The organism is Stenotrophomonas sp. YAU14D1_LEIMI4_1 (genome assembly GCF_003086815.1).
Lineage (GTDB): Bacteria > Pseudomonadota > Gammaproteobacteria > Xanthomonadales > Xanthomonadaceae > Stenotrophomonas.
This window is the reverse complement of record NZ_CP025997.1, coordinates 2,586,538-2,643,958: the sequence shown is the minus strand read 5'-3', so window position 1 is coordinate 2,643,958 and position 57,421 is coordinate 2,586,538. Positions and strand designations below refer to the sequence as shown.

Sequence of the window (57,421 nt, the reverse complement as noted above, 5' to 3'; positions counted from 1 at the left end):
GTAGCGGATGAACTCGTCGTCGAAACGCAGGGTGTTGTAACCCAGCGCACAGGTGCCGGGCCGTGACATCTGTTCGTTGATGCGGTCGAACGCCTCGGCCTCGCTCACGCCCTCGGCCATGGCCTGCTGCGGGGTGATGCCGGTGACCAGGGTGGCCATGGGCGAGGGCAGCAGATCATCGGCCGGGCGCACGAAGAAGCTGACCGGCGTGTCGATCACGTTCAGATCGGCATCGGTGCGCATGGCCGCGAACTGCGCGATGCGGGTGCGGCGCGGATCCTGGCCGAAGGTTTCCAGGTCGTAGAACAGGAAGCTGTCAGCCATCAGTGCGCGCCCTCCAGCACCGGCAGCTGCGCGTGGATCTGCGCTTCCAGTGCGGCCCAGTCGATGTTGTCCAGCGTGGTGTGGCCGGCCGTGGCCGCCACCAGCATGTCGCGCTGCAGTTCGGTGCGGCGCAGCGCTTCGGCATACGGCGTGTGCAGGAAGGTGACCATGGTGTAGTGCGGCACGAAGCGGGTCGGCCAGCGCCGTTGCAGCTCCTGTTCCAGCTCGCGCTGCAGCAGGAAGGCCGGGTCGGCCACGCGGTCACGCATTTCAAGGTAGTTTTCCAGCGCCATCTGCTGGATCGCCTGCGCATTGGGTTTGCGTTCGGCTTCGAAGGCGGCGAAGGCGCCCTGTAGGTCGTCGGCGTCCATCAGGTGCCGGGCCAGCGCCACGCAATCTTCGAACGCGCAGTTCATGCCCTGGCCGTGGAAGGGCACCATCGCATGCGCGGCATCGCCGATCAGCACGGCGCGGCCGTCCTGGTGCCAGCGCTCCAGGGTCAGCGTGCCCAGCAGGCCCGGCGGGTGCTGTTCCCAGTCCGCGCGCAGGTCCGGGATCAGCGGCAGCGCATCGGCGAATTCGGCGGCGAACAGCGCCTCGGCCTGCGCGCCGGTGTTGACCGTGGCGAAGCTGGGGTTGCCCTGGTTGGGCAGGAACAGGGTGACGGTGAAGGTGCCTTCGTGGTTGGGCAGGGCAATGCACATGTAGTGGCCGCGCGGCCAGATGTGCAGCGCATTGCGCTCGATGCGGAAGCTGCCATCGGCGGCCGGTGGGATTTCCAGTTCCTTGTAGGAATGGTCGAGGAAGGCGATGTCCTCGCCCAGCGGCGTGCGCCGGTTCATTGCCGCACGCAGTGCCGAACCGGCACCGTCGGCGCCGATCAGGCTGTCGAAGCGGATGTCATGCGGGCTGTCGTCGCGGTCATCGATGAAGCGCGCGTAGCCGGCGTCGAAATCCACGGTGTGCAGGCGGCGGTGGAAATGCACGGTGGCACCGGCTTCTTCGGCCAGCTGCAGCAGCGTGGTGTTCAGTTCACTGCGATGGATCGACCAGATCACTTCGCTGTCGTCGCGGCCATAGCGCTGCAGCTGCGGATTGCCTTCGCGTGGGTGAACCATGCGCCCGCGCATCATCACCGCGCGGGCCATCACTTCGTCCTCCACGCCGGCCTGGCGCAGCGCATTGCGGCCGCGCTCGGCCAGGGCCAGGTTGATCGAACGGCCGCTTTCATAATCGGCCACGCGCGGGTCGCCGCGGCGTTCGTACAGGGTGATGCGCCAGCCCTGCCGCGACAGCAGGATGGCCAGCAGGGAACCGGCCAGGCCGGCGCCGATGATGCTCAGGGAGCGGGAGGCGTGTGCGATCAACGAACTGTCCAGCAATAGGGGAGGGCGCGGCTTACAGGCCGGCCCAGGCTTCCACTTCCTCGACGAAATGGTGCACGTCCAGGTAGCGGTTGTAGAGCGGGGTGGGCGAAATGCGGATGACGTCCGGCTCGCGCCAGTCGCCGAGCACGCCGACGCCACGCAGGTATTCGAACAGCGCGCGGCCACGTTCGCGGCCGCCGATCACCCGCAGCGACAGCTGGCAGCCGCGGCGCTCCGGTTCGGATGGGGTGACCACGTCCAGCACCTGCGGCAGGCGCGCGCGCACCAGCGCATCGAGCAGGCCGGTCAGCGCCAGCGATTTGCTGCGCAGCGCCTCCATGCCGGCGCGTTCGAACAGGTCCAGCGAGGCGCGCAGCGGGGCCAGGCCCAGGATCGGCGGATTGCTCAACTGCCAGCCTTCGGCGCCCACGGCCGGGGTGAACTGCGGCGACATCTGGAAGCGCGTGGCCTCTTCATGGCCCCACCAGCCGGCAAAACGCGGCAGGGTGGTATCGCGGTGATGGCGCTCGTGCACGAAGGCACCGGCCACGGCACCCGGGCCGCTGTTGAGGTACTTGTAGTGGCACCACACGGCAAAGTCCGGCGCCACATCGTGCAGGTGCAGCGGCACGTTGCCGACCGAATGGGCCAGGTCGAAACCGATGCGGGCGCCCTGCAGGCGCGCGGCGCGGGTGATCGCGTCCAGGTCGAACACCTGGCCGCTGCGGTACTGCACGCCGGGCCACAGCACCAGCGCCAGGCGCGGGCCGTGTTCGGCGATGGCGCGCTCGATCGCGGCCAGCGAAATCGTACCGGTGGCTTCATCCGGCTGCACTTCCACCAGGCAGTCGGCCGGGTCGAAGCCGTGGAAGCGGATCTGCGCTTCCACCGCGTGGCGGTCGGTGGGGAAGGCGCCGGCTTCCATCAGGATGACCGGGCGCTGCGCGGTGGGCCGGTAGAAGCTGACCATCATCAGGTGCAGGTTCACGCTCAGCGTGTTCATCGCCACCACTTCGCTGGGCAGGGCGCCGACCACGCGGGCCAGCTGCGCGCTCACCAGGCGGTGGTAGGACAGCCACTGGGTGGGGCCGGTGAAGTGGCCTTCCACGGCCAGTTCGCCCCACTGCTTCATGACCTCCTGCACGGCGGCCTGCGCGCCGCGCGGCTGCAGGCCCAGCGAGTTGCCGACGAAGTAGGTCTGCTCACCGCCGCCATGGCGCGGAATCAGGAATTCGTTGCGCAGTGGGCGCAGCGGATCGGCAGCGTCCAGGGCAATGGCGTGGGTGCGACTGAGCAGATCGGACATGGGCGGGCAACAGGCTGCAACGGGATTGCCAGTGTAGCGCCTGGCGCCTGCCCGGGGCGTCGCGGCCACGCTTCGAGCGCCGCGTCTGCTGGTAGTGGCCAACCTTGGTTGGCGCTCGCAGATCCATGCGCCCACCAAGGTGGGCGCCTACCGGTGCGGGCGCCGCGTTTTCTGGTAGTGGCCAACCTTGGTTGGCGCCGGTAGATCCATGCGCCCACCAAGGTGGGCGCCTACCGGTGCGGGCGCCGCGCTTTCCGGTAGTGGCCAACCTTGGTTGGCGCTCGCAGATCCATGCGCCCACCAAGGTGGGCGTCTACCGGTGCGGGCGTCGCGTTTTCTGGTAGTGGCCAACCTTGGTTGGCGCTCGCAGATCCATGCGCCCACCAAGGTGGGCGCCTACCGGTGCGGGCGTCAGCCCGCTGCGGGCGCCGGCAACGGGTCCACGTGCCCGCATTCACTGCAGGTGCGCAGTTCCAGGCTCGCCTGGTAGCGCGCGAACACCTTGGGCAGGTCGGTCTCGATGTTCTGCAGGGTGAAGTACTCTTCGTACAGCTTGTGATTGCACTGCTCGCAATGCCAGATCACGCCATCGCGCTCGTGCGCCAGGCGCTTGCGCTCGACCACCAGGCCGACGCCGCCGGGCGGGCGCCGCGGCGAATGCGGCACCTTGCCCGGCAGCAGGAAGATCTCGCCGGCACGGATCGGAATATCGCGCACGGCGCCGTCTTCCTGCACCTTCAGCACCATCTCGCCTTCCAGCTGGTAGAACCACTCCGGGCCTTCGTCGTAGTGGTAGTCGGTGCGCGAATTCGGCCCGCCCACCACCATCACGATGAAATCGCCGTTCTCGATCATCTTGTTGCCCACCGGCGGCTTCAGCAGGTGCCGGTGTTCTTCGATCCAGGCCAGCAGGTTGATCGGCGAGGCGAGCATGGCAGTCTCCGGTCGGTCAGTCGCGCTTGCCGTGGCGGGGCACGAAGGCCAGGGCCTTTTCGTACGCCGGCTTCAGCTCGTCCTGGGCGCCGACATCGATGCCCATTTCGCTCACCCGGCCGTCCTTCAGGCTGTACACCCAGCCGTGCACCATCAGCTTCTGGCCACGCGCCCAGGCGTCTTCCACGATGGTGGAGCGGCACAGGTTGGCCACCTGTTCGATCACGTTCAGTTCGCACAGGCGGGCGTGCTTGAGCTCGTCATCGTCGATCGCATCGAGGATGGCCGCGTGCTTCTGTGCCACATCGCCCACGTGGCGCAGCCAGTTATCGGCCAGGCCGACGCGGGTGTTGTGCAGGCAGGCGTGCACGCCGCCGCAGCCGTAGTGGCCCACGATCAGGATGTGCTTCACCTTCAGCTGGTCCACCGCGTACTGCACCACGCTCAGGCAGTTCAGGTCGCTGTGGGCCACCACGTTGGCCACGTTGCGGTGCACGAACACCTCGCCCGGGGCCATGCCGATGATCTGGTTGGCCGGCACGCGCGAATCGGAACAGCCGATCCACAGGTATTCCGGATGCTGCTGCTTGGCCAGCTGGTGGAAGAACTCAGGGTCTTCCTTTTCGATGCGGTCGGCCCATTCGCGGTTGTTCTGCAGCAGCTTGTGGATGTCTTTCATGTTCGTGTGTCCCTGACGTCAGGTGGGCGCACGAGGCGGCCCTGCCGGCCGCGTCGTGGTGGGGAAACGGGCGCTCAGCCGCCGGCGGCGGCCTCGTCGCGGTGCCAGCGCATCCACTGCGCCAGCTCGGTGGATGCGGGGGTGTGCAGCTCATCCAGCGCAGCGATCACCGCCAGCTGGTTGGCTTCAGGGTGGTTCTGGCTCAGCTTCAGCTTCACCTGCACGTGTTCAACCTGGAAACGGAAGCCGACGATGGCGCGCAGTTCCGGGCCGTGTTCGGGGCGGTCGGCCTCGAACTGCCACTGCTGGCCGACACTGGCTTCGTAATGGTCGCTGATGGCGCCGACCAGGTCGGCCAGTGCGGCCGGGTCGTCGAACCGCTGCAGCTGCCCGCGCAGTTCGGCGGCGGCGTAGTTCCAGGTGGGAACGCGTGCGGCGGGTTCCTTGTCGGGGTACCAGCTGGCCGACACGTACCCGTGCGGGCCATCCACCAGCACCTTGGCCGGGCCCTCGCGGCGCGACTGGGGGTTGGCCCGGGCCCAGTGCCCGCGCAGCTCGATCCGGGTGCCCTGGCGCTGGTACAGCACCGGCATCCGGGTCAGTTCCGGCAGGCCGTCGTCACCGGTGGTCAGCAGCGTGACAAACGCATCGCGGGCCAGCAGGCGGTCCAGCCAGCGCAGGTCGGTTTCGGCGAAGGCGCGCGGGGTGAACATCGGCCTGGGCTCAGGCGCGCCCGCCCAGCGACTGCACCATGCGGCCGCGCAGGCCTTCATCGCTGCCGGCCTGCGGCGGCTGCACTTCATGCAGGCTGAAGCCGCGGACCAGCGCGTCTTCTTCGTCCAGGCCGTCGTACTCGACGAACTCGGCATCGAACAGCTGCGAACGGGCGGTATCTTCGCTGTCGTAGCTCAGCGTGTTGCCATCGCTGTCCAGCACTTCGGCGGTGCCGGCCGGGCGCACGCGCAGGCGGGCCCAGATCAGGGTGTTGCCAAGGCTGGCCAGCCACCAGCTGTCGCGGGCGTCGTTGTTGTCGTTCATGTGCGTATTACCAGAGCGAGGCCAGCCAGAGCAGGGCAGCCATGCCCAGTCCGGCCAGCAGGGTCAGCAGCGATACCCAGGCCGGCGTCGCCAGCCCGGACAGCGAACGGTCCGGCTGCTGGCGATAGTCGCGGCGCAGCAGCCAGGCCAGGGCGTCGGGCTTGAGGAAGGCGCCACTGCCAAAGCGTGCGGCAAGCGCCGGGTGGCGATCGCGCACGTGCACCAGGGTCAGCGGCCAGAAGATCACGAAGGCACTGAACCCGGCCACTGCAACGCCGACGAAACAGAGGGCGAAGAACAGGGTCATGGGGGCAGTACCTCCGTGCTCGTGTGGGGCTTAGAAGTCCGCGCTGCCCGGGGCGCGCGGGTAGGGAATGGCATCGCGGATGTTGGACAGGCCGCAGACGTAGACCACCAGGCGCTCGAAGCCCAGGCCGAAACCGGCGTGCGGCACCGAGCCGTAGCGGCGGAAATCGCGGTACCAGCTGTAGTGCTCGCGATCCAGGCCGAACTGCGCCATGCGCGCGTCCAGCACGTCCAGGCGCTCTTCGCGCTGGCTGCCGCCGATGATCTCGCCGATGCCCGGGGCCAGCACGTCCATCGCGGCAACGGTCTTGCCGTCGTCGTTCAGGCGCATGTAGAAGGCCTTGATGTGCTCGGGGTAGTTGGTCACCACCACCGGGCGGCCGACGTGTTCTTCGGTCAGCCAGCGCTCGTGCTCGGTCTGCAGGTCCAGGCCCCATTCGACCGGGAAGTCGAACTTCTTGCCGGACTTCTGCAGCAGGCTGACCGCATCGGTGTAGTCGATGCGCTCGAACGGCGCGTTGATGAAGTCTTCCAGCTTGGTGATCGCGTTCTTGTCCACGCGCTCGGCGATGAAGGCCAGGTCGTCGCCACGCTCGTTCAGTACCGCACGGAACAGGTACTTCAGGAACTCTTCGGCCAGGCGCGCGTCTTCGGCCAGGTCGGCGAAGGCGATTTCCGGCTCGATCATCCAGAACTCCGCCAGGTGGCGGGTGGTGTGGCTGTTTTCGGCGCGGAAGGTCGGGCCGAAGGTGTAGACCTTGCTCAGCGCCAGGCAGTAGGCCTCGACGTTCAGCTGGCCGGACACGGTCAGGAAGGTTTCCTTGCCGAAGAAGTCGCGGCTGAAGTCGATCGCGCCCTTCTCGTCACGCGGCAGGTTCACCATGTCCAGGGTGGACACGCGGAACATCTGGCCGGCGCCTTCGGCGTCGGAGGTGGTGATGATCGGGGTGCTGATCCAGTTGAAGCCGTTCTCGTGGAAGAAACGGTGCACGGCCTGGGCCAGGCAGTTGCGGATGCGGGTGACCGCGCCGAACAGGTTGGTGCGCGGGCGCAGGTGCGCCACTTCACGCAGGAACTCCGGCGACATCGGCTTGGGCTGGATCGGGTAGGTCAGCGGGTCTTCGACCCAACCAACCACTTCCAGCGCGCTGGCCTGGATCTCGAACGACTGGCCCTTGCCCTGCGACTTCACCAGGGTGCCAGTGGCGATGACCGAGCAGCCGCTGGTCAGGCGCTTGATCTCGTCGAAGGTGCCCAGGGTGTCGTTGGCCACGACCTGGATCGGGGCGAAGCAGGAGCCGTCGCTCACATTCACGAAAGCCAGATTCGCTGAACCGCGCACCGTGCGCACCCAACCGCGTACCGTGACTTCGCCGCCTTCCGGGATCTTCCCGGCAAGCGCATGTTCAACGCTGACCACCGTCATGACTTGAATCCTCTGCTGATCGACTCGATCTGTGAACACGGGAGTTTACCGGTTGCAGCGTTCTGCTTGCGAGGCATTTTTCGCGCCGCTGGGCTCCTTATAATGTCCCCGTACCCTTGGAGTGAGCCTCATGGCCGTCAGCCTGACCCCGATCGCCTTCGAGCGCGTGCAGCGCTTCGTAGCCCAGACCCCCGGCGCCCTGGGCCTGCGCTTCGGCGTGACCAAGACCGGTTGCTCCGGCTGGGGCCATGTGACCGACCTGGCCCGTGACGAGCGCGAGGGTGACACCGTGTTCGACCAGGACGGGGTGAAGATCTACGTCGATGCCAAGAGCCTGGCCCTGGTGGACGGCACCGTGATCGACTTCGGCAAGCATGGCCTGAGCGAGACGTTCACGTTCAGCAACCCGAACGCCACCGCCGAGTGCGGGTGCGGTGAAAGCTTCACGACCGACGCCGACAAGGCCTGACGCGCGGTTGTGGCACCCGCCGGGCATGGCCCGGCGCTACCTCGCCGGGGAAAGGCCCGGCGCAACCCCGCCGGGCATGGCCCGGCGCAACCCGCCTGGCAGGTGCCGACCGCAACCCGCCTGGTAGGTGCCGACCTTGGTCGGCACGAATGGACCCACGGATGGAACGCCCTGTTTTCACCTACCACCCCAACGCCTACGCGACCGCCTTCGAAACGGTCGATGGGGTCTGTGACGGCTGCGGCCAGTCGCGCACGCTGCGCTACCGCGGGTCGTTCTACGCCGCCCTGAAACCCGACTACCTGTGCCCGTGGTGTATCGCCGATGGCACCGCATCGGCACGCTTCGAGGGCGAATTCACCGGCTGGACCGATATCGAGGGGGTGTCGCCGGACCCGGCCGACCCGCCGCCGAGCATCCGCCGTGAGATGCTGCTGGAGATCTGCGAACGCACCCCTGGCTACCCGTCCTGGCAGCAGTCGGTCTGGCTGAGCCATTGTGAACGGCCCTGCGCGTTCCTCGGATTCGCCAGCGGCGAAGACCTGCTGCCGATCCTGGACCAGGTCCGGCCGGACGTGGCGGCGGTCAATCCGCGCGACGCCGACGGGGTATTGGAGTGGCTGACCCGTGATGGCGAGATGGTCGGTTGCCTGTTCCAGTGCCTGCAGTGCGGCCAGCACCGCCTTCACGTCGATCTGGGCTGAATACGTTCTCCGGGCATGACCCGGCGCTACCTGCCCCTCGGCGGGCCGGGTTGCCCGCCACCCCCATCTGCGCCATAATGCGCGGCTTCCTGCCCTCTGGGCGGGAACCCTTGCCCCACCGCGGTATCCACGGCGGGGGGCTGTCCGGCCGCAAGGCCACATCCGAAAGGTAGAAAAAACATGAGTCGTCATTACGAAATCGTGTTCATGGTCCACCCGGACCAGAGCGAGCAGGTCCCGGCCATGATCGAGCGCTACAAGTCGCTGGTCGAGAACGGCAACGGCACCATCCACCGTCTGGAAGACTGGGGCCGCCGCCAGCTGGCGTACCCGATCCAGAACCTGGTGAAGGCGCACTACGTGCTGCTGAACATCGAAGCCGACCAGGCCGTGCTGAACGAGCTGACCGAAAGCTTCCGCTTCAACGACGCCGTGCTGCGCAACCTGGTCATCAAGCGTGACGAGGCTGACACCGAGCAGTCGCTGATCATGAAGAGCAAGGACGAGAAGGGTGACAAGCCGGAGCGCGGTGAGCGCCGTCGTCGTGACGACGAAGAAGGCGAGTCCACCACCACCGCTGACAACGAAGCCGGCGACGACGCCGCTTCCGCCGCCTAAGGAGCCTTCCCATGTCCAAGTTCTTCCGTCGCCGCAAGTTCTGCAAGTTCACGGCTGAAGGTGTGAAGGAGATCGACTACAAGGATCTCAACACCCTGCGCCAGTACCTGACCGAGAACGGCAAGATCGTGCCGAGCCGCGTCACCGGTACCAAGTCGAAGTACCAGCGTCAGCTGGCGACCGCCGTCAAGCGCGCTCGCTTCCTGGCCCTGATCCCGTACACCGACAACCACGACGTCTGATGCCCGGCGGGGCGGCCCCGTGCCGCCCCGCTGTGCCAGCTATTCGGACAGCCACAGTTGCGGGGCGCTGCCTCGCTAACGAATAACTTATCTGGAGCACTACCATGCAGCTGATCCTCCTGCAGAAGGTCACCAACCTCGGCAACCTGGGTGACCTGGTCACCGTCAAGCCGGGTTACGGCCGTAACTTCCTCGTGCCGCAGGGCAAGGCCGTGCCGGCCACCGAGACCAACAAGGCCGAGTTCGAAGCCAAGCGCGCCGAATACGAAGCCAAGGCACAGTCCATCCACGCCGACGCTGAAGCCCGCAAGGCCAAGCTGGAAGGCGCGAGCGTGACCATCGCCGCCAACGCTTCGACCGAAGGCAAGCTGTACGGCTCGGTCGGCGCCCGCGAAATCGCCGATGCCTTCACCGCTGCCGGCCTGGAGCTGAGCAAGAGCGAAGTCATCCTGGGCGAAGGCGCCTTCCGCAACATCGGTGAATACGACGTCCTGGTGCACCTGCACGCCGACGTGGAAACCACCGTCAAGGTTGTGGTCGAAGCCGAAAAGGCCTGATTCCGGGCCGAAAGGCCGGGTATCACCGCAGAACGGGCGCCCGCAGGGGGGCCCGTTTTGTTTTGGGCGGCCGCCGCCCGCCCTGCGATGTTCCACGCCCCGCGTAGAACATGCCGTGTAGAACCGGGCCACATCGGTATACTCAGGGCGTCACGCCCATGCCATTGTCGGCGATCCCAGCAGGATCAATGACTTGCAGGGCAAGCAGGCCGCCCGCCGGCCCCAGCCCGGAACCCCTATGCGTCTTTCCACGATCAAGCTGTCCGGCTTCAAGTCGTTCGTCGATCCGACCACCCTGCACCTGCCGACCAACATGACCGGCGTGGTGGGACCCAATGGTTGCGGCAAGTCGAACATCATCGACGCCGTGCGCTGGGTCATGGGTGAGAGTTCGGCCAGCCGTCTGCGCGGCGACTCGCTGACCGACGTGATCTTCTCCGGTTCCAATGCGCGCAAGCCGGTCTCGCAGGCCACCGTCGAGCTGATCTTCGACAACTCCGATCATACGATTTCCGGCGAATACGCCTCGTTCAACGAAATCTCGGTCAAGCGCACGGTCAGCCGCGATGGCACCAGCAACTATTATCTGAACGGCACCAAGTGCCGCCGTCGCGACATTACTGATCTGTTCCTGGGCACCGGCCTGGGCCCACGCAGCTACTCGATCATCGAGCAGGGCATGATCAGCCAGATCATCGAGGCGCGCCCGGAAGACCTGCGCGTGTACCTGGAAGAGGCCGCCGGCATTTCCAAGTACAAGGAACGCCGCAAGGAAACCGAAACCCGCATCCGCCACACCCGCGAGAACCTGGACCGGCTGGGCGACCTGCGCGATGAAATCGGCAAGCAGCTCGAACACCTGAAGCGCCAGGCCAAGCAGGCCGAGCAGTACCAGGCGCTGCAGGAAGAGCGCCGGGTGAAGGATGGGCAGTGGAAGGCGCTGGAATTCCGCGGCCTGGATGGCCGTCTTTCCAAGCTGCGCGAAGGCCTGCTGCAGGAAGAAACGCGTCTGCAGCAGCTGATTGCCGAGCAGCGCGAGGCCGAAGCCCATATCGAAACCTCGCGCGTGCGCCGCGAAGAGGCGGCCGACGCCCTGAATACCGCACAGGCGGCGGTCTACCAGGTGGGCAGCACATTGGCCCGGGTGGAGCAGCAGATCCAGCACCAGCGCGAACTGTCGCAGCGCCTGCACAAGGCGCGCGACGAAACCCAGCAGGCGCTGGCCGAGCTGGGCCAGCACATCAGCGGCGACGAGGCGCGCCTGGGCGTGCTGCGCGAGGCCGTCGAAGACGCGACCCCGCAGCTGGAAGCGCTGCAGGAAGAGAACGAGATCAAGCAGGAAAGCCTGCGCGAGGCCGAAGACCGCCTGGCCAGCTGGCAGCAGCGCTGGGAACAACACACTTCGCAGAGTTCGGAAGCTTCGCGTGCCGGCGATGTCGAGCGCACCCGCGTGGACTACCTGGACAAGCAGATCCTGGATGCCGACCGCCGCCGCGAGGCGCTGGCGGCCGAGCGCGCCGGCCTGGATGTCGAGGCACTGGAAGAGGCGTTCGAACAGCTGCACCTGCAGCACGACACGCAGAAGACCGCGCTGGACGAGCTGACCGAAGAGGTCGAGCACCGCAAGGAAGGCGTGGCCGCCGTGCAGGAGCAGCAGCGCGCGGGCCAGAACGAACTGGCCGAGCTGCACAAACAGGTCAATGGCCTGCGCGGGCGCCTGGCCTCGCTGGAAACCTTGCAGCAGGCCGCACTGGGCCAGGAGCAGGGCGCTGCGGTGGCCTGGTTGCAGTCGCACGGCCTGGATTCGGCGGCACGCGTCGGCGAGCGTCTGGACGTCGATGCTGGCTGGGAAAATGCCGTTGAAAGTGCGCTGGGCGAACTGATCGAAGGCGTGCTGGTCGATGACCCGTCCCGCCTGGTCGACGCGCTCGGCGAGCTGGGCGAGGGCCGCATTGCCCTGGTCGCCAGCGATGACGCCGCGCTGGATGTGGCTCCGACCTCGCTGGCCGCACGCGTGCGTGGCCCGGCGGCCATCCGTCGCCTGCTGGCGCACCTGCACGGTGCCCGCGACCTGGCCGAGGCCAAGACGCTGCAGGCCGGTCTGCCTGAAGGCGATTCCATCATCACCCAGCACGGCGAGCGCCTGGGCCAGGGCTGGCTGCGCGTGTCGCGCTCCGGCGCCGCGCAGCAGGGCGCCTTGCTGCGCGAGCGCGAGATCAATGAACTGCGCGAGCAGATCGAACAGCTGCAGGACCGCGAGGCCGAGCTGGAAGAGCGCTTGGCCGGACTGCGCGAGCAGTTGCTGGCCGCCGAGCAGCAGCGCGAGGACGCGCAGCGCACGTTGTACCAGGCCCATCGCGGCGTATCCGAACTGGCCGGCCAGCTGCAGGGCCAGCAGGGCAAGGTAGAGGCTGCGCGTGCCCGCATCGACCGCATCGAAGGTGAGCTGAAGCAGTTGCTGGAGACGCTGGAGGCCAACAACGAACAGGCGCGCGAAGCGCGTTCGCGGCTGGAAAACGCGGTCAGCAGCATGGGCGACTTGGAATCGACCCGGCAGGGCCTGGAAAGCGAGCGCCGCCAGCTGACCGAAGCGCGCGATCTGGCCCGTGATGCTGCACGTGCGGCGCGCGAGCGTTCGCATGCGCTGGCACTGACCCTGGAATCGCAGCGTGCGCAGCTGGCGTCGCTCGGCCAGGCGCTGGAGCGCATGAGCACCCAGCGTGGCCAGCTGGATTCGCGCCTGGGCGAACTGCATTCGCAGCTGGACGATGGCGATTCGCCGGTGGAATCGCTGCAGGCCGAGCACCAGCGTGCGCTGGAAGAGCGTGTGCGCGCCGATCGCGTGCTGACCGAGGCGCGCACCCTGCTGGACGGCATCGATGCCGACCTGCGCACCTATGAACAGACCCGCCACCAGCGTGACGAGCAGGCATTGGCGCAGCGCGAGCGTATTTCCCAGCGTCGGCTGGACCAGCAGGCGCTGGTGCTGAGCGCCGAAACCCTGCAGGCTGCCGTGGAAAAGGCCGGCTTCGTGATGGGCGAAGTGCTGGAGGCGCTGCCGGACGATGCGCGCCTGGCCGAGTGGGAACAGGCCGTGCACCAGATTGATGCGCGCATGCGCCGGCTGGAGCCGGTGAACCTGGCCGCCATCCACGAGTACGGCGAGGCCTCGCAGCGCTCGGACTACCTGGATGCGCAGCACACCGACCTGACCACCGCGCTGGAAACCCTGGAAGATGCGATCCGCAAGATCGACCGCGAAACCCGCGGACGCTTCAAGGACACCTTCGACCGGGTCAACGCCGGCGTGCAGGCGCTGTATCCGCGTCTGTTCGGCGGCGGCCATGCCTACCTGGAACTGACCGGCGAAGACCTGCTCGACACCGGCGTGACCATCATGGCGCGCCCGCCGGGCAAGCGCGTGTCCAGCATTTCGCTGCTGTCCGGCGGCGAAAAGGCGATGACCGCGGTGGCCCTGGTGTTTGCCATCTTCCAGCTCAACCCCGCGCCGTTCTGCCTGCTGGACGAAGTGGACGCGCCACTGGACGAGGCCAACGTCGGTCGCCTGGCCAACATGGTCAAGGAAATGAGCGAGAAGGTGCAGTTCCTGTTCGTCAGCCATAACAAGGCGACGATGGAAGCGGCGCACCAGCTTTCCGGCGTGACCATGCGCGAACCGGGCGTCAGCCGCCTGGTCAGCGTGGACCTGGAAGAAGCCGCGCGATTGGCGGGCGCGGCCTGACGTGCCATTCTAGTTACCTGAATGAACTAGCCGGAGAACCCATCGAATGTCCGACACGGCACTGTTGCGCATCGGCATCCTGGCCGCCGGCCTGCTGCTGGTGGCTGCGATCTTCCTGTTTGGTCGCCCCAAGAAGAAGCCGCAGGGGCGCCGCGTGGACGGCCCCGAGCCGGCTGCAGGCGAGCGCCGCGAACCGGTACTGGGCGAAGACGGCGTACCGCTGGCCGAGACCCGCAGCGAACCCGGCCTGGGCGAAGAGGGCCAGCAGGCCGAGCTGGGTCTGGCCGATGCAGACGGCGCAGCCAACGACCTTGGCAAGCGCGCCACCCAGGATTTCGACAAGATCGTTTCGCTGTTCGTGGCCGCCCGCGCGGGCGAACAGCTGCGCGGCGAAGACATCGTGGTGGCGGCGGAAAAGACCGGCCTGGTATTCGGCCATATGAACGTGTTCCACCGGCTGGTGGAAGGCCACCCCGAGCGCGGCCCGATTTTCTCGATGGCCAGCATCATGAAGCCGGGCAGCTTCGACATGGCCAACATCCGCGCCATGGAAACCCCGGCCATCGCCTTCTTCCTGACCCTGCCGGCACCGCTGACCGCGCTCGATGCCTGGGAAAAGATGCTGCCCACCGTGCAGCGCATGGCCGAACTGCTTGATGGCGTGGTGCTGGATGACAGCCGCAACGCCCTGGGCCGCCAGCGCATCGCCCATATCCGTGACGAACTGCGCGCCTACGACCGCCAGCACCAGGCCCCGCCGCTGACCAAGACCCCGCGCTGGTAACAGCGCCAGTCGAGCATGGCTCGACTCTACATATCGGCGCAACTTTGTAGAGTCGAGCCATGCTCGACTCAAAATACTACGGCGACCGATCAAACCAACGGCACCACGCAAACGGATGATCGCCAAGCTGCGCCGAAAGCCCCGCGCGTACGGGATTGGCGGCGATGTACAGCGCCTGGCTTTTCAAGGATTCGTCGCACCGTACTGCGTGGTCATAGTAGCCACGCTGCCAGAGAGGGCCGTCGGTCCCAACCAGACGGCTGCCGCGCGACTTCATCATCTGCACCGACGCAGCAAGGGTTCCTGAGCGCAGTTGCATCAACCAGTGCACGTGGTCGGGCATGACCGCCCAGGCAAGATTGAGGCATCGGCCCTCCTGCTGGATCCATTGCAGGCCCGCAACAACGATGGCGGCGCGTTCTGGATCGTCAAAGTACCGACGGCGTTGATGGGTGACCGTCGTGATCGCATAGACATTCCGTACCTGCGACCAACGGCCTTTCAGGAGAAGTGGACTGGGCATGCCTCAGCATTGGCTGGGCAAGGCTGCTTGGGTATCGCTTGAACGCGGTCAGGTTTGTAGGAAAGGCCCCAGTCGAGCATGGCTCGACTCTACAGATGGGTCGCCCTCGGCGTCATGCCGGTACGCCGGCCACCTTCGCAAACGCGCGGCGGAACGCTGCCATCTCCGCTTCGGTGCCCACGGTGACCCGCACGCGCTGTGGCCAGATCGGCCAGCTGCGGCCGATCACCACGCCGTTGTCGGCCATGGCCTTGGCAAAGGCACTGCCGTCGCGCTGCACATCCACCACGAAGCAGTTCGCTTCGGAGGGCACGCAGCTGAAACCTCGCTTTCCCAGCCAGGCGATGGTGGCCTGGCGTACCTGCGCGTTCTGCTGGCGCCGCTGCGGCACCAGCTGCGCGTCGCCCAGGCTGGCCAGCGCTGCGGCCAGGGCAGGTACGGGCAGCGGGTTCTCGCCCAGGCTGGCCAGTTCGCGCAGGCGCTCGGGATGGGCGGCGGCCACGCCCAGGCGCAGGCCGGCCATGCCATACAGCTTGGAAAACGTGCGCAGCACGATCAGGTCATCGCGCTGGGCGACCTGGCCGATCAGGCTGGGCTGGTCGCTGTACTGCAGGTAGGCCTCGTCCACCAGTACGCGGGTGGCCGCCGGCTTGTTGGCCAGCAGCCAGGCCAGTTCGGCCGGCGCGCTGATCGATCCGGTCGGGTTGTTCGGGTTGCAGACGTAGATAAGGCCGGTGGGCCGTGCGTGCGCCGCTGCCACCATCGCCCGCAGATCGTGCGCGCCGTCCTCGCGCAGCGGCACCTTGGATACCTGCGCGCCGCGCGCAGCAGCCAGGTCACCCAGCGCCTCGAAGGTGGGGTCGGCCACCACCAGCGCGGACTGCGGCCCGGTCCAAAGCGTGGCGGCGCGGTTCAAGGGTTCGCTAGAACCCGGGTACAGGCGCACATGGTCGGCCGGGACGGCATTCTGGGTGGCGAAGAGATCGCGCACCTGCCCGGCCAGGGCGAACTGATAGCGCCCACTGCCGGCGATGCTGTCGCGTGCGGCCTGTTGGGCGGCGGGCGCGGGGCCGTAGGGGCACTCATTGAAGTTCAACAGCACCGGGCCAGCTGCCACGGGCGCCGGTTGCGCTGCAGCAGCGCGGGGCAGACCCGTGCCGGCAACAGCCAGGCCGACGCCGGCCAGGTGCAGGAAATGGCGGCGCGATGTGGGCAGGGTCACGGGCGGGATTCCAGTGGGGCGGTTGCCGCACGCTAGCGCTGGTAGGGCAGGGCGGCAAGCCCACCGGTCGGTAGAGTCGAGCTTGCTCGACTGCCGCCCCTGTAGAGTCGAGCCATGCTCGACTGCGCTGTCGGCCCCAGTCGAGCAAGCACGGCAGTCGAGCAAGCTCGACTCTACAAAGAACGGCAATACGGGGCCTGACGGCCGGGCGCGGTAGAATTCCCGGCCATCCCAGAACCACCGGATTCCGATGAGGCCCAGCCCCGCCGAACGCGCCGAGGATCTCCGCCAGCAGATCGCCCAGGCCAACCGTGCCTATCACGAGCTGGATGCGCCGGAAATTCCCGATGCTGATTACGACCGTCTGGTCCGCGCGCTGGAGGCACTGGAGCGCGAGCATCCCGAGCTGGCCCGCGCCGACAGCCCGACCCAGCAGGTGGGCGCGCGCCCGTCCGGCCGCTTCGCCGAAGTCGCCCACGCGGTCCCGATGCTGTCGCTGTCCAATGCGTTCAGCGATGAGGAAGTGGCGGATTTCGTGCGCCGTATCGACGAGCGCCTGCGCCGTGGCGCGCTGCGCTTTTCCGCCGAACCGAAGATGGACGGCCTGGCGATCAGCCTGCGCTACGAGGACGGCCAGTTCGTGCTGGGCGCGACCCGCGGCGACGGCAGCACCGGCGAGGACGTGACCGCCAACCTGCGGCAGATCGCCGATATTCCCAAGCGCCTGCAGGGCAATGGTTGGCCCGATGTGCTGGAAGTGCGTGGCGAGGTATACATGGCCCGCGCCGATTTCGAGGCCTACAACGAGCGTGCGCGCCTGCACGGCGGCAAGGTGCTGGCCAACCCGCGCAACGCGGCGGCCGGTTCGCTGCGCCAGCTCGACGCGAAGATCAGTGCGCAGCGTCGGCTCAGCTTCTTCGCCTACGGCACCGGCGAAGTGCAGGGCGGCGAGCTGCCGGACACCCATTCGGGCACGCTGGCGCAGCTGGGGGCCTGGGGCTTCCCGGTCAGCGAGCTGTGCCAGGTGGTGGAAGGCAGCGATGGGCTGCTGGGCTACTACCGCATGATCGGCGAGCGCCGTGACGGCCTGCCGTTCGATATCGATGGGGTGGTCTACAAGCTGGACGACCGCGCCGGCCAGCAGACGATGGGCTTCGTTTCGCGCGCACCGCGCTGGGCCATCGCACACAAGTTCCCGGCGCAGGAACAGAGCACCACGGTGGAGGCGATCGAGATCCAGATCGGCCGTACCGGTGCGGCCACGCCGGTCGCGCGTCTGGCGCCGGTGGCAGTGGCCGGGGTGATCGTGTCCAACGCCACGCTGCACAACGCCGACCAGATCGCGCGCCTGGACGTACGCGTGGGCGACAGCGTGATCGTGCGCCGTGCCGGCGATGTCATTCCCGAAGTGGTCAGCGTCATCATGGACCGTCGCCCGCCGGGCACCACGCCCTGGCAGATGCCCACCCACTGCCCGGTGTGCGGTGCGGAGATCGTGCGCGAAGAGGGTGCGGCCGCATGGCGCTGTTCGGGCGAACTGTCCTGCCCGGCGCAGCGCAAGGAAGCCATTGCGCACTTCGCATCGCGCCGCGCCATGGATATCGACGGCCTGGGTGACAAGTACATTGAAACGCTGGTGGATGCCGGCATCGTGAAAAGCGTGGCGGATCTGTACCGCCTGCGCCGCGACACCCTGCTGCACCTGAAGCTGGTGCTCGATGCCGAAGATCCCTCGGCCCTGGCCGCCGCACTGAAGCTGCACCTGCCCGCCGAGGGCAGTGGCGCGGTGCTCGCCGCCGTGCTGAAGCTGGACGCCGCCGATGCGGGCTGGCGCGCGCAGGCGCTGGTGCAGCCGGCCAGCTTCGAATGGAACACGAAGAAGATCGCCACCAAGTGGGCCGACAACCTGATCGCGGCCATCGATGCCAGCCGCGACGCCACGCTGGAACGGCTGTTGTTCGCGCTGGGCATCGAGCACGTGGGCGAAAGCACGGCCAAGGCACTGGCGCAGTGGTTCGGTGATCTGGAACTGATCCGCCACCTGCCGTGGCCGCTGTTCAAGCGCGTGCCGGATATCGGCGGTGAAGTCGCGCGCTCGCTGGGGCATTTCTTCGAGCAGCCCGGCAACCAGCAGGCCATCGACGATCTGCTGCAGGTGGGGCAGGTGCGCATTGCCGATGCCCATCCGCCCAGCGCCAAGCTGCGCGAAGGGTTGGATCTGGCCCAGCTGCTGGTGGAAGCCGAGATTCCCGGCATCACCCGCCTGCGCGCGGAAAAGCTGGTGGCAGCGTTGCCGTCCGCGCAGGCGGTGCTGGACGCCGAGCACGGCCAGTTCGTCAACGCCGGCCTGCCCGATGACACCGCGCGCGGGCTGGCGCAGTGGCTGGACAGCGACGGCCATGGCGCAATGCTGCTGGCCGCAGAGCGCGCCATGCAGCACATCCTGGCGCACGCACCGGCCCTGGCCGAAGTGGTGGCCGGGCCGCTGGACGGGCAGACCGTGGTGCTGACCGGCACCCTGGCCCAGCTCACCCGCGATGTGGCCAAGGAACGCCTGGAAGCGCTGGGCGCCAAGGTGTCGGGCAGCGTCTCGAAGAAGACCAGCTTCCTGGTGGCAGGCACCGAAGCCGGTTCCAAGCTGGACAAGGCGCAGTCGCTGGGCGTGCCGGTGTGGGACGAAGATCGCCTGCTGGCCTATCTGGCCGAACACGAGTGATGAACCCGCCGGGCGCCGCGCGCACCCGGCCTGAAGCAAGAGAGGACTACCGATGCAGATCGCCCCGCTGGATTTCCGCCTGGCCACCCGTGCCGATGAAGAGGCATTGATTGCCTTGATGCGCGACTTCTACGCCGAAGACAAGATCGAATTCGATGATGCCCGCGTTCGCCGCGGGGTCGATGCGCTGCTGGCCGACCCGCGCAATGGCGAGGTACTGCTGTGGCTGGACGAAGCCGGCGAGGTGGTCGGCCATGCCGTGCTGGCGATGGGCTTCAGCCTGGAGCAGGGCGGCCATTTCGTGTTGCTGGACGAGCTCTACCTGAGCCATCGCGCACGTGGCCGTGGTCGCGGCAAGCAGGCGCTGGCCATCTGCGAACAACGTGCACGCGGCCGCGGCGTCACCCGTCTGCGGCTTGAAGTAAACCACCACAACGAACTGGCACGCCGCCTGTACCTGGCCAGCGGCTATATCGATGACACCCGCAGCCTGCTGACCCTGCCGCTGGACCATCCACGCGCCGAGGGCATCCTGTGAATCCGCAGCTGATGCGCACGCTGCAGCAGCGCGCGGCGTTGAATGCGCTGCTGCGCCGTTTCTTCGCCGAACGCGATGTGATGGAAGTGGAAACGCCGATCCTGTCGGTGGCTGGCAACACCGAGCCGAACATCGACAGCTTCCATACCGATTTCAGTGGTCACGTCGATGCCGGTGGCCGCCGCCGCTGGCTGCGCACCTCGCCCGAATATCCGCTCAAGCGTCTGCTGGCGGCCGGCGTGGGCGACTGCTACGAGCTGGGCCGGGTGTTCCGCAACGGCGAAGCGGGCGGCCGCCACAACCCCGAATTCACCATGCTGGAATGGTATCGGGTCGGCTGGGACCACCACCGCTTGATGCACGAAACCGCCGAGCTGGTACGCCAGGCGCTGGCCCTGGTGGGGCGCACTGCCAGCCTGCGCGTGCTCAGCTATCGCGAGCTGTTCCAGCAGCATGCCGGCGTGGATCCCTTCGCTGCCGACGAGGCAGCACTGCGCGCGGCGCTGGGCGAGGTGCACATCGACCCGGTCGGGCTGACCCGCGATGACTGGCTGGACCTGCTGATGACCCATCGCATCCAACCGCACTTCGATGACGCGGTGATGACGGCGGTGCATGACTGGCCCGCCAGCCAGGCGGCGCTGGCCCGCATCCGTGCCGGCAGCCCGCCGCTGGCCGAACGCTTCGAGCTGTACCTGGGCACGGTGGAGCTGGCCAACGGCTACCACGAACTGAACGATGCCCATGAACAGCGCGCGCGCTTCAACAGCGATCTGCAGCGCCGCCACGCGCGTGGGCAGGTGCAGCCGGCACTGGATGAAGCGCTGCTGGACGCACTGCCGGGCCTGCCCGACTGCGCGGGCGTGGCGGTGGGCGTGGACCGCCTGCTGATGGCGATGAACGGCACGCCGCGCATTGCCGATGTGCTGGCCTTCGACTTCGCCCATGCATGAGCGCGGCGTGCGCGCGCTCTTCGCGCCGCCGCTGCAGCGCCTGAACGGATCGAGCACATTCCACGCTTGATTCAGCAATGGCGATGATGCTCTTATCACGCCTGATGCCAGACACTGGCAGCGTGGTTATCGACTCGGTTGGGGAAAGCTTTGGTCAAGTGGTTGGCGGTCGTAGCGGCACCGGTGTACTCCATGGCGATATGGGGCGCGGTCATGCCGTTGCCGGCGTCGGCGCAGACCGGTTATGACGGCCAGGTCATCACCTGTGAATCGCGCGACATGGGCTGGGTGCACTGCGACCTGGACGTCAGCAATGGCGTCGACCTGGTACGGCAGTTGTCCAGCAACAGCTGCATCCGCGGCAGCGAATGGGGCACCGACCGCAGCGGCGTGTGGGTCACCCTGGGCTGCCGCGCCGAGTTCCGCGCACGCCCGGCCGCCGGTACTGCCGCCACGACGGCCAGCCCCGAGACCGGCAAGCGCCTGGTGCGCCGGGTGGTGCGCTGCGAATCCAGCGGACGGCCGCAGAGCTGCCCCGTGCGGCTGGACGGCGCGCCGGTGCGGCTGCTGCGCCAGTTGTCGGTGCTGCCGTGCCGGGAAGGGCAGGGCTGGGGCTACAAGCGCAATGAAATCTGGACCAGCCGTGGCTGCCAGGGCGATTTCGAGGTGGCCGACGAACAGGGCCGCTTCGTCGATATGCCGCGCCGGCTGACCTGCGAATCCAAATCCAAGCGGCGTCGCTTCTGCGGGGCCAGCATCAGCGCCGGCGCCGTGGTGTCGCGGCAGATTTCAGGCACCGCCTGCGTGGAAGGGCAGACCTGGGGCTGGAACCGCAACGGGATCTGGGTGGACGGCGGCTGCCGGGCCGAATTCTCGGTGAATTGACCGCCCGGCAGGGCCACGGGGCAGGGGCTGGCCCTACAATGGGCCCATGAACACTGCCACCGATCTCGATTACGCCCGTTACGACCACATCCGCCCGATCCTGTGGACCGGCGACGCGCTGCAGCTGCTGGACCAGCGCAAGCTGCCGTTCGTGGTGGAACACGTTGCCTGCCATGACAGCGACGAAGTTGCCGCCGCCATCCATGCGCTGACCGTACGTGGCGCGCCGGCCATCGGCATCGCTGCGGCCTGGGGCGTGGTGCTGGCCGCGGGCGATGTGCAGGCCGCCGACGGCGCGCATGCGCTGCAGCAGCTGGAACCGGCGCTGCAGCGCCTGAATGCCTCGCGCCCGACCGCAGTGAACCTGGCCTGGGCGCTGGCGCGCATGCGCCGCGCGCTGTCTGCCGCCGGCGCCGACTGGAAGGCCGTGCTGGAAGCCGAGGCGCAGGCCATTGCCGAAGAAGACCTGGCCGCCAACCGCCACATGGGCGCGCTGGGCGCGGGCCTGATCGAGGCCGGCAGCGGCGTGCTGACCCACTGCAACACCGGTTCGCTGGCCACGGCCGGTTTCGGCACCGCCCTGGGCGTGATCCGCGCCGGCATGGCCCAGCAGCGTATCGCCCGGGTGTTTGCCGGCGAAACCCGGCCGTGGCTGCAGGGTGCGCGCCTGACCGTGTGGGAACTGCAGCAGGACGGCATCGACGCCACCCTGATCGCCGATTCGGCTGCCTCGCACCTGATGAAGACCGGTGCGGTGCAGTGGGTGATCGTCGGCGCCGACCGCATCTGCGCCAACGGCGATACCGCCAATAAGATCGGCACCTACCAGCTGGCCATCGCCGCCCGCCACCACGGGGTGAAGTTCATGGTGGTGGCACCGTCGTCCACGGTGGACATGGATACCGTGGACGGCAGCCAGATCGAGATCGAGCAGCGCGACCCGGGCGAGCTGTACGGCGTGGGCGGTACCCGCACCGTGGCCGAGGGCATCGCCGCCTGGAACCCGGTGTTCGACGTGACCCCGGGCGAGCTGATCGACGCCATCGTGACCGAGCGCGGGGTCATCCTGAACCCGACCGTGGAAAACATGCGGGCCGCGTTCGGCGGTTGACGGACAGGCGGGGTCAGAGCCCTTTCCCGCGGAAAGGGATCTGACCCCGGCCCCGGTCGTGCCGGCCGCTGCCCGGCAATCCCCTAAGTTCCTGATTTGTGCCGGTAAAACCCCCGTAAACACGGGCGGAAAACGGCCCGTTGTGGTAGTATCGGCAGGTTGAATCGAGGTTCCGGCACGACCCCTCCTGCAGTGGGCTGCGCCGGACTGGACCGCTACCAGACAACGGAACCCGAATGGCAGAAACCGCCAAGGAAATCATCCAGGTCAACCTGGAAGACGAGATGCGCAAGAGCTACCTCGATTACGCCATGAGCGTGATCGTGGGGCGTGCGCTGCCCGATGCGCGCGATGGCCTCAAGCCCGTGCATCGCCGTGTGCTGTTCGCGATGAACGAACTGAACGCGCACAGCAACAAGCCTTACTTCAAGTCGGCGCGTATCGTCGGTGACGTGATCGGTAAGTACCACCCGCACGGCGATCAGTCGGTCTACGACACGCTGGTGCGCCTGGCACAGCCGTTCTCGCTGCGCTACATGCTGGTCGATGGCCAGGGTAACTTCGGTTCGATCGACGGCGACTCCGCCGCGGCGATGCGTTACACCGAAGCCCGCATGTCCCGCCTCGCCCACGAGCTGATGGCGGACATCGACAAGGAAACCGTCGATTTCCAGCCCAACTACGACGAAAAGGAACTGGAGCCGACGGTCATGCCGACCCGGTTCCCGAACCTTCTGGTCAATGGTTCGGCCGGCATCGCGGTGGGCATGGCCACCAACATCCCGCCGCACAACCTGAGCGAATCGATCAACGCCTGCATCGCGCTGATCGACAACCCGGAAATCGACGTCGACGGCCTGATGGAGTACATCCCGGGCCCGGATTTCCCGACCGCAGGCATCATCAACGGCACCGCTGGCATCGTCGCCGGCTACCGCACCGGCCGTGGCCGCGTGCGCATCCGTGCCAAGGCCGATATCGAAGTGGCCGACAACGGCCGCGAATCGATCATCGTCACTGAAATTCCTTACCAGGTGAACAAGGCGCGTCTGATCGAAAAGATCGCCGAGCTGGTCAAGGAAAAGAAGATCGAAGGCATCAGCGAGCTGCGCGATGAGTCCGACAAGGACGGCATGCGCATCTACATCGAGATCAAGCGCGGTGAATCTGCCGAGGTTGTGCTGAACAACCTGTACCAGCAGACGCAGATGGAATCGGTGTTCGGCATCAACATGGTGGCGCTGGTCGATGGCCGCCCGCAGTTGATGAACCTCAAGCAGATGCTGGAGGCGTTCGTCCGCCACCGTCGCGAAGTGGTCACCCGCCGCACTGTGTTCGAGCTGCGCAAGGCGCGCGCCCGTGCCCACGTGCTGGAAGGCCTGACCGTTGCGCTGGCCAACATCGACGAGATGATCGAACTGATCAAGACCTCGCCGAACCCCAACGAAGCGCGCGAACGCATGCTCGCCCGCCTGTGGGAGCCGGGCCTGGTCGGTTCGATGCTGGGCGCTGCAGGCGCTGAAGCCTCGCGCCCGGAAGACCTGCCCAAGGGCGTGGGCCTGATCGAGGGCGGCTACCAGCTGACCGAGATCCAGGCCACGCAGATCCTGGAAATGCGCCTGCACCGCCTGACCGGGCTGGAGCAGGACCGCCTGACCGAGGAATACAAGCAGCTGCTGGAAGTGATCGCCGGGCTGATCCACATCCTGGAAGATCCCGACCGCCTGCTGCAGGTGATCCGCGAAGAGCTGATCAACGTGAAGGCCGAGTTCGGCGACGAGCGTCGTACCGAAATCCGCCACAGCGAAGAAGACCTGGACATCCTGGACCTGATCGCGCCGGAAGACGTGGTGGTGACCGTGTCCCACGCCGGTTACGTGAAGCGCCAGCCGGTCAGCGTCTACCGCGCGCAGCGCCGCGGCGGCCGTGGCCGCAGTGCGGCGGCGACCAAGGAAGAGGATTTCATCGAACAGCTGTGGCTGGTCAACACGCACGACACGCTGCTGACCTTCACCAGCTCGGGCAAGGTGTTCTGGCTGCCGGTCTACCAGCTGCCCGAAGCCGGTTCCAACGCCCGCGGCCGTCCGATCATCAACTGGATTCCGCTGGAACCGGGTGAACGCGTGCAGGCCGTGCTGCCGGTGCGTGAGTACGCCGATGGCCAGTTCGTGTTCTTCGCCACCAGAAACGGCACGGTGAAGAAGACCCCGCTGAGCGAGTTCGCCTTCCGTCTGGCCCGCGGCAAGATCGCGATCAACCTGGACGAAGGCGATGCCCTGGTCGGCGTCGGCCTGACCGATGGCGAGCGTGACATCCTGCTGTTCGCCTCCAACGGCAAGACCGTGCGCTTCGGTGAAGACAAGGTCCGTTCGATGGGCCGTACCGCTACCGGCGTGCGCGGCATCAAGATGCCGGCCGGCGAGGAAGTGGTCAGCCTGATCGTGGCCGAAAGTGCCGGTGGCATCGAGGACGAAAACGAGGACGACAACGGTGTCGAGGAAACCGCCGCCAATGGCGATGCGGTGATCGACGGCGCCGACGACGCCAGCGTGCAGTACATCCTGACCGCCACCGAAAACGGCTACGGCAAGCGCACCCCGCTGCCGGACTACCCGCGCAAGGGCCGTGGCACGCAGGGCGTGATCGGCATCCAGACCACCGAGCGCAACGGCAAGCTGGTCGCCGCGGTGCTGATGGGGTCGGGCGACGAAGTCCTGCTGATCTCCGACGGCGGCACCCTGGTGCGTACCCGCGGCTCGGAAATCAGCCGCGTGGGCCGCAACACCCAGGGCGTGACGCTCATCCGCCTGTCCAAGGACGAGAAGCTGCAGGCGGTGGAGCGCATGGACGCCTCGATCGACGAGGACGAGGACGAGGTGGCTGCTGCCGCCCCGGCCGAAGCCCCTGCACCGAGCGAGGACGCGCCGCAGGCGTAAGCCCGCCTCGCGACGTCACCTCAACAACGCCGGCCTCGTGCCGGCGTTGTTGTATCCGGCGCTCACCGCACGCGCACTTCACAGCGACGGTGGGATAACAGACCATGCTGCCCCCGGAGATCGACGATGTCCGCCACGCCGCAGTCCGCCGCACCCGTTGTGTCCCGCCACCCATTGGTAACCGTGCTGGCCCTGCTGCTGGTCGTGCTGGGGCTGGTCATCGGTGGCCTGGGCGCGTGGCTGGGTAGCCTGGGCGGCTCCTGCTACTACGCCATCGCCGGTGCCGGCCTGCTGGCCAGCGGCATCCTGCTATGGGGCAATCGCCGCAGCGGCGCACTGGTCTACGCGGCGCTGTTCGTCGGCACCCTGCTGTGGACCTGGTGGGAATCGGGCAGCGATTACTGGCGCTGGGTGCCGCGGCTGGGCATGGTGACCGCGCTGGGCATCGTGCTGGCGTTCGTGGCACCCACCCTGCGCACGCCGGTGCCGAAGCGGCTGTCGCGCAGCGTTGGAGGTGTGCTGATCCTGGTGTTCCTGGCCGCCTTCGCGCTTGCCTTTGCCCCGCATGGTCAAGTGGATGGCCGCCAGCCGTACCCCGAGGCCGCGGTCAGTGCTGGCCTGGACCCCACGCGCGACACCACCGGGCTGCAGCCGTCCGACCAACCTGCCGAAGAGGACTGGGCGGCATGGGGCCGCAGCAACGCGGCCACGCGTTTTTCGCCGCTGCAGCAGATCACCCCGAAGAACGTGGGTACCCTGCAGCTGGCCTGGCAGTTCCGCACCGGTGATGTGCCGCGAAAGCGCTGGGGTGCCGAGACCACACCGCTGAAGATCGGCAACCGTCTGTACCTGTGCAGTGCGCGCAACCAGTTGATCGCGCTGGACGCGGCCAGCGGCAATGAAGTCTGGCGCTTCGATCCCAAAGTGCGCGACGCCTCCATTCCCTATACCGCGGCCTGCCGTGGCGTGGCCTATTACGAGCAGCCCAGTGCGCCCACGGTGGCCGATGCCGTGCTGGCCGATGTGGCCGCCGATCTGGCTCTGCCGGCGCCGCCGCCCACCCCGATGCACCGCGCAGCCGCAGACGGCAGCCGGCCGTTCTGCAGTGCCCGCATCATCGAAGGCACGCTGGATGGCCGCCTGATTGCCGTGGATGCAGACACCGGGCGACCCTGCGCCGCCTTCGGCAACAACGGCCAGGTGGACATCACCTTGGGCATGGGCGAGGTGCCGCCGGGCTATGTGTCCATCACCTCGCCGCCGGCCATCGTGCGGGGGCTGATCATCACCGGCCACCAGGTGCTGGACGGCCAGCGCCGCGATGCGCCGTCCGGGGTCATCCAGGCCTACGACGCGATGACCGGCAAGCTGCGCTGGGCCTGGGACATGGACCAGCCCGAGCGCAGCGGCCTGCCGCCGCGCGACCAGACCTACACCCGCGGCACGCCCAACATGTGGACCACGGCCACTGGCGATGAGCAGCTGGGCCTGGTCTACCTGCCGATGGGCAATTCGGCCGCTGACTACTGGAGCGGCTCGCGCACTGAAAACCAGAACCGCTACGCCACCTCGCTGGTGGCCCTGGACGTGACCACCGGCAAGCCCGCCTGGCATTTCCAGGCCGTGCGCAAGGATGTCTGGGATTACGACCTGGGGTCGCAGGCCAGCCTGATCGAGTACCCGACCGCGGCCGGCAAGGTGCCGGCCATCCTGCTGCCCACCAAGCAGGGCGACCTCTACATCCTGGACCGGCGCAACGGCCAACTGCTGACGCCCGCCGAAGAGCGCCCGGTGCCGCAGGGCGGGGCGGAGCCGGAGCAGCGCTCGCCCACCCAACTGTTCTCGCTGTACCACACGCTGCGCCGCGACCATGACCTGACCGAGCGTGACATGTGGGGGCTGACCCCCATCGACCAGCTGGTCTGCCGCATCCAGTTCCGCAAGGCGCACTACGAAGGGTTCTACACGCCGCCCACCAGCGACCGCCACTCCATCGAGTACCCCGGCTACAACGGTGGCTCGGATTGGGGCAGCGTGGCCATCGATACGCGGCGCGGCATCATCGTGGCCAACTACAACGACATGCCCAACTACAACCGGCTGGTACCGCGTGCCGAGGCCGACCGCAAGGGCTGGCTGCCACGCGAACAGATCCGCGCCGACAACAAGGGCGGTGCCGAAGGTGCGGGCGACCCGCAGGTCGGCACGCCGTACGCGATCGACGTCAATGCCGGTTGGCGGCTGCCGTTCACTGGCCTGCTGTGCAAACAGCCCCCCTACGGCGGCATCCGCGCCATCGACCTGCGCAGTGGCAAGCTGCTGTGGGACCGCCCGTTTGGCAGTGCGCGCGGCAACGGCCCGTTCGGTATCCGTTCCGGCCTGCCGATCGAGATCGGCACGCCCAACAATGGTGGCGCCGTGGTGACCGCCAGCGGACTGATCTTCATCGCCGCCGCCACCGATGATCTGCTGCGCGCCATCGACCTGAAGACCGGCAAGGAACTGTGGCACGCCAAGCTGCCGGCCGGCGGTCAGGCCAATCCGATGGTGTACGCGCAGGGCGGACGGCAGTATGTCGTGATCGTCGCGGCCGGGCACCACTTCATGGAAACCCCGAAGGGCGATTACGTGATGGCGTATGCGTTGCCGGAATGACGATGCCCTTGGGGTCGTGTTCTGGATGCCTCCTGGGTACCGCCGATGGAAAGCTGTGACTCGGGTCGCAGAACATGGACGCGGCAACGGGCAGCATCCATCATCGGAAGAAGACGGGGCCAGCCCAGTGCCCCCATGGAAGGCATCGTATGTTGACGTTTCAACGTGTGCGCGGGCGGCGCATCGCAGTTCCGGCGGCACTGCTGACTTTGGCCGCGTGCTTGTGCATTGCGGTACACGCTGCACCTCAGGCGGAGGCACGGAAGCGGCCAAGCGGAGCTCAGCTCCTGGCTGGTGATGCACGACACCTTACGCCGGCGTACGGGCAATGCATGGCCAGCGCCAATGCGCTTGACGCCCGCCAACGCTGTGTCGACGCTGAGTTCAGGATCCATGACACCGCTCTTAACGAAGCTTACGTCGCAGCACGATCGAAGATGGCCGTCGCTGACCAGGTCGTGCTTCGCAATCTGCAGCGGCAATGGCTTGGCCAGCGTGACAGCAGATGCCCGCAGGCAGGGGATGCCGCGGTCCAGCTGGATGCGCAGCAGTGCCGCACCCATATGACGTTGCTGCGCGCCCGTCAGCTGCAGGGCAGTGGGGCTGCAGCCCTGGTCGCCGAAGCCAAGGCAGCCCCCATCACACCAGCGCAGGTCGCCACCTATACAGCCGACGCCGCGCCTGATCACGACGGCAGGATCATCCTGCAGCCTGGTCAGGGTGTGATCTCGCCTCCATTACAGGTGACGTTCAACGTGGCCGATTGTAGTGGCACGGACAACGTGACCACCTGTCAGGTGCAGGCGATGAAGGTGACGCGCGGCGCTCGCAACGTCGCTGTCACCGGCGTGCAGCCGCAGCTGACCCGCGTGGGTGCAGGTGCCGGTGCAAAGGTAGCCGAGCTGCTGACAGTCGCCGATCTGAACGGAGACGGTGCGCCGGATCTGCAGGTCTGGCTGGACAACAACGGTGTCTATAACGTCCCCGTGTATGCGTTTTACCTGCTCGACGCCAACGCCAATCGCTATGTGCGTGCAAGCGCGCTGGAAACGGCTATTGGTGGGCGGGACATCGATCGTATCGAGAACGGCAGGTTTGTTCTGCGCGCCCAAGTCAGTCCGTGCGAGCGCGAGGACAAGGTTATCCAGCTAAGCGGAAGCGAAACGCGCACGTTGCTGGAACGCCGCTACAACACCTGCAACGGTGAACGCCCGACCGAATCAGAGCTTCTGAATTAGCGTCCGCAGCGAACGGAATCGATCTGTACAAGGAGTATTGAGATATGAGTGACGGCTATGGAAAAAGCAGCGTCGGATTCGGCCTGACCCGTGATCAGTCGGTGGAGATGATCGTCCGGACCTGCATCGATAATGGCATTACCGATCACCGGCAGATCGCGTATGTGCTGGCGACAGCTCAGCACGAATCGCGCGATTTCGCGGCACCTGAGGAAGATTGGGGAAGGAAGCAGGCAGTGGATCTTCGTTACTTTGGTGGCGAAGAGTACTACGGTCGTGGCTTTGCGCATCTTACCCATGTGAACAACTACGAACGGCTGGGTGAGGCACTCGGCATGGGTCGCGAGTTGGCCGAACATCCGGAACGGGCGGCGGAAGCGGAAATCGCTACGAAAGTGCTGGTTGTTGGCATGCGCGACGGCATGTTTGGTGCGCGCCTGTCGGACCATATCAATAGCAATCATGTTGACTATCGGCAGGCACGGGCGTCGGTCAATGGTGGCGAGCTGAACAATGGCAGCCCGTACCCTGACAGCATCGCCGTACTGGCCACCGGTTGGGAGACTGAGGTGGCAGGCTTGGTCCAGCGTGTACAGCAGCCGGGCTTCCAAATGCCGGTGCCGACCAGCCAAGGGCCGGTTGCCGCAATGGACCTTCACCGTGGGGACGCCAGCCAGCAGGTGTTCGAGGCACAGCAATACCTCCAGCGTCTGGGAATGCGCAACAATGCCAATGTCGAGATCAAGCCTGATGGAGACTTCGGCGCATCCACCGAGCAGGCCGTACTCCGTTTTCAGACCGAGCGCGGAATCATTCCGGCCAACGGCCACATCGACGAGGCGTTGATGCAGCGCTTGCGGGCGGACACGCTCACACTCGACCCGGACTTCAAGCGCAGATCGGTGACCGATCTGACCGGCCCACTGGCCGATGGCAACCTGCAGCCCGGCGAGAGGGGGGAGCCGGTGTTCGAGATGCGTCGCCAACTTGAAGCGCTGGGTTATCTGACCGAACCCAACCAACGCCAGGAGCGTGCTGCGCGCACCTATGACGCAGACATGCAGGCCGCAATGCGCAGTTTCCAGCAGGATCAGGGCCTGCCGCTGCGACCGGGCGGTGTCATCGATGGAGATGCGCGACACCAGCTCAACGATGCTGCCGTAGCAATTGAGCACGCTCCCACCACAGAGTTCGAGCGCGCCGAGAACTGGCCGCCTCAGCGCCCACCCTATACCCGCACCGAGTTTCAGCCGGACCAAGTGCAGGCACGGCAACAGGCCGTTGCCGACCCAGTAGTGCCGGCATCTGAACAAGCGGAACTGGCGTGGGTGCAGCCCGGCAGCGCAGCCCCGTCGCTGTCGCCGAACGATGCCGCGTTGTTCCAGCGCATTCGCGATGGCGTCCCGGATGCCGTTGGTGATGACCATGTTCTACAAGCGGTTCTGGAGTGCAAGCGCAACGGCATCCAGAGTGCCGAGCGCGTGGATCGGGTGATGGTGGCGGGTGATCGACTATGGGTGGCCGGTCTGATACCCGGCGAACGCGCCAGTGTTGATACCGCGCAGCCCGCACGCTCGATGGATGAGACAGCTCGTGAGCTGTCGAGCGAAAACCTGCAGCGCGAGCAACAATGGGCCATCGACACCCGCCAACACGAGAATGGAGGGCCCTCGCTGGTCTGATGCTGGGGGAGAGTGGCAGCGTAGGATGGCCACAGACTTGGTACGCGAGGAAGTATCCATGTTCATGCGCTTTCGTCTGACAAGCCTGTTGATCCTGGCGCTTACGTTGCCCTCACTTTGTACGCAGACCGCCAACGCGGCGCCACCGGCGCCCGATGCCCGCACAGCCGCCGATGACTGGCTGGCCGCGTTCAATGCCGGCAGCCTGCAGCAGCTGCAGTCCTTTGCCGAGCGCTATGCCAAGACCGAAGGCAGCACCCCGCAGGACTATCTGGAATTCCGCGACTCCACCGGGCCGCTGAAGCTGCTGGAGGTACGGCAGAGCACGCCAATGCAGACCACCCTGCTGGTGCTGGGCGAGCGCAGCGAGCGCGCGCTGCTGGTGCACGCGCAGATGGATCCGGCCCATCCGGCGCAGCTGAAACAGTTCCACCTGGAAGGTACGCCGACGCCGGAGCAATTCCAGCCGGCCCGCGTTCCGCTGCCGCAGTTGATGGCCGATGCGCGCACGAAGCTGGATGCGCTGGCGGCCCAGGATGCGCTGTCCGGCAGTGTACTGGTCGCGCAGAACGGTCGCGTGCTGTTGGATTGGCATGGTGGCCTGGCCGACCGTGCCGCGAAGACACCGGTGGCGGCGCAGACCCGGTTCCGGCTGGCCTCGTCCAACAAGATGTTCACCGCGGTGGCCATCCTGCAACTGGTGCAGGCCGGCAAGCTTGGTCTGGACGACACGATCGGCAAACACCTGCCGGACTACCCGAACACGACCGTCGCCGAAGCGGTGACCGTGCGGCAGCTGCTGAACCACACCAGCGGCCTGGGCGACTTCTTCGCGGATGACTTCGAACAGTACTCCGCATCATTGAAGACGCTGGACGACTACGTGCAGCGCTTCGCCAAGGATGCACCGCAGTTCACGCCGGGCAGTCAGGACAGCTACTCGAACTACGGGTTCATCGTGCTCGGTCGCCTCATCGAGGCGGTATCCGGCCAGTCGTACTACGACTACGTGGATGCGCACATCCTGCGGCCGACCGGCATGACCGGCACCGGCTTCGAGCCGGAATCGGTAGGGGTGCCGCAGCGTGCCGTTGCCTACACCCGGGTGCAGGGGCAGTGGGCGCGCGAAACGAAGACGCTGCCCTGGCGTGGCATGTCCGCCGGCGGCGGCTACAGCACCGCCGCCGACCTGCTGAAATTCTGCGAGGCGCTGCGCAGCGGCGCACTGGTGGCGCCGGAACTGCTGCAGCAGGCCACACGCGCACAGAACCACAAGGGCTGGTATGGCTATGGGTTCGTGGTGCAGGGGCAGGGCCGCCAGCGCCAGTACGGGCACGAGGGCGGCGCACCCGGGTCGAACAGTGCCATCGTGGTGCTGCCCGAGCAGGGCTACGTGGTGATTGGACTGGCCAACGTCGATCCAGACGCGGTGGGCAATGTGGTCAACTACATCGCCCGACGCCTGCCGCTTTGATCAACGCTTGCCGGGCACCGGCGCATCGGCGGCAATCAGTTTTTCCTGCTTCAGCTCGGCCCAGAAATCGGCGGGAATGGCGATGGCCATCGAGGCCACGTTCGCCTGTACCTGCTCGGCGCTGCGCGCACCGGGAATGATCGAGGAAACCACCTCGGGCGCATCGGCGAACTGCAGGGCCGCGGTGCGCAGGTCGATGCCGTGGCGTTCGCAGATGGCGGCCATGCGTGCACGCTTGGCCGGTGCCCATTCGGGAATCGGACTGCCGTACAGGTAGCGCTCGCGGCCGGTCAGGTAGCCGGCCAGCAGGGGAGAGCCGACCATCACCGACACGCCTTTCTCGGCCAGCTTCGGGAAGGTGTCGTGCAGGGTGGCTTCGTGGTCCAGCAGCGAGTACTGGCAGGCCAGCAGCATGATGTCCGGATCGGCTTCGGCCACCGCGCGCAACGCGGGCTGGGGGCGATTCACGCCGAAGCCCCAGGCCTTGATCAGCCCTTCCTCGCGCATGCGCGTCAGCTCGGGCATGGCGCCCTTCAGGGCCTCGGCGAAGCGTTGTTCCCAAGGCATGCCCAGGTCAGTGTTCTCGGGCGAAAGATCATGGATCAGCACGATATCCAGCTGCGCCACGCCCAGCCGGTTCAGGCTGTCTTCCACCGAGCGCCGGGTGCCGGCCGCGGAGTAATCGTAGGCGTAGCGGAACGGGGCCGGGTCGTGCCAATTGGTTTTCTGCAGCGGCCCAGCGGTGCCGGTCAGCAGGCGGCCGGTCTTGCTGGATAGTGTGTACTGGTCCGGCGCATGGCTGTGCAGCTCGCGGCCCATGCGCCGTTCGCTCAGGCCCAGCCCGTACCACGGCGATGTATCAAACGTGCGGATGCCGGCCGCCCACGCGGCGGCCATGGTGGCTTGTGCGGCCGCATCGGTGGTGGGCGCCAGACTGCCGCCCAGTGGCGCCCCACCCAGCCCCAGGCGGGTCTGCGGGCGATAGCGACCGCCTGCCTGCGGCGGGTTGCGGGCCAATGTGGCCCCAGGGCGCGGCGTGCCGCGGGTCGGCAGCACGCTGCCCGGCGCAGGCGATTGCGCGAACAGCGGTGCGGTGGCCGAGAGAGCGGCCGCAGCGGCGGCCAGGGAAAGGAAGCGGCGTCGTGAGGTCACGTCAGTCTCCTGTGCGGAAGGCGGGCGGGTGTCTCGCAGAGCCGGTTCACTGTACCGCGCAGGTGTGTCGGGCGCGTGCACGCGCGGCGCCCGTTCGCACGCTCAGCGCTGCGGCACCCGCACCATCCTGTTCATCAGGTGCTCCACCACGCCGGCCGGATCGGCGCTGCGGCCCACGTGCGTGCTGGACATCTGCACGATGGAGCTGCGTTTGGCGGTGAGGAAATGGAAACGCGCGCGCGCGGGCAGCTGCGCGATCGGGCCCGCGTTGGCGTCGCCGCGGCAGATCGCCACGATTGCATCCAGCCAGGGCTGCAGCGCGTCCTGGTCGAGTGCGGGCGCGAACGCGTGCATGCGCGCCGGGTCGATCTCGATGGCCGCTTCCAGATGGCGAGCGCCAGGGCAGGAGACGATCACCCCGACGTTGATGAACTCTTCGCGTTCCACCCGCGGTACCACGCGGATGACCGCATAGTCATACGTGTGCAGCGTGGGCACGGATGGCCTCCTGCACGAACACAGCACGCACCTTCAGGCGGTGCTTGAGATAGTTGATATAGCCCTGGCGGTAGGCCTGCGGGCTGTCGAAGGCGGGCTCGTTGACCAGCCAGCTGTCCGGTACCAGGCCGACGATGCGTTCGATCTCCGCATCGGGAAGGCGCGCGGCCAGTTCGGCGTCCACCTCGGCGATGCGGCTGGCGAAGGACAGCAGCACGTGGTCGCGGATCAGCGTGAACGGCTTCTCGCAGGCATCGGCGGCGTTGTCCCAGTCGTGATGGAAGTACATCGCCGCACCGTGGTCGATCAGGTACAGCTTGCGGTGCCAGACCATCAGGTTGGGGTTGCGCGTGGTGCGGTCCACGTTGCTGGTGAAGGCATCGAACCAGACGATGCGCGAGGCCAGGTCGGCATCGACCGGCATGGCCGCCGGATCGTAGTTGATCGCGCCGGGCAGGTAGTCCAGGCCCAGGTTCAGGCCCTCGCTGGCGCGGATCAGGTCCTGGATCTCCGGGTCCGGTTCGGTGCGGGCGAATTCGCTGTCCAGCTCAATGAACAGAATTTCCGGAATGGGCAGGCCCACGCTGCGGGCCATCTCGCCGGCGATCAGCTCGGCAATCAGGGCCTTGGGCCCCTGGCCGGCGCCGCGGAACTTGAGCACGGCCATGCCGTCGTCGTCGGTCTCGACCACGGCGGGCAGGGAACCCCCTTCGCGGAGTGGGGTGATGTAGCGGAGGGCATGGACGGTGCGCATGCGCGCATTCTAGCGTGGCGTGTGGAGGGAGCGCCGGAGGATCTTCCGCTGTGCCGGTGCCCGGCAGCCTCGGAGGGGCTGCCGACCGCCTTCTATTGCACGCTCACCAGACGAACGCAGTCGTGCACTGCCTGGCCATTGGCTGCAGCGTGTTCTGGGACCGTGTCCACCTTGATGCTCAGCTGCGCGCGCTCAAAGCGGTGGTAGATGGTCCGGCCGTGCTCGCCGCGCACCGTTTCCCAGGCAAAACCCGCCGCATGAAGCGCCGTTGCGAACCGGTTGAAATCCACCTGGCAGATGGCGGTGGCCGGCGCCTTCTGCTGCGGACCGGTGTCGATGAAGTTCAGATCCAGTCGCGCGTCCGGCGTGCCAGCCTGTTTCAGTTCCAGGCCGTAGCTCCACTCAGAAGTGAGGGCGCCACCGTAGCCGAAGTGACCGGGTGCGAAGGTGCGGGCGGGCTCGCGCAATGCGGCGGATACGCGCTCGAGGGTCAGGTCGCTTGCGGAGGTTGTGGCCTGGATCAGTTCGAGCAGACGCAACAGTAGCTGTCCGGCGCCCAGTGGTGTGGTGGGCAGGTTATCCGAGGCCGCTGCGGCCGCGGCGCCAGGACGTTGCGCTGTCGGCGCGGTGCTCGCCTTGATGGTCATTCCGCGAATGCAACGCTTGCCATTGGTTTCCTGGGTGCCTGATGTTCCTATCGTATCAACGGATATATCTATTCCAGGCTTTGCAAATGCTTCAGACACCGGCCTCTCGTGCTCGCCATGGACGGTGGCATTCGAGAATCCCGACTGGACAAGTTCCGAGGAGGCCTGCTCAAAATCCATTGCGCAGATTGCGTCAGTGCTGGCAGACCTTGAGGGCGTCGAATCAAAGAAATCGAGGTCCAGGCGCTTGCCCGTCCTTACATTTCCGGAAAGCTCCAGTGCGAACGTCCAGTCTGATCCGACTCTGTCGCTGTAGCCAACTCGGCCATCGCCGAGATCTTCCGCGGGCGAGCCGAGCATGGATGCAAGCGTTTCTCTGTCTATTTCATTCGGGGATGAAACGCTGGCAGCAAGTTCTACAACCCTTCTCAACAGCTGATCAGCAGCCAGTGGAGAATGCGCTGTGGGCGCTGTGGGCGCTGTGGCGCTGGCCACCGTTGCTGGGCTCTTGCTTTCGTGCGCCTCTGAATAGCGGCTGCAAAAGCTTGAGAGCATGACCAGAATCACCGCGCAGAGGCGTGCGGGTTGCCGTCTAACAGTCATGATTCCGGTCTCTCTGAGGGAGCTTTTCTGAGCATCGCGCGTTGCCGTTGAAGAGGCAATGAGTGATCGTTTGCTTCTCTGCATGACGATGGTTGATCGATGCGGTGTGCGCAGTTTACGTTTAAGCCCCCCGTCGCGACGTGCGTACGCGGTTGGCAACGGAATGGAGCAATGCGATGGCGTGGGGTGTTGACGAAATCTATCTGGCTGCGACAGAGCGGGCGATGGCTTGGGCTGCGTCATCGTCGTTCGCGCACCTGGCATACGTGGTGAAGGACCCGGTTGCAACGTGCTGGGCGCAGAGCTTGCATCGCCACGAAGTTGGCAAGTCGGGCCTGCTGGTGCTCCGCGGTGTGGGCAGTCCGGAGGGGAGTCAGTCCGGGCGCACGCCGGGTGCGGTGCACTGGACCGGGCTGCTGCCGGACGCAGGCGCGGCGCCGGCCGATGCAACTGTCGGCGCGCAGCTCCAGGCCTATATCACGCAGGTGGACATGCGCGGCCTGGATGCGCCGGATACCTTCCGTATGTGGTTGCGCGATCTGTCGCACCGCCTGCAGCAGCCGGTGATGTTCTACACCGCATCAACGTTCGGTGGGTCATACGACTACGACTATGCGCTGACCTACACGCCGCAGGAGCGTCTGCATGCAACGCGTTTCGACGGCCTGCGTCCCTGCAGCCCAACGGCGCTGCAGTCAGGCCTCGCGTGCCTGTCGATCACGCTGCCAACTACCTTTTTCGCGCTGCACGAGCGGGCTTTCGACTGGCCGTCGCGGGCGTTGCTGCGCTGAGCCAGCAGAGTCGGCTGCTGCTGTCGGAGTGACCACGGCCGTATGAATGCGGGGGGCTTCAGCTGTGCTTCCTGCAGTGGGTGAACTTACCGGAGGTCGCGCAGCATCGGCACCGAACGTAACGGCCGCTGTCTGCCAGTACCCGTGTCCCTGCATTGGACCCGATCTTCACTTCCCCCTGCCGCAGCCAATGGCAGCATCGAGCCGTGGGGAGACTGAACCGGCCAGGATGGCCGTGGTGTACGCAAGCTGCCATCCTTCAAGCGTTTCCACGATGTACTTGCAGGCTTTGGAGGTGCACCGATGAGCGACGAATCCATTCCCATGCTGCCGCCACTGGACAACGCCAAGGCGCGGCAGATGATCGGCAAGGTGGTTCTGGTTGGCATCACCCGTTATGGCGGGGATGGCCAGATGCGCGATCAGCAGCAGTATTCAGGCACCGTGCTGCGCATTAGCGCCGAAGAGGGTGTGGTGCTGGCCGACGAGGACGATGGCCACGAGCATTATCTGCCGCCGATGCTGGACCAGTACCGGCCGGCCGAGCCGGGTGAGTATCAGCTGCGCACCGGGGGCGCCATCGTGGTGGACCCCGATTACCTGACCACCTGGGATCTGCACGCCCAGCAGTAGAACACCGACTCCGTTTCGCCGGGCATGGCCCGGCGCTACCGGAGGTCGCCGACGCCCGTAGTGGCGCCGGGCCATGCCCGGCGTGCATTGCTTCCGGCCCATGGACGGGCGGGGCCGGGGTGCTACCTTCGATGCATGCCCGTAGCACGGGCACCGGATCGAACCCAGGGGTTGAGGATGCTCATTCGTCGTACGTCACTGGCAGCGGCCATCGCCGTTGCTTCCTTTGGCCTGCTGGCCGCCGGCCCGGCACTTGCCGATTACGTAAAGCCGCCAGAACAACTGCTCAAGGTGCTGAAGGCACCGCCGCCGCCGGTTCCCAGCGTGGACCCCAGCGGGCAGCGCCTGTTGCTGACCACCGCACAGACCTATCCGTCCATCGCCCGTGTGGCCCAGCCCTACCTGAAGCTGGCCGGCGTGCGTCTGGAGCCGAGAAACCGCAGCCGTCATGACACTCCCGGTGGTTACGGCATTCCGGCCTGCGTGGCCGACTTCAGCGTGGTAGAAATTGCCAGCGGCAAGACCACCCCGGTGACGCTGCCGCAGGGCTGCGCCGGTGGCGCGCAGTGGTCGGCCGATGGCCGTCACTTCGCGTTCCAGAATGCGGTGGCCGACAGCGTGCAGCTGTGGGTGGGCGACGCCGCCACTGGCCAGGTCAAGCAGGTGCCGGGCGTGCAGTTGAACCCGATCTTCGGCAGCACCGTGCAGTGGCTGGGCGGCAGCAACAACCTGCTGGTGAAGCTGGTGCCGGCCAACCAGGGCGACGCGCCGTCCAACGGCGGCGTGCCGACCGGCCCGGATGCACAGGAATCGCTGGGCAGCAGTGGCGAGAGCAGTACCTACGAAGCCCGCGATACGCTCACCAGCGTGCACGATGAAAAGCTGTTCGCGTACTACGGGGCTTCGCAGCTGGCCGTGGTCGACACCGCCAGCGGCCAGGTGCACCCGGTGGGCAGCGCCGCGATCTTCAACGACGTGAGCGCCGCGCCCGATGGCGTGCACGTGCTGACCGAATCGATCAAGCCGCCGTTCTCGCATGCGGTCACCTACCAGCGCTTCGCCAACGATGTGGCGGTGCTGGACATCACCAGTGGCAAGACCACCGCCATCGCCAGCCTGCCGCTGGCCGACCGCGTGCCGGTGCACGGCGTGCCCGAAGGCCCACGCGGTTTCGACTGGCGCTCCACCGATCCGGCCACCCTGGTCTATGCCGAAGCGCTGGACAAGGGCGACTGGAAGGTGACCGTGCCGCACCGCGACCGCGTGCTGATGCTGAAGGCGCCGTTCAACGGCAAGCCGGTGGAGATCGCCCGCACCGCGCAGCGGTTCGAAGGCCTGGCCTGGTCGGCCGACCCGGCGGTGTCGTTCCTGTTCGAGAATGATGAGAACAGGCACTGGGTGCAGACCCGCATCGTCGATGTCGACCAGCCGAAGAAGGCAGGTCGCCTGCTGTGGGACATGTCCAGCGATGAGCTGTACGGTGATCCGGGCAACCTGGTGTTCAAGCGCCTGCCCAACGGTGCGGCCGTGGTGCGCCAGGAAGGCAATTTCGTGTTCCTGCGCGGGCAGGGGGCTTCGCCGCAGGGTGACCGCCCGTTCCTGGACCGCCTGGACCTGGGCTCGCTGAAGAGCGAGCGCCTGTTCCGCAGCGATGCCGATGCCTACGAACAGTTCCTCGGTTTCAGCAACACGCCCGGCCGCTACCTGACCTGGCACCAGTCGGTGATGGACCCGCCGAATGCCTTCGTTCGCCAGCAGGGCGAAGCGGTGGCTGCTGCGAAGGAAGGCGAGGCGCAGTTCGCCTCCACCGCCACTGCGCTGACCACGCTGACCGACCCGACCCCGGAAGTGCGGCAGATCAAGAAGCAGCTGGTGACCTACAAGCGCGCCGATGGCGTGGATCTGTCTTTCACCCTGTACACCCCGCCGGGCTACAAGGAAGGCCAGCGCGTGCCGGCCATCCTGTATGCCTATCCGGCTGACTTCGCCAATGCCGCGCAGGCCGGCCAGGTGTCCGGTTCGCAGCAGACTTTCACCCGCCTGCAGCCGTACCGGCTGATGCTGCTGGCCGGTTACGCGATCATCGACAACGCCTCGTTCCCGATCGTCGGCGATCCCAAGACTGCCTATGACACCTACCTGGAGCAGCTGGAAGCCGATGCCAAGGCGGCGGTGGACAAGGCCGTGGACATGGGCGTGGTCGACCGCAACCGTATCGGTGTGACCGGCCACAGCCACGGCGGCTTGATGACGGCCAACCTGATCGCCCACACCAACCTGTTCAAGGCGGGCGTGGCGACCAGTGGCTCGTACAACAAGACCTTCACCCCGTTCGGCTTCCAGAACGAGCGGCGGTCGGTGTGGCAGGCGCAGGACGTGTACCTGAAGGCCTCGCCGTTCTTCTACGCCGACAAGATCAAGCTGCCGCTGCTGCTGGTACACGGCGAGGACGATGCCAACCCGGGCACCGAACCGTTCCAGTCGCGCAAGCTGTACCAGGCGATCCGTGGCAATGGCGGTACCACCCGCCTGGTCATGCTGCCCAACGAGCCGCACTGGTACACCGCGCTGGAATCGAACGAACAGCTGGTCTCGGAAATGCTGAACTGGTTCGACACCTACGTGAAGAACGCCCGGTAACGTCGAGCTCGCTCGACTGCCTTTGTAGAGTCGAGCTTGCTCGACTGCTGTAAACAGGGCCGCCCCAGGGCGGCCCTTCTTGCCACGGATACTCATGAGAAAGGCTGTACGGGAACTCTCAGGATGGGGATGGCTGCTGATCGGCCTGTTGTCCAGCGGCACCGCCGCCGTGGGCTGCACCGCGCTTGGCCGGTTTGCGATCCCGCAGTTCGTTGAGCGGTTTGCCGAAGCGGGCCAGCCGCTGCCGCTGATCACCCAGCTGTTTGCCAGCAGTTACGGGCTGGCCTGGCTGGGTCCAGCGCTGGTGGTTGCCGCCTGGCTGGCAGGACGTGCGCGGCTGTCGGCGTTGATCGGCAGCGTGGCGGTGATGCTGGCAACTCCGCTCGCCATGTTTGCCGCCTACCTGCCGTTGTTCAGGCTGGGTACGTTGTACTGATCGGCGCGCGGCCCGATGGCCGCGATCGTGACCGGGTGCCGCCAACCATGACCTCCGGCCCGTCGCAGGGCGCTCAGCGCGTACTACTCTCAGTGATTCAAGGCGCGTGCGTGCCACCTTCCACTGGAGTTGTCGATGTCCCGTTCGTTGCTGGTCGTCGTTTCCGCGGTGTTGACGCTGTCCCCGCTGCCGCTGCTGGCCGCCAGGGCGCCCGCACAGGACCTGGCCGCCGAGGTCAATCCTTTCATCGGCACCACCAACGCCGGCAACGTCTACCCAGGGCCCACGGTGCCCTTCGGCATGGTGGCCTTCAGCCCGGAAATGACCGCGCTGCCGGGCAAGCGGTTTCCCATCGCCGCCCCCGGTGGCTACGAGTGGCGCAGCAACGGCGTGCGCGGTTTCAGCCTGACCCACGTCAACGGAACCGGCTGTACCGGTGCCAGTGGCGATATTCCGCTGATGCCGGTCACGCTGCCGGTAGAGCTGTCGCCGTCGTCAGCCGATGCCGGCATGCGTTACACCAGCCTGCTGGACCACCGCAAGGAATCGGCCAGCCCCGGTGCCTACACACTCACCCTGGACAACGGGGTGGCGGTCAGCCTGGCGGCCACGGCGCGCACCGCGGTCGGCCAGTTCCAGTTTCCGGCCGACAAGCCGGCCAACCTGCTGTTCCGCACCTCCGACAGCGAAGTGGGCAGCAGCGATTCGACCATCATCATCGACCCGGCCACGCGCACCGTGCGCGGCTCGGTCACCAGCGGCAACTTCTGCGGCTATCTGGCCGAAGACCGCCGCGAGAGTTACTACACCCTGCATTTCGTGGCCGAGTTCGACCAGCCGTTCGACGTGGGTGGCACCTGGCGCCATGACACCGTGCAGGCCGGCGCGCGCGAGGGGGGCGGGGGCACCACCTATGGCAGCATGGGCCACCCACCGGCCGGCAAGGGCGCGGGTGGCTGGATCCGTTTCGATGCCAAGCGCACGCCGGTGGTGACCGCACGCATCGGCATTTCCTACGTGGATGAAGCCGGCGCGCGGGCCAACCTGCGCCGCGAGAGTCCGCAGGGCACCACGGTGGCCGCCACCCAGGCCGCCACGCGTGCGAAGTGGAACGAGCTGCTGGGCCAGGTACGGGTGCAGGGTGGCACGCCCGATGAGCGGACCGTGTTCTATACCGCGCTGTACCACGCCATGCTGGCGCCCAACCTGCACAGCGACGCCGATGGGCGTTACCGCGGCATGGACGGCAGGGTGCATGCGCTGGCCAAGCGGCAGCAGGCGCAGTACGCCAATTACTCGGGCTGGGATGTCTATCGCTCGCAGCTGCAGCTGCTGACCCTGCTGCAGCCGCAGGTCGGTTCGGACGTGGCGCAGTCGCTGCTCAACCAGGCCGACCAGAACGGCGGGGTGTGGGATCGCTGGACCCACATCACCGGCGCCACCGGCGTGATGAACGGCGATCCATCGCCGCCGTCGGTGGCGGCCATCCATGCGTTCGGCGGGCGCAGCTTCGATCTGCAGCTTGCCTACGCCTCGCTTAAAAAGGCCGCGACCGTTCCGACCGCGCGCGATCTCGACACGCGTGGTTGCCCGGTGTTGTGCGTGGGCCAGCGCCCGGGCCTGGACCAGTGGCTGGCGCTGAACTACATGCCCGAAGGGGCGCCGGGGTGGGGGAGTGCGGCCGATACGCTGGAGATGGTCAGCGCCGATTTCGGCCTGTCCGAACTGGCGCAGGCGGCCGGCGATGCGCAGGGGGCGCGCCAGTTCCGTGAGCGCTCCGGTTGGTGGCGCAATCTGTACAACCCGAAGGCCACCGCGCAGCAGGGCTACATCCAGCCGCGCAATGCAGATGGCAGCTGGCCGGCGTTCGACCCCGCCGCCGACGATGGTTTTGTCGAAGGCAGCGGTGCGCAGTACCTGTGGATGGTGCCCTTCGATCCCGCCGGTCTGTTCGCAGCATTGGGGGGCCGCGAGGCCAGCATCGCGCGGCTTGATGCGTTCTTCCGCAAGCCCGACGGTACATGGGCGGTGACCAAGTCCGGCCCGCTGCACGCCGAACTGGACAATGAACCGTCCATCGCCGCGCCGTGGCTGTACAACTTCCTCGGCCAGCCGTGGAAGACCCAGGAAACCGTGCGGCAAGCGATGCGCCAGATCTGGACCAACACCCCCGAGGGCATGCCCGGCAACGATGACCTTGGCCAGATGTCGTCGTGGTACGTGTGGTCGGCGCTGGGCCTGTACCCGGTGTACCCGGGCCGCGCGGATCTGGTGATCGGCAGCCCGCTGTTCACCGAAGCGGTGATTACCCGCCCGGGCGCGAAGATCTTGGTGCGGGCACGCGGTGCAGCGATGGATGCGCCGTACGTGCAATCGCTGCGGGTGAATGGCAGGGCCAGCAACGCAAGCTGGCTGCCGTCCAGCTTCGTACAGCGCGGCGGCACCTTGGACTTCGAGCTGGGTACCACCAAGAACGAGCAGTGGGGCGCGCAGGACGTTCCGCCCTCGCACGGGCCCCACTGATCGATGCCCTGTGAGGATGAACCACCCGTAGATCCACGCCCTGCGTGGATGACGCGCCCCCCGGCCTTGCTGGCCTCACCGTGCAACAGGTGAACGGCAGCCAGAGTCTCCAGGAACAACAATGATCCATTTTCTACGCACCCGATGCCGCGCCACCGCAGTGGCACTCGCAATGAGCGCCACCTGCGCACAGGCGCAGCCGCCCGTGGCGATCAATCCTTTGCTGGTGAAGCCCGTGGACCAGCTCCGCCCGGATGAGGTGCGCTACATGCAGCAGCGCCTTTCCGACTGGCCCGATCTGGGCCGCTACCGTGAAGCCAATGCGCGTGTGCCTGCCAAGCAGGCCGGTGTGCCGCGCGTGCTGTTCTTCGGCGATTCCATTACCCAGGGGTGGGGCGAAAAGGATCCTGCGGCGTTCTTCCCCGGCAAGGGCTATCTCAACCGCGGTATCAGCGGCCAGACCACGCCGCAGATGCTGCTGCGCTTCGGCCAGGATGTGATCGCGCTGCAGCCGGACGTGGTGGTCATCCTCGCCGGTACCAACGATATCGCCGGCAATACCGGCGCCAGCACGCAGGCGATGATCGAAGACAACCTGCACGCGATGGTCGAGCTGGCGCGCGTGCACGGCGTGCGCGTGGTGATGGCGTCGGTACTGCCGGTGAGCGAGTACCCGTGGATGCCGGGCATCGAGCCGGCGCCGAAGGTGCGCGCCCTGAATGCCGCGCTCAAGCAGTATGCCGACGCGCAGGGGCTGGTGTACCTGGATTACTACACGGCCATGGCCAATGCAGCCGGTGGCCTGGATCCTGCCCTGGCCGCCGATGGCGTGCATCCCACCGCGAAGGGCTATGCGCTGATGGCACCGTTGGCCGAGGCCGCTATTGCGCGGGCGCTGCAAGCGGCGCCGCGCGGCGCGCCCGGATCGCACTGACTGCGCATGGCGGCAGTGTCCAGCAAGGTGGTCGAAGCGATGGCGCGCGCCGTGTTCAAGCGCAGCCCTGTGCTGGTAACGGAGCTGTACTCGCGTGCCGGTGGGCAACCGCGGCGCTACGACTCTGCCGAGGCGCTGTGCGAACACGGCCGGGCGTTGCAGTGCGTGTCTGGCGGCATGCTGCTGGTGGGTGTGCAGTTCGCGGACATGGGCGGCGCCGTACGCGTGCGCCCGTTTGACACCGGGCGCGGCGACTTCGGGCGCGTGACCGTGTCAGGTTGGGGCCTGATCTCGATCCTGCTCCCGATCGCGATCGATGCGAACGTCGCGGCCAAAGTGCAGGCTCTGACCGAGCGCGCCGCACTGGCCCGCGAGCGCGGTGCGCTCGATGTTCCACCGGTGTGCGACTGGAACTGGAAGGCGGTGGAATCGCACAAGCGCCGCTTGCACGATGTGCTCAGGCGGGCGCTGTAAGGCGCTGCTCAGCCGTCGTCGCGCTTCAACGCCGCATCGGCCGCCAGCAGCGCTTCGGCCGCTGCACTCAGCGGCGGCGAGGGCGGCGTGGCGCTGCCAATGGCCGCCATCATCCGTTCCATGCCCACGAACGCGCGCGCTCGCCGATCGTAGATGCCGGTGACCAGCAGCGCCCGCGTGGCCACCTTCTGTTCCGGACCGATCAGTACGCGTTGTTCCATGATCACCCGCGTGCCCACCCAGCCGGCAAGTCGGGTTTCCAGGGTGTAGCGCTGGAACGGGCGCAGTTCGCGGCGGAACTGGATGGTGCCGGCGCCGACGATGGGCGCCCATTTTTCGCGCAGCGCCACCTTGCCCAGGCCCATGCGCAGGATCAGGTCCAGCCGGCCCAGATCGAAAATGTTCCAGTAGCGGCCATTGGTCATGTGCAGGTTGCTGTCCAGATCGTTGGGCAGGACGCGGAATTGCAGGCGGGAAACTCCGAACGGGGCATCCAGGCGCGGGCGGAACAGGCTGCACAGCAGCAGGTGGAGCAGGCGGAACCAGAGATTCATGGCTATGACGACTGTTATAGAGCGGGCGTTACGCTAATCTATGACGACTGTCCTAGCAAGGAGCCCAGCATGAGCCCACGCGCGAGCGATGCCCCCCAGCGTGTAATCGATGCGGCGGCCCAGATGCTGGCGCGGGTGGGCCTCAATGCCACCAGCATCCGCGAGGTCACCAAGCTGGCTGACGCCCCGCTGGGGTCGACCTACCACCACTTCCCCGGCGGCAAGCAGGAACTGCTGGCCAAGGCCACGACGCTGGCCGGCGACAAGGTGGAAGCCCTGCTGCTGGAACTGCTGCGCGATGGCGCCGTGCCTGGCCTGGAGCGATTCCTGGCGATGTGGCGCGAGCGCCTGCTGCGCTCGCAGTTCCGCGCCGGCTGCCCGGTGCTAGCCGCGGCGGTGGAAGAGCCCGTGGAGGCGGTTGCCAGCCAGCCGCGCGCGGCGGCGGCTGAGGTGTTCGCGCGCTGGCAGGGGCATCTGGTCCAGGCCTTCATCGGCGATGGTCATGCGCCGGAACAGGCCGCGGGTCTGGCCAGCCTGGTCATTGCCAGCGTGGAAGGCGCGGTGGCGATGAGCCGCGCGCTGCAGGACATCGCCCCGTTCGACCAGGTAGCCGCGCAACTGCTGAAGGCGGCGCGCGCGGGTTGAGCGGTCGGCGGGTTGAGCAGCGTGCTATTTGAACAGCATGTACAGCCAGCCGAGCAGCACCGGAACCACCACCGAAACGATCGATGCCCCCAGCCAGCGCAGGTAGCCGACCTGCGCCGGCAAGCCCTGCCGCTTCAACGCCCAGGCATGCAGCGGCAGCACCAGCAGGGCCTGTACGACCAGGACAGCCAATCCAGCCATCCAGAGCAGGATGACCCCCAGACAGCCGTCGCTGAAGCAGTAGGTGGCGGCCCACGATCCCCAGCCGGCCAGGCCGATCATCGGCACGAAAAGAAGGAGAGCAAGGGGGCGGGTGAACTGGTGGGCCTGCATGGCGTGCAACGTCCTGTGTCAGGCCGGCCACGATAGCGGCCCCGCTGCAGCAGCGCCATGCCGCAGTCACCTTCATTCGCGGTTAGAATCGGCCATCACCACCACCGCGTGCCCGGCAAGGATGTCCGCATGCTGCACCACCTCTCCCTGGGTGTCCGTAATCTGGATGCCGCCGCGCGTTTCTACGATGCCGCCCTGGCAGCCCTCGGTTTCCGCCGCGTGTTCGAGGACGACGAGGCGATCGGCTACGGCCTGATCGACGATCAGGACATCCTGTGCCTGAAACAGCGTGATGATGCGCTGGCGCCCGGGCCCGGCTTCCATCTTGCGTTTGCCGCACCGTCGCGCGAGGCCGTGGATGCATTCCATGCCGCGGCGCTGGCCACGGGCGGGCGCGACAACGGTGCCCCCGGGCTGCGCACCGATTACGGCGACCATTACTACGCCACGTTCGTCGTCGACCCGGATGGTCATCGCATCGAGGCTGTCTACAAGGGAGCAACGCCTTGACCGCACTGGGTTGGCTGGCGCAGACGCTGGCGCCCGATGTGGTCACGCCGATCCAAGTGGCGCGCGCGCCGTAGCGTGGCGCCAAGGTTGCAGAACGAAGCAGGGAGGATCATGCACGTACGCATCATCTGGAGGCGCATCCTGTGGTTGGTCGTGGCCTTTGTGGCGCTGGCGCTGCTGGTGGAGCGCACGTGGCAGGCGCCTCCGGTCCGCATCGGTCCAATGCCCGTCGTGCTGGGCACCGCGCAGATGCAGGCCGAGGTGATGGCGCTGGCGATCCGGCAGGTTCGGCCGCCTTGGCCGCCGATGCCGCCGCCGCCGCCGATGGTGAAAGCGCTGTCGAGGCAGGGGGGCGCTGCCTTGCCACTCCCGCCCCCGCCGCACACAGAGGCAGCGGTTCCAGCGCCATTGGCGAACGTGACCACGCCCGCCGGCCACGGTGCTGCAGTAAAGGATGTCGGGCGCTGGCGGCCACCGCGACAGCCCACGCTGGATACCCCGGCGCCTTCCTGGGCCAGGGTAATGGAGTGGACGCTGCCTTTCTGCAGGCAGCGCCCCGCCATGACCGATTGCCAAAATGATGCTGCGCTGGCCCGTTTCCCCGATGACGAAGGTGAGGCGCTGTTCCGGCTGCGGCAGGAACTGGAGGCTGCACAGCGCGCCGCCAATGCGCGGCGTTCGCGCGTGCCCGAGCAGGCGCTGGCGGGTACGCAGCGCATGACCCTTCAACAGTTGCAGAGGATGAAGGCGGAGGACGGGCCGGGCTGCGACGGGAACGTGACCCAACGGCAGTTGCAGATCGTTTCGCTGTCACGCCCGGTGTTCACTGTCGACGGGCAGTGGGCGATGATTTCGGTGGTCAGTGGTAGCTGCTTCAGCGGCCATGGTCAGCAGGAGAAGTTCCTGCTGCACCGAGAGGATGGCCGTTGGGTATTTGAGCGGGAGGACTGGGCGGCGGAGTACGCAGCCGCCGTGGGGCGGGCCCCGATACGGGGCGAACAAATCAATTGACAGAAAGGAGACGCGAAATGGATATCGCAATGCGCAGCAACAGCATCTGGCTTCGATGCGCGCTGGGGGTGGCTCTGGCGCTGCTGCTGCCGTTCACCGGCCTGGCACAGTCGTCGCCTCCCGCCGCGGTGCCGGCCACCGAAGCGGCGACCGCCAGCGAAGCGGCGACCGCCAGCGAAGAGGCGAAGTGCCGCGCGTGCGGCTATGAGCGGGTAGGGCGCAAGGTGGATATCGCCCTGGTGGTGTTGATCGCCGTGTCTCTGGTCAGCGTGCTGGTCGCGCTGTCGCGCGAATGGGGTACGACCTCGCAGCGCTGGACCTGCCGCAGCCTGGCGTTGTTCATGCTGGCCGTGGGGGCGGTGCTGCTGTGGCGCGCGGGCAGTGTGTTGTATCTGGGCTACAACCCGTGGCAGGAAGACGCTGCAGCCGTTGATGCCGGTTGGGCCACTGCACTGCTCAGCACATCGCCGAAGTGGCTGATGGCGGTGCTGCTGATCGGGGCCGCACCGACGCTGTGGAAGCGCAGCGAGCGACTGCCGCGCTGGCGTATTTCCTGAACCACCACAACGAGTCTTGAACCGCTTCTGCAAGGGTTGGCGCCGGGACGTTCCCGGCGCCAATCGCCGTGCTCAGTCGAAGCGCAAGCGCACCCCTGCATAGACACCGCGGCCTTCGCCCGGTGTCGAACGGGCCACGTCCTTGCCGGCGTCGTCATAGCCGGGCGTGACCGTTGCCGCGTAATGGCGGTCGCCGATGTTGCGCACTTCGGCCCAGGCCTGCCAGCGGCCACCCGGTGCGTCGTAACCGATGCGGCTGCCGAAGATCACGTGGCTGTCGGCCCAGTAGCTGTTGGCGTAGTCCACGGCGATGCGCGAGGCATATTCGGTGTTCAGCGCCGCGTACAGGCCTGATGCGTGATAGAAACGCAGTTCGGCCTGGTAGCTGTGTTGCGGCAGGCCAGGCAGGCGGTTGCTGCCGAAGCGCGCATCGTGGCGGTAGCGGAAATCGCTGAAGGTATAGGCCTGGCGCAGTGACAGGCGGCCCGGCACGCCCTGCCACAGCGTGCTGTCCAGGCCAGCTTCGATGCCACGGTGCACGGTGGGGCTGGCGTTGTTTTCCGCGATGAACAGGTTCGGCACCGGCTGCAGTTCCACCGTCAGCAGTTCGTGGTTCACGTGCGCGTAGTAGCCGGTCAGCTCCCAGCGGCCGAGCGCCGCGTCACCGCGCGCACCCAGTTCCAGCGTGGTGGCGGTCTGGTTCTGCATCGGCACCGGGCTGCGCTGGCGGCCAGTGGACGGCCCATTGCCCGCAGCGAAGTACTGGTTCGAACCCCAGATCATCGACCACGGATGGGGCGCTTCCACCGAACGGCTCAGGTTGCCGAACCACTGCGTCTGCGCGCTGTGCTGCCAGGTGAAGCCCAGGCGCGGCGCGTAGTCCCAGTCGTGCTCGCGCAGGCGGCCGCCGCTGCTGGGCCAGGTCACCTGCACGTCGCGCTGGGTGTTGATCAGGGCCAGACCGGTCTGCACGCGCAGGCGCTCGTTCAAGGCCAGGCTGTTGCCGATGTGCAGGGTGCTGTCGGTGCCGTGGTGGCGGAAATCGCGCGTGTGGGTACCGGCGGCATAGCCGTTGCTGGCAAAGCGCAGCGACTCGCGCACGTTCGCCTGCAGGTCGTGGGTTACGCGCAGGCCGACGGTGGTTTCGCTGTCCAGCCCGAACAGCAGATGGCGACGGCGGTAGTCCAGCGTGGCATTCAGATTGGCGTAGTCCAGCTGCTGGCGGTACAGGCTCTCGTTCAAGTCCATCGGGTACTTGTGATAGACCAGCCCGGCCTGCAGCGAGGAATCCTCGTCGATCTGCAGCGTGGTCATGTTGCCGATCCAGGTGCTGCCTGGCTGCGGGCGACGCGCGTCGATGGCCAGGTTGGCGGCGTTGGCCGCGCGTGGGTCGTTGCGGATCTGTGCGCGGGTCAGGCGCCCGGGCGTTTCGTGATTGGTCTCGCGGTAGCGCACGAAGAAGCGGGTCTGCAGGTCCGGGCTGATCTGCCAGCCGATGTTGGCCATCGCGCCCTTGCCATCGCCACGCGCGTGGTCCTGGTAGCCGTCGAACTCGGTATCGGTATAGGCGAGGAAGTAGTCGACATCGCCGCTGACGGCGCCCCAGCTGATGCCGCGCTTCTGGTAGCCACGGCTGCCGGCTTCGTAATGCAGCTGCACGCCGGCCGAATCACGGCCGCTGCGGCTGACGTAGTCGATCGCGCCGCCCAGTGCCAGCGCGCCGCGCTCGAAGCCGTTGGCACCGCGCAGTACCTCCACCCGCGACAGCCACAGCGGTTCCAGCAGCTCGTAGGGCGTGCCGCCCGGGCCGGTCAACGGCAGGCCATCGAGCGAAACGGCGATGCCCGAGGCATGCGCGCCGGGCCCGCGGTTGATGCCTGAGCCGCGGATCGACACCTTGGTGCCCTCGTTGCCCGGCGACTGCGCACTGATGCCCGGCTGGTAGGCCAGTACATCGGCGCTGCTGGACAACCGGCTGTCGGCCTTGGCCACATCGATGACATTGCTGGCGCCGGGCACGCGCTTCAGCGCCTCACGTGCCTGCGCGCTGGCATCGGCGGCGGTGACCTGCACGGCATCAAGCGTGGTGGCCTGCGGGGCGGCGTTGGCCGTGGCAGCAAGGCTGAAGGACACGGCCAGGAACAGCAGCGACGGGGTGGGGCGGTAAGACGGAAGCGACATGCGGACGGGCTGTAAACCAATAAAGTGGCGCGCAAGTTAACAGGTCGCGCGCGCCACGTCACCCACCGGCAGCGTATGGGCCGCCCACGCTCTTGTAGAGTCGAGCTTGCTCGACTGGCCTTTCCCGGGACGGCGAGAAGAGCAGTCGAGCAAGCTCGACTCTACAGGAGCATCCCGGTAGTGCCGGGCCGTGCCCGGCGACGCTCGATCAGCCCAGAATCCCCGGCAGGTCCAATCCCTTCTCCTTCGCGCATTCCACCGCGATCTCATACCCGGCATCGGCATGGCGCATCACGCCGGTGGCCGGGTCGTTCCACAGCACGCGGCCAATCCGCTTCGCCGCCGCTTCGGTCCCGTCGCACACGATCACCATGCCGGCATGCTGCGAGAAGCCCATGCCCACGCCGCCGCCATGGTGCAGCGACACCCAGGTGGCGCCGCTGGCGGTGTTCAACAGGGCATTGAGCAGCGGCCAGTCGGACACTGCATCGGAGCCGTCGGCCATTGCTTCGGTTTCGCGGTTCGGCGAGGCCACGCTGCCACTGTCCAGATGGTCGCGGCCGATCACTACCGGCGCCTTCAGTTCACCGTTGGCCACCATCTCGTTGAAGGCCAGGCCCAGGCGATCACGGTCGCCCAGGCCGACCCAGCAGATGCGTGCTGGCAGGCCCTGGAACTTGATCTTCTCGGCGGCCATGTCCAGCCAGCGGTGCAGGTGCGGGTTGTCGGGAATCAGTTCCTTCACCTTGGCATCGGTCTTGGCGATGTCTTCCGGATCGCCGCTCAGTGCGGCCCAGCGGAACGGGCCGATGCCGCGGCAGAACAGCGGGCGGATATAGGCCGGCACGAAGCCGGGGAAATCGAAGGCATCTTCCACGCCTTCTTCCAGCGCCATCTGCCGCAGGTTGTTACCGTAATCCACGGTGGGCACGCCCAGCGCATGGAAACCGAGCATGGCGCGGATGTGGTTGGCCATCGATTCGCGCGCGGCCTTTTCCACGACCTTCGGCGCGGAAACGCGCTTCTGGTCCCATTCCTCAACGGTCCAGCCCTGCGGCAGGTAGCCGTTCACCGGGTCGTGGGCCGAGGTCTGGTCGGTCAGCAGGTCCGGCTTCACGCCGCGGATCAGCAGTTCGTCCAGCACGTCGGCCACGTTGCCCAGCAGGCCCACCGACAGCGGCTTCCTGGCCGTGCACGATTCCTCGATCAGGCGCAGCGCCTCGTCCAGATTGTCGGTCCAGGTGTCCAGGTAACCGGTGCGCAGGCGCATGTCGATGCTGCTCTTGCGGCATTCCACCGCCAGGCACGAGGCACCGGCCATCACCGCGGCCAGCGGCTGCGCGCCGCCCATGCCGCCCAGGCCGCCGGTGAACAGCCACTTGCCGGCCAGGTTGCCGTTGTAATGCTGGCGGCCCATTTCCACGAAGGTTTCGTAGGTGCCCTGCACGATGCCCTGCGCGCCGATGTAGATCCAGCTGCCGGCGGTCATCTGGCCGTACATGGCCAGGCCCTTCTTATCCAGTTCGTTGAAGTGGTCCCAGTTGGCCCAGCGCGGCACCAGGTTGGAATTGGCGATCAGCACGCGCGGCGCATCGGCATGGGTGCGGAACACACCCACCGGCTTGCCCGACTGCACCAGCAGGGTCTGGTCATCGTCCAGCCGCTTCAGCGTTTCCACGATGGCATCGAAGCTTTCCCAGTCGCGCGCGGCGCGGCCGATGCCGCCGTACACCACCAGTTCCTGCGGGCGCTCGGCCACGTCCGGGTGCAGGTTGTTCATCAGCATGCGCAGCGGCGCTTCGGTCAGCCAGCTCTTGGCATTCAGCGTGCTACCGGTCGGCGCGATGATGGTGCGGCTGGGGTCGTTGCGGGTCATGCGGCGCTCCGGTTGGTAGCGAATTCAAGGCAGGCATTGAGCACCTGCGCCAGGGTGTGGCGCAGCGGTGCGGCGTGGTCGGGGTCCAGCGGGGTGGGCCAGCTGTGCTCGTCCACCTGGTCGGGCAGCGGCTCGTGCATGTAGCCGCGGCAGGCCAGTTCCATCTGCAGCGAATGCACGCCGCCGGGGATGTCGCTGTAGTGCCGGGTGATCCAGCCGCCCTTGAAGCGGCCGTTGCGCACCTGGCTCATGCCGCTGATCTTCAGCAGGTTTTCCACCACATCGCTGAGCGCGTTGTCGCAGGACGTATCCGGTGCGCCGGACGGACCGGCGGTGCCCAGGTTGAACTGCGGCAGTTCGCCATCGAACAGATGCGGAATGTGCGAACGGATCGAATGCGCGTCGTACATCACCACCGTGCCGTGCTGCGCACGCAGACGCGCGATCTGTGCAGTCAATTCATCGTGATAGGGCGCGAAATACGTGTCGCGGCGGCGCGCGATCTCCGCTTCGTCCGGTTCGCGACCCGCGTGGTACAGCGGCTGGTTGTCGAAGGTGGTCAGCGGGCACAGGCCGGTGGTGTTCTGGCCCGGGTACAACGAGACACCACTCGGGTCGCGGTTGAGGTCGATCACCGAGCGCGAAATCGCCGAACGTACCGTGGTCGCGCCCATGCCGCGCGCGAAGTCGTACAGCTCGTGCACCCACCAGTCGGCATCGCGCCGCGCCAGCCACGGCGAGTGGTAGGCGCCCATCAGTTCGTGCGGCAGTTCGCTGCCGGTGTGCGGGAAGCTGACGATCAGCGGCGCATCGCCCTCGTGCACGGTCAGCCAGTCGGGGCGGGTGTTCATGCCTGCGGCTCCACGGTGGGCAGCAGGTCACCCAGGCCCTGTGCCAGCGCACCGCTGCGCACCAGATCGGTGGCGGCCACCATGTCCGGGTGGAAGTAGCGGTCTTCTTCCAGCGTCGGCACCTGCGCGCGCAGGGTGGCGCGCACGCTTTCCAGTGCGGCGCTGGAGCGCAGGGGCGCGTGGAAATCGCAGCCCTGGGCCGCGGCCAGCAGCTCGATGCCGATCACGTTGGCCGCGTTCTCGGCCATCTGCATCAGGCGGCGCGCGCCATGTGCGGCCATCGATACGTGGTCTTCCTGATTGGCCGAGGTCGGGATCGAATCGACACTGGCCGGGTAGGCGCGCTGCTTGTTCTCCGAAACCAGCGCCGCGGCGGTCACCTGCGGAATCATGAAGCCGGAATTCAAACCGGGGCGCGGGGTCAGGAAGGCGGGCAGGCCGGACAGCGCCGGGTCCACCAGCATGGCCAGGCGGCGCTCGCTGATCGAACCGATCTCGCACACCGCCATGGCCAGCATGTCGGCGGCGAAGGCCACTGGTTCGGCGTGGAAGTTGCCACCGGACAGCGCTTCGCCGGTATCGGTGAATACCAACGGATTGTCGGACACGCCGTTGGCTTCGATTTCCAGCGTGGTCGCCGCCTGGCGCAGGATGTCCAGTGCCGCGCCCATCACCTGCGGTTGGCAGCGCAGGCAGTACGGGTCCTGCACGCGTACGTCGTTGTCGCGGTGCGATTCGCGGATGTCCGAACCCTGCATCAGCGAACGCAGGGTGGCGGCGGTGGCGATCTGCCCGCGTTGGCCACGGATGGCGTGGATGCGCGGATCGAACGGCGTGTCCGAGCCCTTGGCCGCTTCCACAGAAAGTGCGCCGGTCACCAGCGCGGCCTGGAACACGGTCTCGATCTCGAACAGCCCGGCCAGCGCGTACGCGGTGGAGAACTGGGTGCCGTTGAGCAGGGCCAGGCCTTCCTTCGCGCCCAGTTCCACCGGCTGCAGGCCCGCGCGTGCCAGGGCTTCCACGGCCGGCAGACGTTCCTGGCCAACGAAGGCCTCGCCCACGCCCAGCATCACGCTGGCCAGGTGCGAGAGCGGTGCCAGATCGCCGGACGCACCGACCGAGCCCTGTGCCGGCACTACCGGCAGCACGCCCTTCACCAGCATCGCTTCCAGCAGCAGCAGGGTCTCTTCGCGCACGCCCGAAGCACCCTGGGCCAGGCTGACCAGCTTCAGCGCCATCATCAGCCGCACCACGCTGGCCGGCATCGGTTCGCCCACGCCAGCGGCATGCGACAGCACGATGTTCCGCTGCAGGTTGGCCAGGTCTTCGCGCTCGATGCGCACGCTGGCCAGCTTGCCGAAGCCGGTATTGATGCCATACACCGGCGCGCCCTTGGCGACGATGGCGGCCACGGCGGCGGCACTGGCGCGCACCACCGGCAGCGCGGCCGGGTCCAGAGCAAGCGGCGTGCCGCGGTAGACCTGCCGCCACTGGGCAAGGGTGACATGGCCGGGGCGAAGAACCAGGGTGTTGCTCATGTATTGCTCCAGGAAGCAGGCAGGTCGGGCTGCCCGCGCACCACGCGCGCGTGCAGCGGGTTGAATCCCATGCGATAGACCAGGTCGGCCGGCGCGTCGATGTCCCAGATCGCGAGGTCGCAGTCCATGCCCACGGCCAGGCGGCCGATGCGTTCACTGCGGCCCAGCGCGCGTGCCGCTTCACGGGTGAAGCCGGCAATGCATTCGTCCACGGTCAGGCGGAACAGGGTGGCGCCCATGTTCATCGCCAGCAGCGGACTGGTCAGCGGCGAAGTGCCGGGGTTGCTGTCGGTGGCCAGGGCCAGCGGCACGCCGGCCGCACGCAGCGCGGCAATCGGGGGCAGGGTGGTATCGCGGGTGAAATAGAAGGCGCCGGGCAACAGCACGGCCACGGTGCCGGTGGCGGCCATGGCGGCGATGCCGGCCGCATCCAGATGTTCGATATGGTCGGCCGACAGCGCGCCGAAGCCGGCGGCCAGTTCGGCGCCATGCTGGTTGCTCATCTGTTCGGCGTGGATCTTCACTGCCAGGCCGCTGGCACGGGCCGCCTCGAAGACCTGCCGCGCCTGCGCCGGCGAGAACGCGATGCTCTCGCAGAACACGTCCACCGCTTCGGCCAGGCCTTCGGCGGCGATGGCCGGAATCATCACGTTGCACACCTCGTCGGTGTACTCCTGCGCCTGCCGGCCCGGCGGCACCGCGTGCGCGCCCAGGAAGGTGGTGGCCACGTTCACCTGGCATTGCTCGCCCAGCGCGCGCGCGACCTGCAACTGCTTGCGTTCGTCGGCCAGGGTCAGGCCATAGCCGGATTTGATCTCGACCGTGGTCACCCCTTCGGCGCGCATCGCCAGCAGGCGCGGGCGGCTTTCCGCGGCCAACTGCTCCGCGCTGGCCGCACGGGTGGCGCGTACGGTAGAGACGATGCCGCCGCCGGCGCGGGCGATATCGGCATAGCTGACGCCCTGCAGGCGCTGCTGGAATTCGTTGGCGCGGTTGCCGGCGTAGACCAGGTGCGTGTGGCAGTCGACCAGCCCGGGCGAGATCCAGCGGCCCTCGCCATCGAAACGCGTGGTCGGGCGCAGGTGGGCATCGCTGCCGGCCGGGCCGACGTGGACGATGCGGCCGTCGGCGCAGGCCAGCACGCCGTCGCGGATGATTCCCAGGCCCTCGCCATCAAGGGTCATCAGGTGGACATTGGACCAGAGGGTGTCGACGTGCATGGCATCCACTACGCGGCTGTGCTTATATGTCTATACAATATAAGCGTCCCTTTCGGGTTGTCCAGCCATGTCCGATTCGCGTTCCCCTGCCGCTTTCCACGCTGCCCATGCCTTGCTGGCCGACGGCTGGGCCCGTGATGTGCGCCTGCAGGTGCAGCACGGTCGCATCACGGCAATCAGTACGGGGCAGGCTGCCGAAGCAGGCGATACCCGCATCGGCATCGCCGTGCCGGGCCTGCCGAACCTGCACAGCCACGCCTTCCAGCGCGGCATGGCTGGCCTGACCGAGATCGGCGGCGGCGACGGCGACAGCTTCTGGAGCTGGCGCGAGCTGATGTACCGCTTCCTGGCCCACCTGCGACCCGATGCGGTGCAGGCCATCGCCGCCCAGGCGTACATGGAAATGCTGGAAAGCGGCTTCACCCGAGTGGGCGAATTCCACTACCTGCACCACGATGCCGATGGCCAGCGGTACGCGAACCGCGCCGAGATGAGCGCGCGCATTGCCGCCGCTGCGGCGCAGACCGGCATCGGCCTGACCCTGCTGCCGGTGTTCTATGCCCACGCCGATTTCGGCGGCGCGCCGCCCAATCCGGCGCAGCGCCGCTTGATCCACGACGTGGAAGGTTTCGCGCAACTGCTGGATGCGGCCAAGCCGGCATTGGCCGCGCTGCCCGATGCGGTGCTGGGCATCGCGCCGCACAGCCTGCGGGCGGTCACCGGCGAAGAATTGAGTGCGCTGCTGCCGTTGACCGACGGCCCGGTGCATATCCATATCGCCGAGCAGGTGCGCGAAGTCGACGCCTGCCTGGCCTGGAGCGGCCAGCGCCCGGTGCAATGGCTGTACAACCATGCGCCGGTGGACGCGCGCTGGTGCCTGGTGCATGCCACCCATATCACCGACGACGAGCGCGCCGCGATGGTGGCCAGCCAGGCGGTGGCCGGGCTGTGCCCGATCACCGAGGCCAACCTGGGTGACGGCCTGTTCCCGATGCAGGCGTTCGCGCGCGAAGGCGGGCGCTTTGGCGTCGGCTGCGATTCGAACGTGCTGATCGACGCGGCCGAAGAGCTGCGCCTGCTGGAGTATGGCCAGCGCCTGAGCCTGCGCGGCCGCAACGTGCTGGCCCCGGATGCCCGCCGCAGCAGTGGCCGTTTCCTGTTTGAAGGCGCTCTGCACGGCGGTGCACAGGCGCTGGGCGTGGCCGCTGGCCTGCAGGTCGGCGCCAGTGCCGATCTGCTGGAGCTGGACGGCACGCACCCGGCCCTGCAGGCGCGACAGAATGACGCATGGCTTGACAGCTGGGTCTTCGCTGCACGTAATGGCGCGCTGCGTTCGGTCTGGCGCCATGGCCGCCAGGTCGTGGCAGACGGCCGCCATCTGCAGCGCGAGGCCATCACCACTGCCTTTGCCGCCGCGTTGCGTGGCGTGCTGGGCTGATCGCCTCCCTGCTCATCGAGATCCCCCCCCCGTGAAGGCCCGCAAGTCCGCCACGCTCAACCAGCGTATCCGCAGCGATCTGGAAAGCCGCATCCTCAGTGGAGAGTGGGCGCCGGGTTTCCGCATTCCATACGAGCACGAGCTGATGGAGCAGTACGGCTGCTCGCGGATGACGGTGAACAAGGTGCTGACCG

52 protein-coding genes (2 of these 52 running past the window's edge) are annotated in these 57,421 nt (G+C 67.1%); 30 read left to right on the top strand and 22 right to left on the bottom strand.

The genetic code is table 11. The features are described 5' to 3' along the window. From sbcB to asnS, 9 genes are all read right to left on the bottom strand, one after another. Positions 1-324: the 5' end (the start) of an exodeoxyribonuclease I gene (sbcB, locus tag C1932_RS12415; RefSeq protein ID WP_108753536.1), read on the bottom strand. It extends 1,116 nt beyond the left edge of the window; only the first 324 of its 1,440 coding nucleotides appear in the window; it begins with the start codon at positions 322-324; its stop codon lies beyond the left edge, outside the window. Continuing rightward, a complete protein-coding gene (locus C1932_RS12410) occupies positions 324-1,691 on the bottom strand; it encodes an NAD(P)/FAD-dependent oxidoreductase (RefSeq protein ID WP_108763438.1) in 1,368 nt (455 codons plus the stop codon). Before C1932_RS12410 ends, sbcB begins: the two co-directional genes overlap by 1 nt. 31 nt (positions 1,692-1,722) lie before the next feature. Further along, on the bottom strand, positions 1,723-2,997 hold the full coding sequence (gene kynU, locus C1932_RS12405; protein WP_108762390.1) for a kynureninase: 1,275 nt from the start codon (positions 2,995-2,997) through the stop codon (positions 1,723-1,725). Between the two features lie 411 nt (positions 2,998-3,408). After that, complete coding sequence (locus C1932_RS12400; protein WP_108753534.1) at positions 3,409-3,930, bottom strand: 3-hydroxyanthranilate 3,4-dioxygenase; 522 nt, start codon at positions 3,928-3,930, stop codon at positions 3,409-3,411. Positions 3,931-3,946: 16 nt separating this feature from the next. Beyond that, positions 3,947-4,609: a carbonate dehydratase gene (gene can / locus C1932_RS12395; RefSeq protein WP_108750013.1), complete on the bottom strand. Its 663-nt coding sequence runs from the start codon at positions 4,607-4,609 to the stop codon at positions 3,947-3,949. Between the two features lie 74 nt (positions 4,610-4,683). Further along, positions 4,684-5,322: an FMN-binding negative transcriptional regulator gene (locus tag C1932_RS12390; RefSeq protein ID WP_108762389.1), complete on the bottom strand. Its 639-nt coding sequence runs from the start codon at positions 5,320-5,322 to the stop codon at positions 4,684-4,686. A gap of 10 nt (positions 5,323-5,332) precedes the next feature. Beyond that, entirely contained in the window at positions 5,333-5,647 is a 315-nt protein-coding gene (locus C1932_RS12385; RefSeq protein ID WP_108750011.1) for a hypothetical protein, read from the bottom strand. Between the two features lie 7 nt (positions 5,648-5,654). After that, entirely contained in the window at positions 5,655-5,954 is a 300-nt protein-coding gene (locus tag C1932_RS12380; protein ID WP_005410232.1) for a hypothetical protein, read from the bottom strand. A gap of 30 nt (positions 5,955-5,984) precedes the next feature. Then, on the bottom strand, positions 5,985-7,379 hold the full coding sequence (gene asnS / locus C1932_RS12375; RefSeq protein ID WP_108762388.1) for an asparagine--tRNA ligase: 1,395 nt from the start codon (positions 7,377-7,379) through the stop codon (positions 5,985-5,987). Between the two features lie 130 nt (positions 7,380-7,509). Between asnS and C1932_RS12370 the strand changes: the two genes are divergently transcribed. From C1932_RS12370 to zipA, 7 genes are all read left to right on the top strand, one after another. After that, the gene (locus tag C1932_RS12370; RefSeq protein ID WP_006452998.1) at positions 7,510-7,848 is read left to right on the top strand and encodes an iron-sulfur cluster assembly accessory protein; all 339 of its coding nucleotides are present in this window, start codon (positions 7,510-7,512) and stop codon (positions 7,846-7,848) included. Positions 7,849-8,009: 161 nt separating this feature from the next. Further along, positions 8,010-8,552, top strand: coding sequence for a CbrC family protein (locus tag C1932_RS12365; RefSeq protein WP_108762387.1), 543 nt, complete (start codon positions 8,010-8,012; stop codon positions 8,550-8,552). Between the two features lie 180 nt (positions 8,553-8,732). Beyond that, complete coding sequence (rpsF, locus tag C1932_RS12360) at positions 8,733-9,170, top strand: 30S ribosomal protein S6 (RefSeq protein WP_049445625.1); 438 nt, start codon at positions 8,733-8,735, stop codon at positions 9,168-9,170. 11 nt (positions 9,171-9,181) lie between these two features. Beyond that, positions 9,182-9,412, top strand: a complete 231-nt coding sequence (gene rpsR / locus C1932_RS12355; protein WP_002804494.1) for a 30S ribosomal protein S18 — start codon at positions 9,182-9,184, stop codon at positions 9,410-9,412. Between the two features lie 104 nt (positions 9,413-9,516). Continuing rightward, the gene (gene rplI / locus C1932_RS12350) at positions 9,517-9,969 is read left to right on the top strand and encodes a 50S ribosomal protein L9 (protein ID WP_108750008.1); all 453 of its coding nucleotides are present in this window, start codon (positions 9,517-9,519) and stop codon (positions 9,967-9,969) included. Positions 9,970-10,207: 238 nt separating this feature from the next. Beyond that, positions 10,208-13,711, top strand: coding sequence for a chromosome segregation protein SMC (gene smc / locus C1932_RS12345; protein ID WP_108762386.1), 3,504 nt, complete (start codon positions 10,208-10,210; stop codon positions 13,709-13,711). A gap of 46 nt (positions 13,712-13,757) precedes the next feature. After that, positions 13,758-14,495 (top strand): cell division protein ZipA, encoded by a 738-nt coding sequence (gene zipA / locus C1932_RS12340; protein ID WP_108753528.1) that lies wholly within the window; start codon positions 13,758-13,760, stop codon positions 14,493-14,495. Positions 14,496-14,571: 76 nt separating this feature from the next. On the opposite strand, the gene C1932_RS12335 is transcribed toward zipA, so the two are convergent. Both C1932_RS12335 and C1932_RS12330 read right to left on the bottom strand, forming a co-directional pair. Then, entirely contained in the window at positions 14,572-15,018 is a 447-nt protein-coding gene (locus C1932_RS12335; protein ID WP_108762385.1) for a transposase, read from the bottom strand. Positions 15,019-15,130: 112 nt separating this feature from the next. Beyond that, positions 15,131-16,240 carry a pyridoxal phosphate-dependent aminotransferase gene (locus tag C1932_RS12330; RefSeq protein WP_108762384.1) on the bottom strand — a complete coding sequence of 370 codons (1,110 nt, stop codon included), beginning with the start codon at positions 16,238-16,240 and terminating at the stop codon, positions 15,131-15,133. A gap of 244 nt (positions 16,241-16,484) precedes the next feature. On the opposite strand from C1932_RS12330, the gene ligA reads away from it, so the two are divergent. The 10 genes from ligA to C1932_RS12280 all read left to right on the top strand — a co-directional run bounded on the left by ligA (position 16,485) and on the right by C1932_RS12280 (position 32,428). Continuing rightward, positions 16,485-18,956, top strand: a complete 2,472-nt coding sequence (gene ligA / locus C1932_RS12325; RefSeq protein ID WP_199912035.1) for an NAD-dependent DNA ligase LigA — start codon at positions 16,485-16,487, stop codon at positions 18,954-18,956. A 52-nt stretch (positions 18,957-19,008) separates the two neighbouring features. Beyond that, the gene (locus C1932_RS12320; protein ID WP_108753524.1) at positions 19,009-19,494 is read left to right on the top strand and encodes a GNAT family N-acetyltransferase; all 486 of its coding nucleotides are present in this window, start codon (positions 19,009-19,011) and stop codon (positions 19,492-19,494) included. Next, positions 19,491-20,447: an EF-P lysine aminoacylase EpmA gene (gene epmA / locus C1932_RS12315; RefSeq protein ID WP_108753523.1), complete on the top strand. Its 957-nt coding sequence runs from the start codon at positions 19,491-19,493 to the stop codon at positions 20,445-20,447. Before C1932_RS12320 ends, epmA begins: the two co-directional genes overlap by 4 nt. 150 nt (positions 20,448-20,597) lie before the next feature. Next, a complete protein-coding gene (locus C1932_RS12310) occupies positions 20,598-21,332 on the top strand; it encodes a DUF3011 domain-containing protein (RefSeq protein WP_108762382.1) in 735 nt (244 codons plus the stop codon). 46 nt (positions 21,333-21,378) lie between these two features. Beyond that, entirely contained in the window at positions 21,379-22,443 is a 1,065-nt protein-coding gene (gene mtnA / locus C1932_RS12305) for an S-methyl-5-thioribose-1-phosphate isomerase (RefSeq protein ID WP_108762381.1), read from the top strand. A 236-nt stretch (positions 22,444-22,679) separates the two neighbouring features. Further along, entirely contained in the window at positions 22,680-25,379 is a 2,700-nt protein-coding gene (gyrA, locus tag C1932_RS12300) for a DNA gyrase subunit A (RefSeq protein ID WP_108753520.1), read from the top strand. A 126-nt stretch (positions 25,380-25,505) separates the two neighbouring features. Beyond that, positions 25,506-28,034: a membrane-bound PQQ-dependent dehydrogenase, glucose/quinate/shikimate family gene (locus C1932_RS12295; RefSeq protein WP_108762380.1), complete on the top strand. Its 2,529-nt coding sequence runs from the start codon at positions 25,506-25,508 to the stop codon at positions 28,032-28,034. A 332-nt stretch (positions 28,035-28,366) separates the two neighbouring features. Next, positions 28,367-29,272 (top strand): lysozyme inhibitor LprI family protein, encoded by a 906-nt coding sequence (locus C1932_RS12290; protein ID WP_234412129.1) that lies wholly within the window; start codon positions 28,367-28,369, stop codon positions 29,270-29,272. Between the two features lie 44 nt (positions 29,273-29,316). Continuing rightward, the gene (locus C1932_RS12285; RefSeq protein ID WP_108762378.1) at positions 29,317-30,954 is read left to right on the top strand and encodes a peptidoglycan-binding protein; all 1,638 of its coding nucleotides are present in this window, start codon (positions 29,317-29,319) and stop codon (positions 30,952-30,954) included. Between the two features lie 58 nt (positions 30,955-31,012). Beyond that, complete coding sequence (locus C1932_RS12280; RefSeq protein WP_108762377.1) at positions 31,013-32,428, top strand: serine hydrolase domain-containing protein; 1,416 nt, start codon at positions 31,013-31,015, stop codon at positions 32,426-32,428. Here the strand turns inward: C1932_RS12280 and C1932_RS12275 are convergent, their stop codons facing one another. The 4 genes from C1932_RS12275 to C1932_RS20050 form a co-directional block, all read right to left on the bottom strand. Then, positions 32,429-33,580, bottom strand: coding sequence for an aldo/keto reductase (locus C1932_RS12275; RefSeq protein ID WP_108762376.1), 1,152 nt, complete (start codon positions 33,578-33,580; stop codon positions 32,429-32,431). 102 nt (positions 33,581-33,682) lie between these two features. After that, positions 33,683-34,078 (bottom strand): DUF3037 domain-containing protein, encoded by a 396-nt coding sequence (locus C1932_RS12270; protein ID WP_108753514.1) that lies wholly within the window; start codon positions 34,076-34,078, stop codon positions 33,683-33,685. Then, entirely contained in the window at positions 34,056-34,832 is a 777-nt protein-coding gene (locus C1932_RS12265; RefSeq protein WP_108762375.1) for a HipA family kinase, read from the bottom strand. Before C1932_RS12265 ends, C1932_RS12270 begins: the two co-directional genes overlap by 23 nt. Before the next feature lie 92 nt (positions 34,833-34,924). After that, positions 34,925-35,839 carry a hypothetical protein gene (locus tag C1932_RS20050; RefSeq protein ID WP_234412128.1) on the bottom strand — a complete coding sequence of 305 codons (915 nt, stop codon included), beginning with the start codon at positions 35,837-35,839 and terminating at the stop codon, positions 34,925-34,927. Positions 35,840-36,258: 419 nt separating this feature from the next. Here C1932_RS20050 and C1932_RS12255 point away from each other — a divergent pair, with 419 nt between their 5' ends. From C1932_RS12255 to C1932_RS12225, 7 genes are all read left to right on the top strand, one after another. After that, positions 36,259-36,873, top strand: coding sequence for a hypothetical protein (locus C1932_RS12255; protein ID WP_108762373.1), 615 nt, complete (start codon positions 36,259-36,261; stop codon positions 36,871-36,873). 303 nt (positions 36,874-37,176) lie between these two features. Further along, entirely contained in the window at positions 37,177-37,506 is a 330-nt protein-coding gene (locus C1932_RS12250) for a hypothetical protein (RefSeq protein WP_108753511.1), read from the top strand. 177 nt (positions 37,507-37,683) lie between these two features. Further along, positions 37,684-40,146 carry a prolyl oligopeptidase family serine peptidase gene (locus C1932_RS12245; protein WP_108762372.1) on the top strand — a complete coding sequence of 821 codons (2,463 nt, stop codon included), beginning with the start codon at positions 37,684-37,686 and terminating at the stop codon, positions 40,144-40,146. Between the two features lie 94 nt (positions 40,147-40,240). After that, positions 40,241-40,582 carry a hypothetical protein gene (locus C1932_RS12240; protein WP_159094547.1) on the top strand — a complete coding sequence of 114 codons (342 nt, stop codon included), beginning with the start codon at positions 40,241-40,243 and terminating at the stop codon, positions 40,580-40,582. Positions 40,583-40,717: 135 nt separating this feature from the next. Next, positions 40,718-43,105, top strand: coding sequence for a GH92 family glycosyl hydrolase (locus C1932_RS12235; RefSeq protein ID WP_108762370.1), 2,388 nt, complete (start codon positions 40,718-40,720; stop codon positions 43,103-43,105). 172 nt (positions 43,106-43,277) lie between these two features. Then, a complete protein-coding gene (locus C1932_RS12230) occupies positions 43,278-44,039 on the top strand; it encodes an SGNH/GDSL hydrolase family protein (protein ID WP_234412127.1) in 762 nt (253 codons plus the stop codon). A 6-nt stretch (positions 44,040-44,045) separates the two neighbouring features. Further along, complete coding sequence (locus C1932_RS12225; protein ID WP_108762368.1) at positions 44,046-44,513, top strand: hypothetical protein; 468 nt, start codon at positions 44,046-44,048, stop codon at positions 44,511-44,513. An 8-nt stretch (positions 44,514-44,521) separates the two neighbouring features. Here C1932_RS12225 and C1932_RS12220 read toward each other — a convergent pair whose 3' ends face one another. After that, positions 44,522-45,067, bottom strand: a complete 546-nt coding sequence (locus C1932_RS12220; RefSeq protein ID WP_108762367.1) for a thioesterase family protein — start codon at positions 45,065-45,067, stop codon at positions 44,522-44,524. 69 nt (positions 45,068-45,136) lie between these two features. Here C1932_RS12220 and C1932_RS12215 point away from each other — a divergent pair, with 69 nt between their 5' ends. Next, the gene (locus C1932_RS12215; protein WP_108762366.1) at positions 45,137-45,712 is read left to right on the top strand and encodes a TetR/AcrR family transcriptional regulator; all 576 of its coding nucleotides are present in this window, start codon (positions 45,137-45,139) and stop codon (positions 45,710-45,712) included. A gap of 24 nt (positions 45,713-45,736) precedes the next feature. On the opposite strand, the gene C1932_RS12210 is transcribed toward C1932_RS12215, so the two are convergent. Beyond that, on the bottom strand, positions 45,737-46,045 hold the full coding sequence (locus C1932_RS12210; RefSeq protein ID WP_108762365.1) for a hypothetical protein: 309 nt from the start codon (positions 46,043-46,045) through the stop codon (positions 45,737-45,739). A 129-nt stretch (positions 46,046-46,174) separates the two neighbouring features. On the opposite strand from C1932_RS12210, the gene C1932_RS12205 reads away from it, so the two are divergent. From C1932_RS12205 to C1932_RS12195, 3 genes are all read left to right on the top strand, one after another. After that, on the top strand, positions 46,175-46,555 hold the full coding sequence (locus C1932_RS12205) for a VOC family protein (protein WP_108762364.1): 381 nt from the start codon (positions 46,175-46,177) through the stop codon (positions 46,553-46,555). 111 nt (positions 46,556-46,666) lie between these two features. Further along, positions 46,667-47,566, top strand: a complete 900-nt coding sequence (locus C1932_RS12200) for a hypothetical protein (RefSeq protein WP_108762363.1) — start codon at positions 46,667-46,669, stop codon at positions 47,564-47,566. 17 nt (positions 47,567-47,583) lie between these two features. Then, positions 47,584-48,123 carry a hypothetical protein gene (locus C1932_RS12195; protein ID WP_108762362.1) on the top strand — a complete coding sequence of 180 codons (540 nt, stop codon included), beginning with the start codon at positions 47,584-47,586 and terminating at the stop codon, positions 48,121-48,123. 72 nt (positions 48,124-48,195) lie between these two features. On the opposite strand, the gene C1932_RS12190 is transcribed toward C1932_RS12195, so the two are convergent. From C1932_RS12190 to hutI, 5 genes are all read right to left on the bottom strand, one after another. Beyond that, positions 48,196-50,304 carry a TonB-dependent receptor gene (locus C1932_RS12190; RefSeq protein WP_108762361.1) on the bottom strand — a complete coding sequence of 703 codons (2,109 nt, stop codon included), beginning with the start codon at positions 50,302-50,304 and terminating at the stop codon, positions 48,196-48,198. 208 nt (positions 50,305-50,512) lie between these two features. Continuing rightward, positions 50,513-52,180, bottom strand: a complete 1,668-nt coding sequence (gene hutU, locus C1932_RS12185) for a urocanate hydratase (protein ID WP_108762360.1) — start codon at positions 52,178-52,180, stop codon at positions 50,513-50,515. Further along, positions 52,177-53,031, bottom strand: a complete 855-nt coding sequence (gene hutG / locus C1932_RS12180; protein ID WP_108762359.1) for an N-formylglutamate deformylase — start codon at positions 53,029-53,031, stop codon at positions 52,177-52,179. The genes hutU and hutG overlap by 4 nt, the downstream gene beginning before the upstream one ends. Then, positions 53,028-54,569 (bottom strand): histidine ammonia-lyase, encoded by a 1,542-nt coding sequence (gene hutH / locus C1932_RS12175; RefSeq protein ID WP_108762358.1) that lies wholly within the window; start codon positions 54,567-54,569, stop codon positions 53,028-53,030. Before hutH ends, hutG begins: the two co-directional genes overlap by 4 nt. Continuing rightward, positions 54,566-55,789, bottom strand: coding sequence for an imidazolonepropionase (gene hutI / locus C1932_RS12170; RefSeq protein ID WP_108763437.1), 1,224 nt, complete (start codon positions 55,787-55,789; stop codon positions 54,566-54,568). Before hutI ends, hutH begins: the two co-directional genes overlap by 4 nt. A 67-nt stretch (positions 55,790-55,856) precedes the next feature. On the opposite strand from hutI, the gene C1932_RS12165 reads away from it, so the two are divergent. Further along, positions 55,857-57,227: a formimidoylglutamate deiminase gene (locus C1932_RS12165; RefSeq protein ID WP_108762357.1), complete on the top strand. Its 1,371-nt coding sequence runs from the start codon at positions 55,857-55,859 to the stop codon at positions 57,225-57,227. A 31-nt stretch (positions 57,228-57,258) separates the two neighbouring features. Beyond that, a protein-coding gene (hutC, locus tag C1932_RS12160) for a histidine utilization repressor (protein ID WP_108762356.1) crosses the window boundary here: on the top strand, positions 57,259-57,421 show its 5' portion. 566 nt of this gene lie beyond the right edge of the window; the window shows 163 of its 729 coding nt (coding positions 1-163); it begins with the start codon at positions 57,259-57,261; its stop codon lies beyond the right edge, outside the window.

Excerpts from the sequence above, each read along its gene's own strand:
- kynU (WP_108762390.1), bottom strand. The coding sequence starts at position 2,997 with ATGTCCGATCTGCTCAGTCGCACCCACGCCATTGCCCTGGACGCTGCC.
- C1932_RS12400 (WP_108753534.1), bottom strand. The coding sequence starts at position 3,930 with ATGCTCGCCTCGCCGATCAACCTGCTGGCCTGGATCGAAGAACACCGG.
- can (WP_108750013.1), bottom strand. The coding sequence starts at position 4,609 with ATGAAAGACATCCACAAGCTGCTGCAGAACAACCGCGAATGGGCCGAC.
- C1932_RS12390 (WP_108762389.1), bottom strand. The coding sequence starts at position 5,322 with ATGTTCACCCCGCGCGCCTTCGCCGAAACCGACCTGCGCTGGCTGGAC.
- C1932_RS12385 (WP_108750011.1), bottom strand. The coding sequence starts at position 5,647 with ATGAACGACAACAACGACGCCCGCGACAGCTGGTGGCTGGCCAGCCTT.
- C1932_RS12380 (WP_005410232.1), bottom strand. The coding sequence starts at position 5,954 with ATGACCCTGTTCTTCGCCCTCTGTTTCGTCGGCGTTGCAGTGGCCGGG.
- asnS (WP_108762388.1), bottom strand. The coding sequence starts at position 7,379 with ATGACGGTGGTCAGCGTTGAACATGCGCTTGCCGGGAAGATCCCGGAA.
- C1932_RS12370 (WP_006452998.1), top strand. The coding sequence starts at position 7,510 with ATGGCCGTCAGCCTGACCCCGATCGCCTTCGAGCGCGTGCAGCGCTTC.
- C1932_RS12365 (WP_108762387.1), top strand. The coding sequence starts at position 8,010 with ATGGAACGCCCTGTTTTCACCTACCACCCCAACGCCTACGCGACCGCC.
- rpsF (WP_049445625.1), top strand. The coding sequence starts at position 8,733 with ATGAGTCGTCATTACGAAATCGTGTTCATGGTCCACCCGGACCAGAGC.
- rpsR (WP_002804494.1), top strand. The coding sequence starts at position 9,182 with ATGTCCAAGTTCTTCCGTCGCCGCAAGTTCTGCAAGTTCACGGCTGAA.
- rplI (WP_108750008.1), top strand. The coding sequence starts at position 9,517 with ATGCAGCTGATCCTCCTGCAGAAGGTCACCAACCTCGGCAACCTGGGT.
- smc (WP_108762386.1), top strand. The coding sequence starts at position 10,208 with ATGCGTCTTTCCACGATCAAGCTGTCCGGCTTCAAGTCGTTCGTCGAT.
- zipA (WP_108753528.1), top strand. The coding sequence starts at position 13,758 with ATGTCCGACACGGCACTGTTGCGCATCGGCATCCTGGCCGCCGGCCTG.
- C1932_RS12335 (WP_108762385.1), bottom strand. The coding sequence starts at position 15,018 with ATGCCCAGTCCACTTCTCCTGAAAGGCCGTTGGTCGCAGGTACGGAAT.
- C1932_RS12320 (WP_108753524.1), top strand. The coding sequence starts at position 19,009 with ATGCAGATCGCCCCGCTGGATTTCCGCCTGGCCACCCGTGCCGATGAA.
- mtnA (WP_108762381.1), top strand. The coding sequence starts at position 21,379 with ATGAACACTGCCACCGATCTCGATTACGCCCGTTACGACCACATCCGC.
- gyrA (WP_108753520.1), top strand. The coding sequence starts at position 22,680 with ATGGCAGAAACCGCCAAGGAAATCATCCAGGTCAACCTGGAAGACGAG.
- C1932_RS12295 (WP_108762380.1), top strand. The coding sequence starts at position 25,506 with ATGTCCGCCACGCCGCAGTCCGCCGCACCCGTTGTGTCCCGCCACCCA.
- C1932_RS12290 (WP_234412129.1), top strand. The coding sequence starts at position 28,367 with ATGGCCAGCGCCAATGCGCTTGACGCCCGCCAACGCTGTGTCGACGCT.
- C1932_RS12285 (WP_108762378.1), top strand. The coding sequence starts at position 29,317 with ATGAGTGACGGCTATGGAAAAAGCAGCGTCGGATTCGGCCTGACCCGT.
- C1932_RS12280 (WP_108762377.1), top strand. The coding sequence starts at position 31,013 with ATGTTCATGCGCTTTCGTCTGACAAGCCTGTTGATCCTGGCGCTTACG.
- C1932_RS12265 (WP_108762375.1), bottom strand. The coding sequence starts at position 34,832 with ATGCGCACCGTCCATGCCCTCCGCTACATCACCCCACTCCGCGAAGGG.
- C1932_RS20050 (WP_234412128.1), bottom strand. The coding sequence starts at position 35,839 with ATGCTCGGCTCGCCCGCGGAAGATCTCGGCGATGGCCGAGTTGGCTAC.
- C1932_RS12255 (WP_108762373.1), top strand. The coding sequence starts at position 36,259 with ATGGCGTGGGGTGTTGACGAAATCTATCTGGCTGCGACAGAGCGGGCG.
- C1932_RS12250 (WP_108753511.1), top strand. The coding sequence starts at position 37,177 with ATGAGCGACGAATCCATTCCCATGCTGCCGCCACTGGACAACGCCAAG.
- C1932_RS12245 (WP_108762372.1), top strand. The coding sequence starts at position 37,684 with ATGCTCATTCGTCGTACGTCACTGGCAGCGGCCATCGCCGTTGCTTCC.
- C1932_RS12240 (WP_159094547.1), top strand. The coding sequence starts at position 40,241 with ATGAGAAAGGCTGTACGGGAACTCTCAGGATGGGGATGGCTGCTGATC.
- C1932_RS12235 (WP_108762370.1), top strand. The coding sequence starts at position 40,718 with ATGTCCCGTTCGTTGCTGGTCGTCGTTTCCGCGGTGTTGACGCTGTCC.
- C1932_RS12230 (WP_234412127.1), top strand. The coding sequence starts at position 43,278 with ATGAGCGCCACCTGCGCACAGGCGCAGCCGCCCGTGGCGATCAATCCT.
- C1932_RS12225 (WP_108762368.1), top strand. The coding sequence starts at position 44,046 with ATGGCGGCAGTGTCCAGCAAGGTGGTCGAAGCGATGGCGCGCGCCGTG.
- C1932_RS12220 (WP_108762367.1), bottom strand. The coding sequence starts at position 45,067 with ATGAATCTCTGGTTCCGCCTGCTCCACCTGCTGCTGTGCAGCCTGTTC.
- C1932_RS12215 (WP_108762366.1), top strand. The coding sequence starts at position 45,137 with ATGAGCCCACGCGCGAGCGATGCCCCCCAGCGTGTAATCGATGCGGCG.
- C1932_RS12210 (WP_108762365.1), bottom strand. The coding sequence starts at position 46,045 with ATGCAGGCCCACCAGTTCACCCGCCCCCTTGCTCTCCTTCTTTTCGTG.
- C1932_RS12205 (WP_108762364.1), top strand. The coding sequence starts at position 46,175 with ATGCTGCACCACCTCTCCCTGGGTGTCCGTAATCTGGATGCCGCCGCG.
- C1932_RS12200 (WP_108762363.1), top strand. The coding sequence starts at position 46,667 with ATGCACGTACGCATCATCTGGAGGCGCATCCTGTGGTTGGTCGTGGCC.
- C1932_RS12195 (WP_108762362.1), top strand. The coding sequence starts at position 47,584 with ATGGATATCGCAATGCGCAGCAACAGCATCTGGCTTCGATGCGCGCTG.
- C1932_RS12190 (WP_108762361.1), bottom strand. The coding sequence starts at position 50,304 with ATGTCGCTTCCGTCTTACCGCCCCACCCCGTCGCTGCTGTTCCTGGCC.
- hutU (WP_108762360.1), bottom strand. The coding sequence starts at position 52,180 with ATGACCCGCAACGACCCCAGCCGCACCATCATCGCGCCGACCGGTAGC.
- hutG (WP_108762359.1), bottom strand. The coding sequence starts at position 53,031 with ATGAACACCCGCCCCGACTGGCTGACCGTGCACGAGGGCGATGCGCCG.
- hutH (WP_108762358.1), bottom strand. The coding sequence starts at position 54,569 with ATGAGCAACACCCTGGTTCTTCGCCCCGGCCATGTCACCCTTGCCCAG.
- hutI (WP_108763437.1), bottom strand. The coding sequence starts at position 55,789 with ATGCACGTCGACACCCTCTGGTCCAATGTCCACCTGATGACCCTTGAT.
- C1932_RS12165 (WP_108762357.1), top strand. The coding sequence starts at position 55,857 with ATGTCCGATTCGCGTTCCCCTGCCGCTTTCCACGCTGCCCATGCCTTG.